General features: G+C 67.2%; 51 protein-coding genes (2 of these 51 cut by a window edge). 26 read left to right on the forward strand and 25 right to left on the reverse strand.

Features of this window, described 5'->3' with window-relative positions; genetic code table 11:
• The 3 genes from H8S47_RS05750 to H8S47_RS05760 all read left to right on the forward strand — a co-directional run.
• A protein-coding gene (locus H8S47_RS05750) for a ShlB/FhaC/HecB family hemolysin secretion/activation protein (protein WP_328805435.1) crosses the window boundary here: on the forward strand, positions 1-1415 show its 3' portion. Its footprint begins 298 nt before the window's first position; 1415 of the gene's 1713 nt are visible here — the last part of the coding sequence; its start codon lies off the left edge, out of view; it ends in the stop codon at positions 1413-1415.
• A 66-nt stretch (positions 1416-1481) separates the two neighbouring features.
• Complete coding sequence (locus H8S47_RS05755) at positions 1482-4109, forward strand: two-partner secretion domain-containing protein (protein WP_235982628.1); 2628 nt, start codon at positions 1482-1484, stop codon at positions 4107-4109.
• An 85-nt stretch (positions 4110-4194) separates the two neighbouring features.
• Positions 4195-4773, forward strand: coding sequence for a L,D-transpeptidase (locus H8S47_RS05760; protein ID WP_328805436.1), 579 nt, complete (start codon positions 4195-4197; stop codon positions 4771-4773).
• A 150-nt stretch (positions 4774-4923) separates the two neighbouring features.
• On the opposite strand, the gene H8S47_RS05765 is transcribed toward H8S47_RS05760, so the two are convergent.
• Positions 4924-5616 carry a prolyl hydroxylase family protein gene (locus H8S47_RS05765; RefSeq protein ID WP_214654957.1) on the reverse strand — a complete coding sequence of 231 codons (693 nt, stop codon included), beginning with the start codon at positions 5614-5616 and terminating at the stop codon, positions 4924-4926.
• A 336-nt stretch (positions 5617-5952) separates the two neighbouring features.
• On the opposite strand from H8S47_RS05765, the gene H8S47_RS05770 reads away from it, so the two are divergent.
• Both H8S47_RS05770 and H8S47_RS05775 read left to right on the forward strand, forming a co-directional pair.
• Positions 5953-6201 (forward strand): hypothetical protein, encoded by a 249-nt coding sequence (locus H8S47_RS05770; protein WP_187502967.1) that lies wholly within the window; start codon positions 5953-5955, stop codon positions 6199-6201.
• A gap of 207 nt (positions 6202-6408) precedes the next feature.
• Complete coding sequence (locus H8S47_RS05775; RefSeq protein ID WP_187502968.1) at positions 6409-6714, forward strand: hypothetical protein; 306 nt, start codon at positions 6409-6411, stop codon at positions 6712-6714.
• Between the two features lie 73 nt (positions 6715-6787).
• Here H8S47_RS05775 and H8S47_RS05780 read toward each other — a convergent pair whose 3' ends face one another.
• A complete protein-coding gene (locus tag H8S47_RS05780) occupies positions 6788-7861 on the reverse strand; it encodes an ROK family protein (protein WP_187502969.1) in 1074 nt (357 codons plus the stop codon).
• Positions 7862-8011: 150 nt separating this feature from the next.
• Between H8S47_RS05780 and H8S47_RS05785 the strand changes: the two genes are divergently transcribed.
• The 4 genes from H8S47_RS05785 to H8S47_RS05800 all read left to right on the forward strand — a co-directional run bounded on the left by H8S47_RS05785 (position 8012) and on the right by H8S47_RS05800 (position 15264).
• Complete coding sequence (locus H8S47_RS05785; RefSeq protein WP_187502970.1) at positions 8012-10594, forward strand: TonB-dependent receptor; 2583 nt, start codon at positions 8012-8014, stop codon at positions 10592-10594.
• 14 nt (positions 10595-10608) lie between these two features.
• Positions 10609-11739 (forward strand): YdcF family protein, encoded by a 1131-nt coding sequence (locus tag H8S47_RS05790; RefSeq protein WP_214654961.1) that lies wholly within the window; start codon positions 10609-10611, stop codon positions 11737-11739.
• 155 nt (positions 11740-11894) lie between these two features.
• A complete protein-coding gene (locus H8S47_RS05795; RefSeq protein WP_235982629.1) occupies positions 11895-13979 on the forward strand; it encodes a glycoside hydrolase domain-containing protein in 2085 nt (694 codons plus the stop codon).
• Entirely contained in the window at positions 13957-15264 is a 1308-nt protein-coding gene (locus tag H8S47_RS05800) for an MFS transporter (protein WP_187502972.1), read from the forward strand. Before H8S47_RS05795 ends, H8S47_RS05800 begins: the two co-directional genes overlap by 23 nt.
• Positions 15265-15314: 50 nt before the next feature.
• Here H8S47_RS05800 and H8S47_RS19020 read toward each other — a convergent pair whose 3' ends face one another.
• From H8S47_RS19020 to H8S47_RS05830, 7 genes are all read right to left on the reverse strand, one after another.
• Positions 15315-15449 carry a hypothetical protein gene (locus H8S47_RS19020; RefSeq protein ID WP_268933003.1) on the reverse strand — a complete coding sequence of 45 codons (135 nt, stop codon included), beginning with the start codon at positions 15447-15449 and terminating at the stop codon, positions 15315-15317.
• Positions 15450-15508: 59 nt separating this feature from the next.
• Entirely contained in the window at positions 15509-16249 is a 741-nt protein-coding gene (gene arsH, locus H8S47_RS05805) for an arsenical resistance protein ArsH (protein ID WP_187502973.1), read from the reverse strand.
• Entirely contained in the window at positions 16249-16572 is a 324-nt protein-coding gene (locus H8S47_RS05810; protein ID WP_187502974.1) for a YnfA family protein, read from the reverse strand. Before H8S47_RS05810 ends, arsH begins: the two co-directional genes overlap by 1 nt.
• A complete protein-coding gene (locus H8S47_RS05815; protein ID WP_187502975.1) occupies positions 16569-17855 on the reverse strand; it encodes an arsenic transporter in 1287 nt (428 codons plus the stop codon). Before H8S47_RS05815 ends, H8S47_RS05810 begins: the two co-directional genes overlap by 4 nt.
• Positions 17855-18304 carry an arsenate reductase (glutaredoxin) gene (gene arsC / locus H8S47_RS05820; RefSeq protein WP_187502976.1) on the reverse strand — a complete coding sequence of 150 codons (450 nt, stop codon included), beginning with the start codon at positions 18302-18304 and terminating at the stop codon, positions 17855-17857. Before arsC ends, H8S47_RS05815 begins: the two co-directional genes overlap by 1 nt.
• 11 nt (positions 18305-18315) lie before the next feature.
• A complete protein-coding gene (locus H8S47_RS05825) occupies positions 18316-18648 on the reverse strand; it encodes an ArsR/SmtB family transcription factor (RefSeq protein ID WP_187502977.1) in 333 nt (110 codons plus the stop codon).
• A gap of 122 nt (positions 18649-18770) precedes the next feature.
• Entirely contained in the window at positions 18771-19463 is a 693-nt protein-coding gene (locus tag H8S47_RS05830) for a spermidine synthase (protein ID WP_187502978.1), read from the reverse strand.
• 28 nt (positions 19464-19491) lie between these two features.
• Between H8S47_RS05830 and H8S47_RS05835 the strand changes: the two genes are divergently transcribed.
• Complete coding sequence (locus H8S47_RS05835) at positions 19492-19656, forward strand: hypothetical protein (protein ID WP_187502979.1); 165 nt, start codon at positions 19492-19494, stop codon at positions 19654-19656.
• On the opposite strand, the gene H8S47_RS05840 is transcribed toward H8S47_RS05835, so the two are convergent.
• Both H8S47_RS05840 and H8S47_RS05845 read right to left on the reverse strand, forming a co-directional pair.
• Positions 19644-21050, reverse strand: a complete 1407-nt coding sequence (locus H8S47_RS05840) for a sensor histidine kinase (protein ID WP_187502980.1) — start codon at positions 21048-21050, stop codon at positions 19644-19646. The two genes, H8S47_RS05835 and H8S47_RS05840, sit on opposite strands and share 13 nt — an antisense overlap.
• Entirely contained in the window at positions 21040-21705 is a 666-nt protein-coding gene (locus tag H8S47_RS05845) for a response regulator transcription factor (RefSeq protein WP_187502981.1), read from the reverse strand. The genes H8S47_RS05840 and H8S47_RS05845 overlap by 11 nt, the downstream gene beginning before the upstream one ends.
• 91 nt (positions 21706-21796) lie before the next feature.
• Here H8S47_RS05845 and H8S47_RS05850 point away from each other — a divergent pair, with 91 nt between their 5' ends.
• The 5 genes from H8S47_RS05850 (at position 21797) to H8S47_RS05870 (ending at position 27312) form a co-directional block, all read left to right on the forward strand.
• On the forward strand, positions 21797-22879 hold the full coding sequence (locus tag H8S47_RS05850) for an ABC transporter substrate-binding protein (protein ID WP_187502982.1): 1083 nt from the start codon (positions 21797-21799) through the stop codon (positions 22877-22879).
• Positions 22876-24357, forward strand: a complete 1482-nt coding sequence (locus H8S47_RS05855; RefSeq protein WP_187502983.1) for an OprO/OprP family phosphate-selective porin — start codon at positions 22876-22878, stop codon at positions 24355-24357. Before H8S47_RS05850 ends, H8S47_RS05855 begins: the two co-directional genes overlap by 4 nt.
• A 235-nt stretch (positions 24358-24592) precedes the next feature.
• Complete coding sequence (locus tag H8S47_RS05860) at positions 24593-25894, forward strand: CitMHS family transporter (protein ID WP_187502984.1); 1302 nt, start codon at positions 24593-24595, stop codon at positions 25892-25894.
• Positions 25895-25934: 40 nt separating this feature from the next.
• On the forward strand, positions 25935-26594 hold the full coding sequence (locus H8S47_RS05865; RefSeq protein ID WP_187502985.1) for an alpha/beta fold hydrolase: 660 nt from the start codon (positions 25935-25937) through the stop codon (positions 26592-26594).
• Positions 26595-26745: 151 nt separating this feature from the next.
• Entirely contained in the window at positions 26746-27312 is a 567-nt protein-coding gene (locus H8S47_RS05870; RefSeq protein WP_187502986.1) for a GNAT family N-acetyltransferase, read from the forward strand.
• On the opposite strand, the gene H8S47_RS05875 is transcribed toward H8S47_RS05870, so the two are convergent.
• The 4 genes from H8S47_RS05875 to H8S47_RS05890 all read right to left on the reverse strand — a co-directional run bounded on the left by H8S47_RS05875 (position 27281) and on the right by H8S47_RS05890 (position 32508).
• Positions 27281-29923: a cation-translocating P-type ATPase gene (locus H8S47_RS05875; protein WP_187502987.1), complete on the reverse strand. Its 2643-nt coding sequence runs from the start codon at positions 29921-29923 to the stop codon at positions 27281-27283. The genes H8S47_RS05870 and H8S47_RS05875 overlap by 32 nt on opposite strands.
• The gene (locus H8S47_RS05880; RefSeq protein WP_187502988.1) at positions 29920-30861 is read right to left on the reverse strand and encodes a L,D-transpeptidase; all 942 of its coding nucleotides are present in this window, start codon (positions 30859-30861) and stop codon (positions 29920-29922) included. The genes H8S47_RS05875 and H8S47_RS05880 overlap by 4 nt, the downstream gene beginning before the upstream one ends.
• 256 nt (positions 30862-31117) lie before the next feature.
• Positions 31118-31858, reverse strand: coding sequence for a VIT1/CCC1 transporter family protein (locus tag H8S47_RS05885; protein ID WP_187502989.1), 741 nt, complete (start codon positions 31856-31858; stop codon positions 31118-31120).
• Positions 31858-32508 (reverse strand): BON domain-containing protein, encoded by a 651-nt coding sequence (locus tag H8S47_RS05890; RefSeq protein ID WP_187502990.1) that lies wholly within the window; start codon positions 32506-32508, stop codon positions 31858-31860. Before H8S47_RS05890 ends, H8S47_RS05885 begins: the two co-directional genes overlap by 1 nt.
• A gap of 170 nt (positions 32509-32678) precedes the next feature.
• Here H8S47_RS05890 and H8S47_RS05895 point away from each other — a divergent pair, with 170 nt between their 5' ends.
• The 4 genes from H8S47_RS05895 (at position 32679) to H8S47_RS05910 (ending at position 36459) form a co-directional block, all read left to right on the forward strand.
• Positions 32679-33497, forward strand: a complete 819-nt coding sequence (locus H8S47_RS05895; RefSeq protein WP_187502991.1) for a universal stress protein — start codon at positions 32679-32681, stop codon at positions 33495-33497.
• A 256-nt stretch (positions 33498-33753) separates the two neighbouring features.
• Positions 33754-35313: a PAS domain-containing sensor histidine kinase gene (locus H8S47_RS05900; RefSeq protein ID WP_187502992.1), complete on the forward strand. Its 1560-nt coding sequence runs from the start codon at positions 33754-33756 to the stop codon at positions 35311-35313.
• Positions 35306-35938 carry a response regulator transcription factor gene (locus tag H8S47_RS05905; RefSeq protein WP_187502993.1) on the forward strand — a complete coding sequence of 211 codons (633 nt, stop codon included), beginning with the start codon at positions 35306-35308 and terminating at the stop codon, positions 35936-35938. Before H8S47_RS05900 ends, H8S47_RS05905 begins: the two co-directional genes overlap by 8 nt.
• Positions 35939-36021: 83 nt before the next feature.
• Complete coding sequence (locus H8S47_RS05910; RefSeq protein ID WP_187502994.1) at positions 36022-36459, forward strand: response regulator transcription factor; 438 nt, start codon at positions 36022-36024, stop codon at positions 36457-36459.
• A 55-nt stretch (positions 36460-36514) separates the two neighbouring features.
• Here H8S47_RS05910 and H8S47_RS05915 read toward each other — a convergent pair whose 3' ends face one another.
• From H8S47_RS05915 to H8S47_RS05935, 5 genes are all read right to left on the reverse strand, one after another.
• Positions 36515-36799, reverse strand: coding sequence for a hypothetical protein (locus tag H8S47_RS05915; protein ID WP_187502995.1), 285 nt, complete (start codon positions 36797-36799; stop codon positions 36515-36517).
• 129 nt (positions 36800-36928) lie between these two features.
• The gene (locus tag H8S47_RS05920) at positions 36929-37957 is read right to left on the reverse strand and encodes an acetate/propionate family kinase (protein WP_187502996.1); all 1029 of its coding nucleotides are present in this window, start codon (positions 37955-37957) and stop codon (positions 36929-36931) included.
• On the reverse strand, positions 37945-40275 hold the full coding sequence (locus H8S47_RS05925) for a phosphoketolase family protein (protein WP_235982635.1): 2331 nt from the start codon (positions 40273-40275) through the stop codon (positions 37945-37947). The genes H8S47_RS05920 and H8S47_RS05925 overlap by 13 nt, the downstream gene beginning before the upstream one ends.
• Before the next feature lie 74 nt (positions 40276-40349).
• Positions 40350-41387 (reverse strand): alcohol dehydrogenase AdhP, encoded by a 1038-nt coding sequence (gene adhP, locus H8S47_RS05930; RefSeq protein WP_187502998.1) that lies wholly within the window; start codon positions 41385-41387, stop codon positions 40350-40352.
• 54 nt (positions 41388-41441) lie between these two features.
• Positions 41442-42122 carry an NAD(P)H-dependent oxidoreductase gene (locus H8S47_RS05935; protein WP_187502999.1) on the reverse strand — a complete coding sequence of 227 codons (681 nt, stop codon included), beginning with the start codon at positions 42120-42122 and terminating at the stop codon, positions 41442-41444.
• Between the two features lie 253 nt (positions 42123-42375).
• Between H8S47_RS05935 and H8S47_RS05940 the strand changes: the two genes are divergently transcribed.
• Positions 42376-44337: a putative bifunctional diguanylate cyclase/phosphodiesterase gene (locus tag H8S47_RS05940; protein ID WP_187503000.1), complete on the forward strand. Its 1962-nt coding sequence runs from the start codon at positions 42376-42378 to the stop codon at positions 44335-44337.
• On the opposite strand, the gene H8S47_RS05945 is transcribed toward H8S47_RS05940, so the two are convergent.
• Both H8S47_RS05945 and H8S47_RS05950 read right to left on the reverse strand, forming a co-directional pair.
• Complete coding sequence (locus tag H8S47_RS05945; RefSeq protein WP_187503001.1) at positions 44338-45273, reverse strand: crotonase/enoyl-CoA hydratase family protein; 936 nt, start codon at positions 45271-45273, stop codon at positions 44338-44340. It abuts the gene before it with no gap.
• A 433-nt stretch (positions 45274-45706) separates the two neighbouring features.
• A complete protein-coding gene (locus H8S47_RS05950) occupies positions 45707-45976 on the reverse strand; it encodes a GlsB/YeaQ/YmgE family stress response membrane protein (RefSeq protein WP_187503002.1) in 270 nt (89 codons plus the stop codon).
• Positions 45977-46147: 171 nt separating this feature from the next.
• Here H8S47_RS05950 and H8S47_RS05955 point away from each other — a divergent pair, with 171 nt between their 5' ends.
• Positions 46148-47623 (forward strand): helix-turn-helix transcriptional regulator, encoded by a 1476-nt coding sequence (locus H8S47_RS05955; RefSeq protein WP_328805437.1) that lies wholly within the window; start codon positions 46148-46150, stop codon positions 47621-47623.
• Between the two features lie 13 nt (positions 47624-47636).
• On the opposite strand, the gene H8S47_RS05960 is transcribed toward H8S47_RS05955, so the two are convergent.
• Positions 47637-49376 (reverse strand): chloride channel protein, encoded by a 1740-nt coding sequence (locus H8S47_RS05960; RefSeq protein WP_187503019.1) that lies wholly within the window; start codon positions 49374-49376, stop codon positions 47637-47639.
• Between the two features lie 398 nt (positions 49377-49774).
• On the opposite strand from H8S47_RS05960, the gene H8S47_RS05965 reads away from it, so the two are divergent.
• From H8S47_RS05965 to H8S47_RS05985, 5 genes are read left to right on the forward strand one after another with little or no spacing between them, the layout of a single operon-like run.
• On the forward strand, positions 49775-50956 hold the full coding sequence (locus H8S47_RS05965; protein ID WP_187503003.1) for a fumarylacetoacetate hydrolase family protein: 1182 nt from the start codon (positions 49775-49777) through the stop codon (positions 50954-50956).
• A gap of 4 nt (positions 50957-50960) precedes the next feature.
• Entirely contained in the window at positions 50961-51746 is a 786-nt protein-coding gene (locus tag H8S47_RS05970; RefSeq protein WP_328805438.1) for an SDR family NAD(P)-dependent oxidoreductase, read from the forward strand.
• A gap of 1 nt (position 51747) precedes the next feature.
• Positions 51748-52626: an SMP-30/gluconolactonase/LRE family protein gene (locus H8S47_RS05975; RefSeq protein ID WP_187503020.1), complete on the forward strand. Its 879-nt coding sequence runs from the start codon at positions 51748-51750 to the stop codon at positions 52624-52626.
• Positions 52627-52671: 45 nt separating this feature from the next.
• Entirely contained in the window at positions 52672-54087 is a 1416-nt protein-coding gene (locus H8S47_RS05980) for a sugar porter family MFS transporter (RefSeq protein ID WP_187503005.1), read from the forward strand.
• On the forward strand, positions 54087-54929 hold the full coding sequence (locus H8S47_RS05985; RefSeq protein ID WP_187503006.1) for an aldose 1-epimerase: 843 nt from the start codon (positions 54087-54089) through the stop codon (positions 54927-54929). The genes H8S47_RS05980 and H8S47_RS05985 overlap by 1 nt, the downstream gene beginning before the upstream one ends.
• Before the next feature lie 502 nt (positions 54930-55431).
• Here H8S47_RS05985 and H8S47_RS05990 read toward each other — a convergent pair.
• Entirely contained in the window at positions 55432-57210 is a 1779-nt protein-coding gene (locus tag H8S47_RS05990; RefSeq protein WP_187503007.1) for an IlvD/Edd family dehydratase, read from the reverse strand.
• Positions 57211-57274: 64 nt separating this feature from the next.
• Positions 57275-57671 carry the 3' end of a LacI family DNA-binding transcriptional regulator gene (locus H8S47_RS05995; RefSeq protein WP_187503008.1) on the reverse strand. The gene runs 695 nt beyond the window's last position, so only the last 397 of its 1092 coding nucleotides appear in the window; its start codon lies beyond the right edge, outside the window; it ends in the stop codon at positions 57275-57277.

Here is a 57671-nt window from a genome sequence, read left to right on the forward strand (position 1 = left end):
TGATCGCCGCGACCGGGTTCGTCCCCAACAGCGAACTCGACCTATCCGAGATGAAGACGCTCGCCGCGCGGATCACCGACTATTATACGAGCCGCGGTTATTTCGTCGCGAACGCCTACCTGCCTGAGCAGGACGTGCAGAGCGGCGCGGTCACGATCGCGGTGATCGAAGGGCGCTTCGGCGCGATCGGCATCAAGAACGAGTCGCGGCTATCGGACAGCGTCGCGAACGGCATCCTCGATGGGCTGGACGTCGGCGATCCGGTCGCGGTCGCGCCGCTCGAGCGTCGCCTGCTGATGCTGTCGGACCTGCCCGGCGTACGGGTGCGATCGACGCTCAGCCCCGGCACCGCGGTCGGCACGTCCGACCTGCTGGTCGACATCACTCCCGGCCGGAGCATTACCGGCAGCGTCGAGGCCGACAATGCCGGCAACCGCTACACCGGCGCCTACCGCGTCGGCGGATCGGTCAACTGGAACAACCCGACCGGCTCGGGCGATGTGCTGAGCCTGCGCGCACTGACGTCTTTCTCGGGGCTCGCCTACGGCCGCGCATCGTACCAGGCACCGATCGGCCAGGTCACGCTGGGCGTCGCCTTCGCGCATCTCGAATACTCGCTCGGCAAGGAGTTCGACAGCCTCGACGGCAGCGGCAACGCCGATGTCGCCAGTGTCTATGCCAGCTATCCGCTGATCCGCTCGCGCGACAACAATCTGTACGTGACCGTCGGCGGCGACGTGAAGTGGTTCGAGGACAAGATCGGCATCGTCGATACCACCAGCTATCGCCGCGCGCAGGTGATCACCGCAGGGCTCAGCGGCGACCAGCACGACACGCTTCTGGGCGGCGGCTGGAGCGCGTACTCGCTGAGCTATTCGGTCGGCAATCTCGACATCCGCGGCGCGTACGAGCGTTCGATCGACGCGCTGACCGCACGCACCGACGGCAGCTACGGGAAGCTGCAGTTCAGCTTCGCGCGGTTGCAGACGATCGCCGGGCCACTGTCGCTGTTCGCCTCCGCCCGCGGGCAGATCGCGTTCAGCAACCTCGACATCTCTGAGCGGATGGAACTGGGCGGCGCCTATGCCGTGCGCGCCTATCCCGAGGGCGAGGCGTATGGCGACCAGGGCTATGTCGCCACCGCCGAAGCGCGGCTGGCGCTGCCGCAGGTGGTGCCGGGTGCACTCCAGCTGTTCGGATTCGTCGACGTCGGCGAGGTCGATTACGTCAAGCACCCGTATTTCACCGGCTCCAACCACGCGAAGCGCAGCGCGTACGGCGCGGGCCTGAGCTGGGCGGGACCGTACGGGATCGCCGCCCGGGCGACCTATGCGCGCAAACTCGGCGACGAGGACGCGACGTCCGCCCCCGACAAGTCGGGCCGCGCCTGGTTCCAGGTTTCGAAGACCTTCTGACCGCGCCGCTAACGCTGCTGGCACCCCCAATTTTGCGGCCATCCGCCGCCACCAAGGATACCGCTCATGACCCCCATTCCCTGCTCGCTCAGAAACACCAGCCGTCCCGCTCCCACCGTTACGCGCACGCGGCGTGGCGGGCTGTTCGGCTCGACCGGGCTCGCGCGGTTCGCGTGGCTGATCGGGTTCAGCCTTGCGGGCACGATGGCTGCACGTCCGGTCGAGGCGCAGACGCTGCCGACCGGCGGTGAAGTCGTCGCGGGCCAGGCGAGCATCGCGACCGGCACCAAGTCGCTGACCGTGACGCAGACCAGCGACCGCGCGGCGATCAACTGGCAGTCCTTCTCGATCGGCAAGGGCAATAGCGTCGTCTTCGACCAGCCGACCAGCAGCTCGGTCGCGCTGAACCGCGTGCTCGGCACCGATCCGTCGGTGATCCTCGGCAACCTGTCGGCGAACGGGAAAGTGTTCCTCGTCAACGCGAATGGCATCCTGTTCGGCCAGACCGCGAACGTGAACGTCGGCGGGCTGGTGGCCTCGACGCTGAACATCTCCGATGCCGACTTCCTTGCGGGCAAGAACAGTTTCGCAGGGACCAGCGGCGCGAGCGTCCAGAACGACGGCCGGATCACCGCGAAGAACGGCTATGTCGCGCTGCTCGGCGCGAACGTCGGCAATAGCGGGACGATCAAGGCGAACTTCGGCACCGTCGTGCTGGCGGGCGGCGAGGCGATCACGCTAGACGTGGCGGGCGACGGGTTGCTCAACGTCGCGGTCGACAAGGGCGCGGTCGGCGCGCTGGTCCGCAACGGCGGGCTGATCCGCGCGGACGGCGGCAAGGTAGTGATGACCGCGCAAGGGGCCGGCGACCTGCTCCACACCGCGGTCAACAACACCGGCATCGTCGAGGCGCGCACGCTGCAGAACCGCGGCGGCACCATCCTGCTGCTCGGCGACATGAAGACCGGCACGGTTACCGTCAGCGGCGAACTCGACGCGAGCGCACCGGTCGGCGGCGATGGCGGCTTCATCGAGACGTCGGCGGCGACCGTCACCGTCGCGGACAGCGCCAAGGTGTCGACCTTCGCACCGGGCGGCATGACCGGCATGTGGCTGATCGATCCGCAGGATTACGTGATCGGCGCGGGCGGCAACATCTCGGGCTCGACGCTGTCGGCGCAGCTCGTCACGACCAGCATCACGATCAGCACGATCCCCGCGGCGGGCGACACGACCACCGGCAATGGCGACATCTTCGTCAACGATGCGGTCGCGTGGACCGCGTCGGGCGTGCCGACGACGCTGACGATGAACGCGTTTCGCGACGTCAACATCAACGCGCCGATCACCGCGACCAACGGCAACATCGTCGCGTGCTGCGGCCGCGACGTGAACGTCAATGCCGACCTGACGACGACCAACGGCAGCATCCTGCTCAACGCCGGGCAGAACGTGAACGTGTTTCACGCGATCACGACGACCGACGGCAACATCGCGCTGTGTGCCGGCCACGACGTGCTGATCGACGCGGCGGTCACGCTGACCCGCGGCACGACGATCCCCGCGCAGAGCCTGGGCCTGCCGGTCGGGCTCACGCTGATCGCCGGCGCGGACGGCACCGGGCCGGGCGTCAACGGCGGCACGATCGTGTTCTCCGCACTGTCGCCGCCGACCACCGTCACCGCGGCGCCGGTGTCGATCAACTACAACCCCATTTCGTACACGACGCCGACCGACTTCTCGACCGAGTTCGTGCTGACCGAAGGCGCGGCGATCACCCAGCGCATGCTGCTGTTCCCGACCGCGCAGAAGGTGGCGGACGGCACCAATGCGGCGGTGCTGAGCGGGTTCAACACCAACGGCATCTCGGGCATGCCGACCGGCGTATCGCTGGTCGCCGGCCCGAACGCGACCGCGACGTTCGACAGCACCGGCGAAGGCACGGGCATCGGCGTCGGCTTCAGCGGCTACACGCTGACAGGGGCCAACGCGGACCAGTATGCGCTGGCGAGCTCATGCTGCGTCGCCGGGTTCCGGACGACCGGGACGATTACGGCTGCTCCGGCGCCTGCTCCCGCACCGGCGCCTGCGCCTGCTCCGGCACCAGCGCCCGCTCCGGCACCAGCGCCCGCTCCGGCACCAGCGCCTGCTCCGGCCCCAGCGCCTGCTCCGGCCCCAGCGCCTGCTCCGGCACCAGCGCCTGCTCCGGCCCCAGCGCCTGCTCCGGCCCCAGCGCCTGCTCCGGCCCCAGCGCCAGCCCCGGCTCCGGCTCCAGCTCCAGCGCCCGCGCCGGCTCCAGCGCCCGCTCCGGCACCGGCTCCTGCACCCGCCCCGGCTCCGGCTCCCGCACCCTCCCCGGCGCCCGCCCCGGCACCATCGCCAGCACCGTCACCGACGCCCACGCCCACGCCGCCAGTCATCGTCACGCCCACACCTGTGCCAAACCTGCCGACCGCTGCACGCCCGATCCTGGACGTTCCGCCGGTGATGGTCCGCGTGCCATCGCCACCGCCGATCGAGGTCGTCGAGGGTGGCGTGGCATTCCCGCCGCCGATCCGTCCGGGTACGGTCATCGTCGAGACCCCGGGCACGCCGCCGGCCGTCCAGCCCGCGCCCGATCGTCCCTTCGTGCAACCGACCCCGCCGAACACGCCGGCCGTCCCCGACTATCCACGCAAGCAGGCGCGCCATTAAAGTGATCGGCCGGGACAGGGTCGGACGGCGATGGCGCGGTACGCTGATAACGGGACTCGCTGCGCTCGCGGCGACCTCCCCAGGCGTGGCGCAGGCCGTACGCGCCGAACCCATCGGACGGTTCGGTACCGAGGCGGTTTCGAACGATGCGCGCGACACCGCGGACTGGGTTGCCGCGTCGCACGATAATCAGGGCCTGCCGTTCATCGTCATCGACAAGGTGAACGCCGTGGTCTTCGCATTCGACGCCACCGGTCGATTGCGCGGTACGGCACCAGCCTTGCTCGGCATGGCGCGCGGCGATGCGAGCGTGCCCGGCATCGGCCAGCGCAAGCTCGCGACGATCACGCCGGCCGAACGCACGACCCCCGCGGGTCGGTTCAAGGCCTCGCTCGGTCACGACTTCGAACAGGACATCCTGTGGATCGACTATGACGCCGCGCTGTCGATGCACCGTGTGATCAAGGGACGCCGCGTCGACGACCGCGCCGGCCGGCTCGCGTCGCCCACGCCCAGCGACAACCGAATCTCGTATGGCTGCGTGAACGTGCCGCCGGGGTTTTACGATGGGGTGGTGAAACCGTTATTCACCGGCACCGTAGGAATCGTCTACATCCTGCCGGAGACGAAACCGTTGCGAAGCGTGTTCGCCGTGCCGGACTGACAGACAAAGAAATCCTCCCCCGCCAGGGGGAGGTGGCTGGCGCTCGCCAGACGGAGGGGGAGGACACGGAACGAGGATTATCGCGCCCCGTCCCCTCCAGCGCGTCTCCGCCAAGAATAATGAGAACCGCGCCCCGTCCGGGCCTCTACCTCACCGGCACCACGGCCGCTCGCGATACCATTTGGTCAGCACGTATTTGACGCCCTGCTCGACCGGCATGCCCTGGTGCAACGACCCGGGGTTCGGCCGCCCCAGCGCATCCATGTTGTTCCAGATCACCAGATTGCCCGCCTTCGGTGCGATCATCACGCCCGCGGTCGGAAAATTCGTGCGACCGCCCAAGGACGGTTCGTTGAGGAAGGTCATCGCCGACCACGTCCGCTGTCCGCCGATCGGCACCTGGTTTCGCCAGTAATGCTGCCCGGTATCGAAGAAATCATGGTGCGGCTTGAACTCTTGCCCGACCGCATAGCGCTGGCCCTGCAAGGCCTCGCCGAAGATCGGATCGAGACCGGTCAGATCGTCGAGCTTGCTCTCTACGGCCGTTACCGCGTCGGGTCCGGGATAGAGATAGCAGGTCTCGCTCGTCCGATACGACGGTACGGGATCGTCGGAGACCACGGGCGACGGCACGCGATTGGCGTCGATCAGGCGGATCAGCGCGGCGCATTCGCCCAGCGTCAGGAAATTGCGGACGACATAGAGTTCGACGCCGTTGGCGGGGATCCGGACGGCACCGGCATAATGAGCGATCCGCTCTCGAACGCGCACGGCGGAGTCGGATCGAGCCAAGGCCTCCATCTGGCCATCGCGGAGATCGAGCGCCGACAATGGAGCCGACATCAGCGACGTGTTCTCGGATTTATCGGTCGGCCAAGCGCCAGTATCTAGGAATTCGGCCATGGTTTCGTAACTCTGATCATCAGCCCCCTTACTAAACCAATAGCAGCATCCTTATCCTATGTTTATATTTTTTATTGATGCATCTTTATACTCTCACCTACGTTTATCAAGTACGACCAACACAGGTTAGGCTCGGTTGAGCGAATTTTCGCCACCACCCCGCCCATTGGGATGCGCATAAGTCGCACCAGGCCGAAGAGTTCGGGAACATCCATGCTCCGCTGCCGGCGAGAGCCACGGATGACGTGCCTAGACCGACATCGGCGGAGAACCATCATGCAACCGGGATTTATCGCGGGCGCGGGACCGACACCCCATGCTCTACATACTGCCTATGTCGACGTCGCTGCGGTCACTGCCGTCTCCGGCGTCGCCTCGATCAAAATCGGCGATAGTGTAGATCCCAGGCCTCGACGTAAACCCAAGGCATCGACACCCCGTTTTCCCGTGATCCGCGGCATTTTATTCGCGCTGCCGATCTCGGTGCTGTTCTGGGTCGGGGTCCTCGTTCTGTCGATCGGGTAGCACCGCCGCCGCGCACCCTCTCGAATTTCAATTCTGGAAGTCCTCGCTCACGGCGGGGCGGGGATAGTCATGGTCAAAAATCTTTTTGCATGCGTTGCGGCCGCGATACTGGCATTCGCTCCCCACCCTACTGCGGCTCAGACTCTCATACTCCCCGGCGCCCTCCTTCTTGCAGGTTACCGCGCGACGTGCGGGCCCGTCGATACGATGATCCAGCCGATCAACGATATCGCAGCCGCATACCGGGGCCGGATATACCTTCATCCGCGGGTCCTCGACTTGCCTCGCGCGCAGCAACTCTTCTGGTACACGCATGAGTGCGCCCACCAGATCTTCGGACCCGGCGAGGCCGCTGCCGATTGCTGGGCGGTCCAGCAGGGCAAGATCCAGGGCTGGCTGTCGCGCGTCGAGCTGACCAGGCTGAACGGGTCGATGCGCCAGTTTCCACGCGATGCCTCGCACGAAGACGGCGCCGCCCGCATCGCGCATATGGAAAAATGTTTCGCGGAGTAGAGGCTTCGTTGCGACGCCCCGAGTTGCCCGATTTGGTAGCCCGACGTGGTGGTCGGCAAATTCGTCCAAAGGCCTACGCCACCGCCGTCGCATGGATCGGCAGCAGCGCCGCGCCGATTGTCGCCGCGGCACCCTCCAGCGTGGACACCGATATGATCGGCACGCCGCTGACGTGATCGCCAATGTGCATCGCGCCGAAATCGATGTGCTCGACCAGCGCACGCAGGATGCGGTTTGGCAACGGGCTTGAGATCACGAATTCGCCCGGATCGATCCACGCCAGCCCCCAGTTTATGATCGGCGCGATTTGGCTGGCGGCGCGACGCACCCACGCGTCGACGACGTCTTCATAGCCGGCCACCACCGCCTCGAAATCGACCAGCGAATGGATCTCGCAACCGGCTTCACGCAACGTCATCAACAGGTCGAGCGTCGACGGGCGCGGCCGGTTGTTGGGATAGAGACAGCCGATCTCGCCCGCGCTCGCCATCGCGCCGCGCAGGATCCGGCCCTCGACGATGATCCCCGCGCCGATCCCATGGCCGAGCAGGATCACCACCGCGGTCGAACAGCGCCGCATAAGCCCGCCGACGTAATATTCCGCCAGCGCCGCGGTGTTGGCATCGTTCTCGATCCAGATCCGGTGGCCGATATGCTCCTCGAACAGCGTCTTCAGATCGATTCCGCGCCATGCCCCAAGACTGTCGACCGTCCAGCGCCGGTTCCCCTCCGGCGATAGCGACGACCCAGGCACGCCGATCCCGACCCCCAGCAGCCGCCGTCCGAGCAGCCGGTTCTCGATCGCCATGGCGTGCATCGATTCCGTGACGCGCGCGGCGAAGACGCGTGGATCCGGATCGTCGAACGGCTGCGAGCTGTGCGCGATCACTCCGCCCGCGTAGTCGACTAGCGCCACCTCCATCAGCCCGCGGTGGAGCATCGCGCCGACCGCATAGCCGGCATCGGGCGATATCCGCAGCGGCACGGCGGGCCGACCGGGCGTCACCGGCTCAGAACTCGGACATTCCTCGATCAGTCCGTGCGCGAGCAGGTTGCTCGACAGCCGCGTCAGCTTCGACGCACTCATCGCGAGATCGCCGGCGAGCTGCTTGCGCGATCGCCCACCGACCGAGCGCAGGACCTGCATGCTCGTCGTCGTCCAGTCTCAGCTTCGCATAGGCCATCGCCCGCTCCCTTGCCGATCCCGATAGTCGATTAGTTTATTTCGTGAAATTAATTAAAATCGTCATATTCCGCGTCCAGCGGCGTGACATCGAACAGGGTTGGGGACGAACAGATGACCAAATTTGGCTTGCGCACGGGTTGCGCCTTTATCGCGTTGAGCATTGCCGCGCAGTCGCCGGCCTGGGCGCAGACCGTTCCTGCCACGCCTCCCGCCGCCACACCCCCGGCCGATGCGGTCCCGGAAGCCGCCGCACCGGACGCCACGACACCTGACGCCGCAGCGCCCGAAACCGGCGGCGACATCATCGTCACCGGCTCGGCCCGCCAGCAACGCCGCTTCGACGTCTCCTACGCGGTCAATTCGCTCAGCAACGCCGACATCCAGAAGCTCGCGCCGATCAACTTCGCCGATCTGCTCGGCAAGCTGCCCGGCTTCGCGGTCGAGAATACCGGCGGCGAGGTCCAGAACATCATCCGCCTGCGCGGCCTGCCGAGCGACGGTGGCCTCGTCACCTTCCAGCAGGACGGCCTGCCGATGTTCCACGAGAATGACGGCAACTTCTTCCGCGGCGACAGCATCAACCGGTTCGACCTGATGACGCAGCGCGTCGAGGTCGTGCGCGGCGGCCCTGCCCCGGTCTATGCGAGCTATGCCGCGGCGATCGTCAACAACATCACCGTGTCGGGCACCGATACGACGCGCGGCAAGGCGCAGGTCACCCTCGGCGACACCGGCCTCTACCGGCTCGACGCGTACCAGGCCGGCCCGATCGACGATTCGACCTACTACGCGATCGGCGGGTTCCTGCGCCGCCACGACGGCTACCGCGACAACGGCTTCCCCAACGATCGCGGCGGCCAGGTCCGCGCCAACATCAAGCACGACTTCTCGAACGGATCGCTGCGCGTGTCCGGCAATTACCTGAACGACCACAACGTGTTCTATTTGCCGATCCCGACCGCCGATCCGCGCGATCCGAGCAAGTCGCTCAACCAGTATATCGACTTCTTCAGCGGCACGATGAACTCGCCCGCGCTGCGCAACGCGAACATCCGTTTCCGTGAGGCCGACGGCACGACGCGCAACGTCGACGCCGATCTCGGCAATGGTCGCCACACCCAGTTCGGGAATGTCGGCGTCCAGTATGATGCGGACTATGACGGCTGGAAAGTCGCGGCGAAGGGCGGCGTCAGCGTCGGCAAGCTCCATTTCAACGCGTTGTATTCGACCAGCAACCCGTCGGATGCCAACGCCTATGCCAACGCGACCAGCAACGGGATCGGCACCCCGACCAACCTGGATAATGCCCGCAAGGCGTTCGGCGCCGGCGTGACCCGGCTTGGCTATGCGATCGCCGGCACCAACGGCGCGGAGGTCTACGACCCGAACAGCGCCTCCGGGCTGGTCGTCCCCGCGCAGTTCCGCGACGTCGTCTCCAAATATTATTCGACGCAGGGCGATCTCAGCGTCACGCGCTCGATCGCGACCGGCTTCGGCACGCACGATCTCCGCGTCGGCGTATACGGCAGTCTGTACGGCGAGACCAACGAGGTCGCGTATCAGGACTATCTGCTCGAGGTGAAGGGCAAGCCGCGGACGCTCGATCTGATCGCGTACAACGCCGCGGGCCAGGCGGTCGGTTCGATCACCGACAACGGCGTGCTGCGCTATACGACCACGCTCAACCGCGGCAACACCGACGCCAAGATGTACGCACTCTACGCGAACGACACGTGGGAGCTGACCAAGGGCCTGACCCTGGACGGCGGTGTCCGCCACGAACGGTACAGCTTCAACGGCTATGCCTTCGCGACGACCTCCGCCAACCTCGGCGATCCGACCACGCTGGCCGACGACGGCGTCCGTGCGTTCACCGGCCAGATCATCAATTCGAAGCTGAGCCCGAACATCACCAACTGGACCGGCGGGATCAACTACGACGTCACGCAGCATCTCGGCGCCTATGCCCGCGCATCGCATCTCGAAACGCCGCCCTCGACGCAGGTGACGTACCAGATCAACCCGACGATCATCACGTCGAAGGCGAACCAGTACGAGGTGGGTCTGAAGGCCGCGTTCGGCCGGTCGTATTTGTACCTGATCGGCTTCTATACGCGCTATAATCCGCTCAACGCGTCGTTCGTCGCGCTCGACCCGGTCACCGGTCGCAACGACCAGTCCGTGCCATTCGTCGGCAAGGCGGAGATCAAGGGTATTGAGATCGACGGCAACCTCGCGCTGCCGTACGGCTTCGCGGTGACCGGCGCGCTGACGATCAGCGATCCGCAATATAAGAGCCTCGTCAACGCCAACGGTGCCAGCGCCGGCGATGTCGAGGGCAACCAGCTCGTCCGCGAACCGAAGGTCTACGGCAACATCCGTCCCTCCGTCGACTTCGACGTCGCGGGCAGTGCCGTGCAGATCTACGGCCGCTACGAATATACCGGCAAACGCTATGTCGACTTCTTCAACAACACCGCGCTGCCCGCCTACCAGACGGTCGGCGCGGGGATCACGCTGACGCACGACACGTGGCAGATGCAGGTCGTCGGCGACAATCTGTTCAATGCCAAGGGGCTGACCGAAGGCAATACCCGCACCGACCAGTTGAGCGGCCAGGGCACGGCCGACGCGATCTACGGCCGACCGAACTTCGGTCGCAACGTCCGCCTCGTGGTCAGCAAGTCCTGGTGACGGGCTTGCGTTTGATGCTCGCGGCGCTGGCGATGACGGCGGCTGCACCGGTGTGGGCGGAAGCGCCTGCACCGGTGGCGGTTAGCGACACGGTCGTCGACACGCTGTCGGAGCGGCTGTTTCCGATGCTCGGCGCGCTGGGGCGGTTGCCGACAGCGACGTTCGATACGCGGGCGCGACGGATTGCCGCGTGCGGTGACGTACCCGCCTGCGTGATCGAGGCGACGATCTGGACCGATCAGGACCGGGCGATGGTCGTCGCCAGTCTGTCCAAGAGTGGCGCGCGGCCGAAGTCGAATGCCGACCTGCCAGTGGCGGCCGGTATCGATCAGGAGCTCGAGGCACTGAACGTCGTGCTCCGGGTCTACGGCCTCGGCTTGCCTGGACGCTACCCGAAGATCGACGGTCCGATCTTCGCCACCGACACGCCCTTCTTCGCCGACAGCGTAAAGGTTGCGATCGATACCGCACGCGCCGCGTCGGATGCGCCGCCTTCGACGATCGCGGCCAGCGTGCGGTTGGCCGTGGCGTTGCTCGATGCCAATGATGCGACCGCGGCGACGCGGTTCGAACCGCTCGACCAGCGCGAGAATGCCGGCGCACGCACACGTGCGGCGAGGACCGACTGGAAGGCGTTTCGGTATTCGCTGCTGATCGTCCCCGGCGTCGGTCCAGAGGATGTCGGCACCACGCTCAGCCCGCGCAGCAAGCTCCACGCGCTGCTCGCCGCGCAACGCTATCGCCAGGGTCTCGCGCCGTTCATCCTCGTCTCGGGCAGCGCGGTGCATCCCCGCGGCACGCGCTTCGTCGAAGCCGTGGAGATCCGCCGCGCGCTGGTCGAGCGCTACGGCATCCCCGCCGATCGCGTGATCCTGGAGCCGTACGCGCGGCATACGACCACCAACCTGCGCAACGCGACGCGGCGCATGGTGGCGCTCGGCATCCCGCTCGACCGCCCGACGCTGATCGTCACCGACGCCGAGCAGAGCAAATACATCGAAAGCCAGACCTTCACCGACCGCAACCGCACGGAACTGGGGTATCTGCCGGGCGCGGTCGGGCGGCGGCTGTCGGTGTACGACCTGGAATTTCAGCCGTCGCGGCTATCCCTGCGCCACGATCCGCGCGATCCTCTCGATCCATGAGCGATTATTTCAGGCACGCATTGTCCAGCACGACGAACACCACCCCCAGTTCCACCCCGGCGAAGGCCGGGGCCCAGTTGGGGGACGGCCGTAACCGGGGATCGCGCTCCGTCACGTCAACCTTTCCAATTGGGCCCCGGCCTTCGCCGGGGTGGTTGAAATATCCGCTGCTTCTCGTGCTGTTGGCGACCCCCGCTTCCCTAACCGCGCAAGAAACCCCCGCAGACCTCGTCGACCCCTTCGTCGGTACGCTCGCCGATTTCGGCCAACTCTCCCCCGCCGCCGTGGCCCCGTTTGGCATGATGCAACTCGGCCCCGACACCAGCCCCGCCAACCACGCCGGCTACGATCACGCCGCAACCACATTGCTCGGCTTCTCGCACACCCGCGGCGTCGGAGTAGGCTGCGGCGGCGCAGGCGGCGACCTGATGATCTCGGTGCGCTATGCCGGCCAGTCCGGCCCGGCGCTGATCGACAAACCCAGCGAAACCGCGCGGCCCGGCGTGTACCGCGTCCGCTACGACGGCGGCATCCTCGCCGAGATGGCGGCGACCCGCGGTGCCGGCGTGTTGCGCTTCACCCTGCCCCGCGCCGGCGCGGTCGACCTGCGGATCGACCCAAGACACAGCTATTCGAAACGTTTGGCCGCCAGCTGGGCAAACCTCGCCAGCGACGACCTCCGCGCCGACCTCGTCGCAGGCACGGTCTGCGATCAGGGCGCCTATCATCTCCACAGCGCCAGCCAAATTCTCGTCAACGGACGGCCGATCCACCAAAGGCTGACCACCGACGCGAACGATCTGGCGACGCTCCACATCGCGGGCAAAGCGGGCGACGCAATCGAAATCCGCACCGGGCTATCGACCGTCGACGGACGCGGCGCGGCATCGGTTCGCGACACGGAAGTCGGCAACAAATCTCTCGCGGCCGTCGGAGGCGAAACGCGTAGCGCCTGGAACCGCGTCCTCGGCCGCGTGGTGCCGAGCGGCTCGCGAGACCAGCGTGCGCTGTTCTACACCTCGCTCTACCGCGTCATGGAAACCCCGGTCGCGATCGACGATCCCGACGGCCGCCACCGCGACAATAGCGGCACTGTGCAGACCTCTCCCAAGGGCCAGACGCGCTACGCCAACTGGTCGCTATGGGACAATTACCGCACCCAGATGCCCCTGCTCGCGCTGCTCCAGCCCGAGCGCAGCACCGATATCGCGCAGTCGCTGGTCGCGCTCTATGCGAACGGTAAAGCGCAATGGTCGACCCCCCACGAACCCTTCCTGACGGTCCGCACCGAGCATGCCGGGATCGCGCTGCTCGACATGCACCGCAAGGGTATCGCGTTCGACGCGGCCGCCGCGCTGGCGGGAATGGCGGCGGACAGCGACACGCTCAAGCGCGGCACGCCCGACGAGCAGATCGAGGCGGCGTATGACGACTGGGCGACCGCCGAACTCGCGCGCGATCTCGGCCGCGCCGACCTCGCACGGACCTTCACCGCGAAGGCGCAGAGCTACCGCTCAATGTGGCGATCGGTGTTCCAGACGCCGGGCGCGGATGGCGACGTGGTCAAGGCGCGCGGACTGTATCAGGGCACCTTGTGGCAATATCGCTGGGCGCCGATCTTCGACCTGCCTTGGATGACGCAAACGGTCGGGCGCGATCGACTGCTCGGCGAGCTGCATCATTTCTTCGATGCTCGCCTGTTCAACATGACCAACGAGCCCGACATCCAGGTACCGTGGATGTTCGCCGCGCTGGGCCAGCCGCAGCCGACCGCCGACCTCGTCCGGACGATCCTGACCAAGCCGATCGCGCACCCGTATACCAACAGCGGCAAGCTGCCGGTCCCGTTCGTCGGTCGCAGCTTCGCGCTGTCGCCGCAGGGCTTTGCCGATGGGATGGACGACGATGCCGGCGGGATGACCGCCTGGTACGTGTTCGCGACGCTCGGCCTGTATCCGCTGGTACCCGGCGAACCGTGGTACGTCGTGACGACCCCGGCGTTCTCGCGCTCCGACATCGATCTCGGCAATGGTCACCGGCTGACGATCCGACGCTCGGGCCCCGAGGACGGCCGGATCACGCAGGCCAGCCTCAACGGACGGCCGCTTCCGAACTATCGCGTCCAGCACGCCGACCTGCTCCGCGGCGGCACGCTGACGATCACGACGGTAAGAATTGTCCCGCAACTGCAAGACGCCGCCGCTAAGACGCCAAAGGATGGAGCAAGCCGCCCCCGCTGAAGTCGTCGATAGCCCGGTCCAGCGGGCGCGGATGACGGGCTATGCGAGCGGTAATTTCGGCAAGAACGTCCTCGCGTCGACGATGGATGTCTTCCTGCTGTTCGTCCTGACCGAACGCTGGGGCGTGTCGCCAGCGGCGGCCGGGCTGGTGGTGATGATCGGGCTTGTGTGGGACGGCCTCTGCGATCCGCTGCTCGGCCGGCTGGTCGATCGGTCCGCGGACCGGCTCGGGCTGTACCGGCGGCTGCTGTTCGTCGGTGCGCCCCTCGTCGGGGTGTTCTTCACGCTGTTCTTCCTCGATCCTGGCTGGCGCGGACCGGCGATCCTCGGATGGGCGACCGTGATGGTACTGCTGTTCCGCACCGCCTATTCGGTGTGCGACGTCGCGCACAACGCGTTGATGATGCGGATGACGCGGGCGCCGGGCGCCGCGACGACGCTGTCCGGCTTGCGGTATATGTTCAGCTGCCTCGGTGCGCTGACCGTCGCACATTTCGCGCGCGCATTCGTCGATCCGGCGGTCGACGGCGGTGGTTATGGCCTTCTCGCCGTCACCGGCGGTGCGGCGCTCGCCTATGTCGCGACCCTGTGGCTGTCCGCTGCTTCCGCACCGCGATCGGTGGTCGTACCTGGCGCCTCGGCCCCGCGCGCGTCGCTCGCCTGGATCCTCGGCAACCGGCCGCTGCTGCTGTTGCTGGCGCTCGGCTTCGTCCAGGCGCTGACGCTGCCGTTCTTCGCACGCTCCTTCGCCTATATCGGCAAGGGGATATTTCACGATCCGGGCTGGATCGGCAAGGCACTGACCACGCTGGCGCTCTCGCAACTCGTCGCGCTGCCCGGCTGGATGAGCATCGCGCGGCGTATCAGGCAAGCGCACATGCTTGCGCTCGCGCTGATCACGACGGCGACCGGTCTGACACTGTTCGCGGCGGTGCCCGCAGCAATCGCGGGTATCGCGCTGTTCGGAATCGGCAATGCAGGTCTGCAGATGATGATTTGGGTGCTCCTTGCGAACGCCATCGACCACGGCGAATGCCAAACCGGCGTCCGCTTCGAGGGACTGCCGGTGGCGCTGCTACTGCTCGTTCTAAAGCTCGGCGGCGGCCTCAGCGGCGCATTGCTCGGTCAGGGATTGTCCTGGATCGGATGGCCGGTCGCTACGCCACTCGCATTTGAGAACGGCGCGAACCTGCTGACAATGGCCTGGGCCGTGCCGCTGATCGGCGCGCTGGTCTGTCTCGTCATCTTTACGCGACAAGTTCGCAAGGCAACGTCCGCCATCTGAAGCCCGCCGCCAATCGGCTGTGCCGACAAGGTGGCGTTCTCGGTGCAAGCTCATCCCACTTTCCTGATCGTTTCATCTAGCGTCGCGACGGTAATGCCGAGCTTGCGGACGATCATGTGGTTCTGCGCGATCCGCGCGTCGGTCGAGAGCGTCAGCCACTGGTCGACACGAAGCCCGCCCTTCATCGCAAAGGATAGATGCAGCCGATCACCCGGTATGTCGCAACTCTGGATCGCATGCCCGGTCAGGTCGTTGCCGCTGCGATCGCCATCGCGGTCGCGCCATCCGGAGCCCCGCCCGCTTCCTTCCGCTCCGAATACCGATCGACCAGCTGCGCACTATGCGACCGGAGCAGCACCGTGAAGCGCACCAGTTCCTCCATCACGTCGACGATCCGGTCGTAATAGCTCGACGGCTTCATCCGGCCGTCGTCGTCGAACTCCGTAAACGCCTTGGCCACGCTCGACTGGTTGGGGATCGTCACCATCCGCATCCACCGGCCGAGCACGCGCAAGGTATTGACGCTGTTGAACGACTGCGACCCTGCCGACACCTGCATCACCGCCAGCGTGCGCCCCTGCGTCGGTCGCATCCCGCCGATCGCGAGCGGCAGGTGATCGACCTGCAGCTTCATGATCCCGGTGATCTGGCCGTGCCGCTCGGGACTGCACCAGACATGCCCTTCGGACCACATCGACAGCGTGCGCAGTTCGTCGACCGCGGGATGATCGTCGTTCGCGATCTGGTCCGGCAGCGGCAACGTCGAGGGATCGAAGATCCGCGTCTCGCAGCCGAAGAATTCCAGCAGCCGCGCGGCTTCCTCGACGCACAGTCGCGAATAGGAGCGTTCGCGCAGGCTGCCGTACAGTAGCAGTATCCGTGGCGGCGGGTCGTTCGGCCCTAGTCCGAGCGCGGGGCGATCGTGCACGTAACGCCGATCGAGCGCGGGCAGATGGGTTGGGTCGGAAAGCGTACGAAGCGGCATCAGGCGGTCCTCGGTGCGAGTAGAATGACGCAGGTGCCGACCAGGCAGAGCGCTGCACCGCCGACGTCCCAGCGATCCGGGCGGACGCCCTCGACCGCCCACAGCCACAGCAACGACGCGCAGATATAGACACCGCCATAGGCCGCATAGGCACGCCCGGCCGCGTCGCTGTCGACCCGCGTCAGCAGCCAGGCGAACAGCACGAGACACGCCATGCCGGGCGCGAGCCATAGCGGCGATCGGTCGAGCCGCAGCCATGCCCAGAACGCGAAGCACCCGCCGATCTCGGCCAGCGATGCGGCGAGATAGACGAGTGCGGTCACGCCATCCCGATCCGAAGCGCGAGGGCGGCGAGCGTCACCAGCAGCACCGGGATCGTCAACGTCGCGCCGACCCGGAAATAATAACCCCAGCCGATCCGGATGCCCTTCTGCCCGAGCACGTGCAGCCACAGCAACGTCGCGAGCGATCCGATCGGCGTGATCTTCGGCCCGAGATCGCAGCCGATGACATTGGCATAGATCATCGCCTCGCGGACCGCGCCGGTCGCGTGTGTCGCGTCGATCGACAGCGCCCCGACCAGCACGGTCGGCATGTTGTTCATTACCGACGACAGCAGCGCGGCGATGATCCCCGTACCGAACGCCGCACCCCAGACTCCGCCTTGCGCGGTACGGTCGAGCAGCGCCGCGAGATGGTCGGTCAGCCCGGCGTTGCGCAGGCCGTAGACGACCAGATACATGCCGAGCGAGAAGATCACGACCTGCCAGGGCGCCCCGCGCAGGACCTTGCGCGTCTCGATCACAGGCCCCCGCCCGGCGATCGCCAGCAGCAGGAGCGCGCCCGCAGCGGCGACCGCGCTGACCGGCACGCCGATCGGTTCGAGCAGGAAGAACCCGGCGAGCAACAGCGCGAGCACGACCCAGCCCGCCTTGAACGTCGCCGGATCGCGGATCGCAGCGGCCGGTTCGCGAAGCGCCGCCACATCATAGTCCGTCGGGATATCGCGGCGAAAGAACAGCAGCAGCACGACCAACGTCGCGGCGATCGATGCCAGGTCGACCGGCACCATCACCGACGCATAATCCGCGAAGCCGATCCGGAAGAAATCCGCCGACACGATGTTGACGAGGTTCGAGACGATCAGCGGCAGGCTGGCGGTATCGGCGACGAACCCCGCCGCCATCACGAATGCCAGCGTCGCCTTGTCGCGGTAGCCTAGCGCACGCAGCATCGCGATGACGATCGGCGTCAGGATCAGCGCGGCGCCGTCGTTGGCGAACAACGCCGACACCGCCGCGCCGAGCAACACGATCAGCACAAACAGCCGCCTGCCCTGCCCGCCGCCCCAGCGTGCGACGTGCAACGCCGCCCATTCGAAGAACCCCGCCTCGTCGAGCAACAGGCTGACGATGATGATCGCGACGAAGGTGGCGGTCGCGTTCCAGACGATCCCCCACACGGTCGGGATATCGCCGAGCGAGACGACGCCCGCGAGCAGCGCGACCGCCGCGCCGCCCAGTGCACTCCAGCCGATCCCGAGCCCCCTGGGCTGCCAGATGACGAGCGCGATCGTGACGACGAAGATGGTCAGCGCAAGCAGCATCAGGCGGGCTGGCGACCCGCGTCGAGGACACGCTGGCCATTTTCGCCGATGACTCGCTCGCCGTCTTCCTTGGCGAACGCCGCGCGCTGCGGCGCGGGCAGCAGGTCGAGCACCGCTTCGGACGGGCGGCACAGTTTCACGCCCAGCGGCGTCACCACCAGCGGCCGGTTGATCAGGATCGGATGTGCGATCATCGCATCCAACACCGCGTCGTCGGACAGGGCCGTGTCGCCCAGGCCCAGTTCGGCAAACGGCGTCCCCTTCTCGCGTAGCAGATCGCGCGGCGTCATACCGGCGCGCGCGACGAGGTCGACGAGCAGCGCGCGCGACGGCGGCGTCTTCAGATATTCCACGACATGCGGCTCGATGCCCGCATTGCGGATCAGCCCGAGCACGTTGCGCGACGTGCCGCATTCGGGGTTGTGATAGATCACGATATCGACGGCCATGGCGGGTCCTTTCAACAGCACGGGGTGAGTTCGGCGAGCAGCGGCGCGCGCAGGTCGGCGTTGCCGGCGCAGCAATCCTTGACGAGGAACAGCATCAGCGCACGCACGCCGTCGAGGTCCGCACGATAGACGATCGAGCGACTGTGACGCTCGGATCGCACCAGCCCGGCGCGTGCGAGCACCCCAAGATGAGCCGACATCGTGTTCTGCGGCACGTTCAGCAGCCGCGCGATCTCGCCGGCAGCGATCCCGCCGGGCTCATGCCGCACCAGAAGCCGAAACGTATCGAGCCGCGTGGTCTGTGCGAGCGCGCCGAATGCTATGATTGCCGTATCACTATCCATATATCCAGCATAGTAGATATATGTGATTTAGAAAGAGCGGCGGTCGATCCTCGAGCGGCTTCGGCTGTCGCGCCAGCCTGGATGCGGCGGCCGCAGCGCCTAAGGGGCGTTGCGGTTGGGCGCTACTGCGGCATCCCCGGCCCCGCCGGCGTGGCGAACCAGATGACGTGCCGCGGTCCCTTGCCGTTGCTGCGGGCGCGGACGACCACTTCGTCGGTGCGGAACCCGGCCGATGCCAGGCGCCGGCTGAAAACCGGGTCGGGTGCGGCAGACCAGATCGACAGGATACCGTCGGGCGTGAGGGCCCGCTTCGCAGCCGCCAGACCGCGCGTCGAATAGAGCCGGTCATTGTCGGTACGGGTCAGGCCATCCGGACCATTATCGACATCCAGCAGGATGGCGTCATACGCCGAGGCGGTCTCGGCGATGACCGACGCGACGTCGCCCTGGACCAGCCTTACGCGCGGATCGTCGAGAGACCCGGCCATCAACGACGCCATCGGACCCCGTGCCCAGTCGATGATCTCGGGTACCAGTTCGACCACCGTTATCCGTGCCATGTGGTCGAGAGCCGCCAGCGCGGCGCGGAGCGTGAAACCCATCCCGTACCCGCCGATCAGCAGATGCGGCCTTGGCCGGTCGTGCAATCGCGCGCACGTCATCTCGGCCAGTGCCTCTTCCGAACCGCTCATCCGAGTGCTCATCAGCTCGGCGCGATCGAGCAGGATCATGAAATCCGCCCCACGCCGATAGAGCCGCAGCTCTTCGCCGCCGCCCGGCACGATCGCCGTCGCCATCAATTCTCGCGGGGTCATATCATTCTCGAGTCCGAGGATACCGAACGTGTGCATCACCGATGCCGATGGCTCGGCGCTGTGCCGCGTGTCGTTACCCGGCGCAGCACGGCGCGTACAGGAGGATATGGCGCAGGTCGGCCAATGTCGGCCAATGTCGGCCAATACCGGAACGCCGCCGCCGCAGATCACGCCCGGAGATTACGCCCCGTGAGCAAATCGCAGGACGACCGTCGTCCCCCCGTCCGTATCCGCCAGCGTGACATTTGCCTTGAGGCGGGCGGCGGCGGAGCGAACGATCGCCAGTCCCAGGCCGCTCCCCTCTGAGCTGCCGGGTGCACCGAGCCGGACGAACCGGTCGAACACCATTTCGCGATGTTCGGGCGCGATGCCGGGGCCGTCGTCGGCGATCGTGACCGTCGTCGCCGCCTCGGTCGCCTCGAGCATGATCGAGACGGTGCCGCCGCGCCGATTGTAGCGGATGCCGTTGTCGACGAGGTTGGAGAGGATCTCGAAGATCAGCGTCCGGTGACCCGACACGACCGGGCCGGTGGTCCCCTCGCCTTCCAGCGTCAGGTCGATGCCCGCCTCGATCGCGTGATTGATCTGGCGGGTGATGACCGCGGCGGCGACTTCGCGCAGGTCGACTGCTTCGAGCGGGGCCGACACGCCAGCTTCCTCGGCACGCGCGAGGGCGAGCAATTGCGTCACGAGCCGTTCGAGCCGGACGACCGCGTCGGCGATCTCGTCCAAAGCCTCGCGCCGCTCCGCGTCCGAACCACGGCGAGCGAGCGCGACCTGGACCTTCAGCACCGACAAGGGCGTGCGCATCTGGTGCGAGGCGTCGGCGGTGAAGCGGCGGACGCCGACGGTGGCGGAGTCGAGCTGCGCCAGCAGGCGGTCGAACGCACCGGCGAGCGGGCGAAGTTCGCTGGGGAGCGGGCCGGTGTCGAGCGGGGAAAAATCGGGGCGTGCGCGTTCGTCGCGCGCTTCGACGGCACCGCGGAGGCGGGCCAGCGGGCGAAGACTCCAACCCAACGCCGGGCGCAGCAGCAGTGCGGCGGCGCCGACGAGGACGCATTCGCCGATCAGCAGCGCGAGCATGAGGCGGCGGGTGAGCGCGCCACGGTTGTCGAGCGTCTCGGCGATCTGGACGATCACGGGCTTGTCGATCCGTGGCAGCGAGCGGCGGACTTCGGCGATGCGGATCTTCTGATCGCGGTAGCGCGCGAAGCGGTAGCGCAGCACGTCGATCGCGAGCGTTGCGGGATCCGGCGCCGGCAGGTCCGCGTAACCGGTGAGCAGGTCGTTCCCCACGGCCACGCGGTAATAGACGTTGTCGCGCTCGGTGTTCTCCAGCATCCCGAAGGCGGCCGCGGGCAGGTCGAGCGTCACCTCGCCGCGCTCGACCTGCACCGTTTCCGCGATCGCGCCGAGCGCACCGCCGAGCACGCGGTCGTTGGTGCGGCGGACGACGTCGGCGATCAGCGTAGCGCCGACCACGCCGATCAGGATCGCCGCCGCCAGCAACGGTCCGAGCACCGCAACCAGCAGCCGGGTGCGCAGCGCGGGCGTGCCCCGATCAGTGGTTACGATTTCAGCCGGCATCGAGCATATAGCCGACGCCGCGGACGGTGCGGATGCCCGGGCCGTCCGGCGCGAGCTTGGTCCGCAGGCGAGTGACATGGACCTCGATCGCATTGTCGCCGACCGGCTCGTCGAACCCGAACACCTCGCCGATCAGCAACGCGCGCGGCACCACGCGGCCGGCGCGCGTCGCGAGCGCCTCCAGCACCGCGCGCTCGCGGCGGCGCAGGTCTAGTGCGCGGCCCGCGATGTCGGCGTCGCCGGTCGAGCGGTTGATCGTCAGCGTACCGACGCTGAGCACCGGCAGCGGATCGCCGCCTCGCCGCCGCCCGAGTGCGCGCACGCGGGCCTCCAGTTCCTCGGGCTCGAACGGTTTGCGCAGATAGTCGTCGGCGCCGAGATCGAGCCCGCGCACCCGGTCGTCGAGCGCATCGCGCGCGGTCAGCATCAATACGGGCACGCGCTCACCACGCCGCCTGAGCGTCTCCAGCACGGTGAAACCGTCGATGCCAGGCAGGCCGACGTCGAGGATCACCAGCGCATAGGGCTCGCCTGCGACCACCGACAGCGCGTCCTCGCCGGTCGCAACGTGATCGACCGCATTGCCGCCCGCGCGCAGCAACGCGCCGATGCTGCGCGCCAGCGCGGCGTCGTCCTCGATCACTAGGATGCGCATGGAAACCGGTGAAAGGTTGGTGACAGCTTCAATTCGTACTCCACCCCTGCAGTCTATCCGAACACAGAGACGGAAGGCGAGGAGAGTGATGATGGCACGAATTTTTCTGAAGATCGCATTGCTGGCCACGAGCTTCACCGCGACCGCCGTTATGGCGCAGCGTCCGGCGGGCTATCCGCGATCCTACGACCAGCTGATCGACGAGGCGCGCGCCGAGCGACAAGTCAGGATCTACGGCAATGCCGATCGCGCCGAATTGCTGCCGGTCGTCGCCGCGTTCCGGAAGCGCTATCCGGGCATCACCGTCCTGTACGCGGACCTCGGCTCCACCGAGATGTATCGCCGCTTCGTCACCGAGACGCGCGCCAGGAAACTCTCCGCCGATCTGGTCTGGTCGTCGGCGATGGATCTCCAGGTGAAGCTGATCAACGACGGCTTCGCGCAGGGCTATGCGAGCCCCGAAAAGCCCGCGCTGCCGCCGGTGTCGGTGTGGAAGAACATGGGCTTCGGCGTTACCGCGGAGCCGATCGGAATCGTCTATAACAAGCGTCTCGTGCCCGCTGCGCAGGTGCCACGCACGCATGCCGCGCTGGAAACCTGGCTGCGGCGGAACGCGGCAGCGCTGACCGGCCGCGTCACGACGTTCGACCCGGCGCGCTCCAATGTCGGGTATCTGTACCTGACGGAGGACCTCGCCATCACGCGCGATACGCGCTCGCTGCTGGAGGCGATCGCCGCGACCAAGCCCGTGCTGTCGCAGACCAGCGAACCGATGCTGCGCGGGGTCGCCGAGGGGCGGCAGGCGATCGCGTACAACGTCATCGGCTCCTACGCGCTGGAACGTGCGCGGACCGACCCGCGGATCGGCGTCGCGTTCCTCCAGGACTACACGATCGTCACATCGCGGATCGCGTTCATCGCGCGCGAGGCGGCGCACCCGGCGGCGGCGAAGCTGTTCCTCGATTTCCTGCTGTCGCGCGAGGGCCAGTCGCTAATCGCCAAGCGCAGCCTGTGGCCGGTCCGCACCGACGTTTCCGCCCGCCGCCTTCCCACCGCGCAGGCCCGGCCGATCCGCGTGGGCCCGCAACTTCTCGTCAACCTCGACCGCGTCAAGCGCCAGCGTTTCCTGCGCGACTGGACCGCGATTCTCGCCACCGGAGCCAAAACCCAATGACCCTTTTCCGTACCGGGTGCGCCGCACTCGCCTTGATTGCAGCAACCCCGGCACTCGCGCAGGCTCCGACCGACGCCGACCTTGCCGCACTGGTGCGGGCGCAGGCCGCAGAGATCGCCGCGCTGAAGTCGCGGCTCGACCGGCTCGAGAATGTTGCCGCCGTTGCGCAGGCCTCCGCTCCCGCCACGCCCGTGCAGGCAGCACCGCCAGCGGTCGCGCAGAACAACGAACCGCGCCGCACCCTGCCGTTCGCGCCACAGCTCGCGCCCCCTGGCCCGGCCGATCGCAGCGTCGCGCAGGCGGTCGCCGCGCGCGACAATCCGTCGGGCGTGACCACCGAATGGGGCGCAGGCCTGCCCGTCTTCCACTCCGCGGACGGCGTCTACACCTTCAAGCCGCGCGGCCGAATCCTGACCGATGTCAGCTCCAGCTTCGGCTCCAAATACGACGGTCGCAACATCACGACGACCGGCATGCGCGCGCTGCGCCTCGGCCTCGAAGGCGGCGTCGGCACGCATTTCTTCTACCAGTTCGAGAGCGACTTTTCGGAGAACGAGGTCGACGTCGTCACCGCGTTCGTCGGCTGGCGCAACAAGATCAAGCCAGGCCTCGATTACGACGTCCGCGCCGGCCACCTGTTCAACGACCGCAGCTTCGAGGGCTCGACGGGCTCGGATTCGACGCCGTTCCTCGAACGCTCCACTGTCTCGACCGCGATCATCCCGCAGCGTGGTTTCTACGGCATCGGCGTAATGCCGCGCATCTTCTGGAAGACCGGCCATGCCTCGGTCACGGTCACCGGCGACCGGATCGACGGCACGCAGACTGTCGGCGACAGCCGCACGGTGCTGGGCCGCGCACACTGGAACCCGATCAAGTCGGATACCGGCGTGCTCCACATCGGTGCGTGGGGATTCGACGAATCGCTGTCGTCGGTCGCCGGCACGCTGACCCGCAACACGGTGATCGGCGGCCGCTTCAACGGCGCGCTGCGCGTGTCGACCGGGCCGCTGATCGGCGGCACCGGCACGACCGGCTACGGCGTCGAGCTCGGCGGCTATCGCGGGCCGTTGTGGGTGATGGGCGAAGCGGGCCGCCGCAACGCGCGGCTCGACGGCGGGCGTCCCGATTTCGTCAGCAAGGCGTGGAGCGTCTCGGGCGGTCTGTTCCTGACCGGCGACCTGCCGCCGTATAACCCTCGCCTCGGCAGCTTCGGCCAGCCCAAGGTGTTGAAGCCGACGTTCGACGGCGGGGTCGGCGCGATCGAACTGACCGCACGCTACGAAAGCCTCGATTTCGACAATCTGCTGACTGGCGGCGACGGCTGGGCGGCGACCGTCGGCGTCAACTGGTATTTGAACTCCTTCACCCGCTTCCAGGTGAACGCGATCCAGTGGAACACCGACAACCGCGCCGGCGACTATGTCGGCAACGACAGCGGCCAGACGGTGAGCGCCCGTGTCGGCGTGACGTTCTGATGCTGACAGTCGGTCCCGTGTTTGGCGCTGTCTTGGGCCCTGCAAAGCGCCTCCCGTGCCCCGTCATCCTGACGAAAGTCAGGACCCAGAGCCACGCAGCACTGCACCTCGTAACCCTGGATCCTGACTTTCGTCAGGATGACGGAGTGGTTGTGGCGGCCCGCTCGACATTGACTGCGACGGCCCTTGCCACCGCCCGCACCCCCTTTTTCACGCCCTTTCCTAGGACGATGCGATGAACCTTGCCCTGCTCGGCTTCCTGATGGTCGCCACGTTCATGACGTTGATCATGACCAAGAAGATGACGCCACTGGTCGCGCTCATCGTGATCCCGTCGATCTTCGGCGTGTTCGCGGGCGAGGCCGCGGGCCTCGGCCCGATGATGATCGACGGCATCAAGAACCTTGCGCCGACCGGCGTCATGCTGCTGTTCGCGATCCTGTTCTTCTCGACGATGACCGACACCGGCCTGTTCGATCCGCTGGTCGGGCGGCTGATCCGGATGGTCCACGGCGATCCGATGCGGATTCTGATCGGCACGGTCGTGCTGTGCGCGCTCGTCAGCCTCGATGGCGACGGATCGACGACGTACATCATCACGATCGCCGCGCTGCTGCCGCTCTACAAGCGCTTCAACATGAACCGGCTGTACCTCGTCTGCCTGTTGATGACGACGAGCGGGATCATGAACCTGACACCGTGGGGCGGGCCGACCGCGCGCGCAGCGAGTGCGCTGAAGCTCGATCCCGCAACGCTGTTCCTGCCGCTGATCCCCGGCATGATCGCGGGGCTCGCCTTCCTGATCGGCCTCGCCGTGTATTTCGGGCGTAAGGAGCGTGTCCGGATGGGTGAAGCCGGCATCACGGCGGACACCGAGTTCACCGGCATGGCCGTCTCGCAATATCCCGAAGCGCGCCGTCCCAAGCTGATCTGGTTCAACGCCGCGCTCGTCATCACGCTGCTGACGTTGCTCGTCTGGGGCATCCTGCCGCTGTCGGTGCTGATGATGCTCGCGTTCGCGATCGCGATGATCGTCAATTATCCCGGCGTCGCCGACCAGAAGGAGCGCATCTCCGCGCATGCCGGCAACGTGCTGGCGGTGGTGTCGCTGATCTTCGCGGCGGGCATCTTCACCGGCATTCTCGGCGGTACCGGCATGGTCGAGGCGATGAGCAAGGCGGTCGTCGGCGTGATCCCGCCCGCGCTCGGGCCGTACATGGCGCCGATCACCGCGGTGCTGAGCATGCCGGCCACCTTCTTCATCTCGAACGACGCGTTCTACTTCGGCATGCTGCCGATCCTCGCCGAGGCCGGCGCGCATTACGGCGTGGCACCCGAAGCGATCGCCCGTGCCTCGCTGATGGGCCAGCCGGTCCACCTGCTCAGCCCGCTGGTGCCGTCGACCTATCTGCTGGTCAGCCTCGTCGGGATCGACCTCGCCGATCACCAGCGCTTCACGCTCGTGCCGGCGATCGCCGTCTGCACGGTGATGACGCTGGTCGGCATGATCGCGCTCGCCTTCCCGTTCGTCGCCTGAGGTGAGCATCCCCGCAACCCGCCGCAACCGGAGATTTCGCATGGTCCGACCGCGTACACCGTTGATGCTGCTCCCCGCGATGGGCTGCGACGGGCAGCTCTGGGCCCGCCAGATCGTCGACCTCGCCGGGATCGCGCAAGTGGAGTTCGGCGACCTGTCGCAGGACGATACGCTGTCGGCGATGGCCGCGCGTGTCCTCGCCGCAGCACCGCCGCGGTTCGCGGTCGCCGGCGTCAGCCTCGGCGGCTATGTCGCGATGGAGATGGTCCGCCAGGCCCCAGACCGGATCGAGCGGATCGCGCTGTTCGGGACGCGCGGATCGATGGACGTCCGCCCGCGCACCGTGGCCGGCCAGGGCATGCTCGCCACCGCGCCGCATGCCGATCCGCGGCTCAGCGCGATCGTCAGCGGCCCGGCACAAGCGATGGCCGACCGCGTCGGCCCGGTCGTGTTCGAACGCCAGCAACGCTCGCTGCTCGCCCGGCCCGACATCAGCGAGGCGATCGCCGCGATCCACGTGCCTACGCTGGTCACGGTCGGCGATCGCGACCGGATTTGCACCCCGGACGACGCGCTGTCGCTGAGCTTGCGGATTCCGGGCGCACGCTTCCATTTGCTCCGCGGATGCGGCCATCTTTCCCCGCTGGAACGCCCGGGCGAGGTTACCTCGGTGCTCCGCCAATGGCTCAGGCAGGACTGACCGTCGCTCCGTCGGCGTGGATGGTGCGCGCCGGTCCGCCCGGCCCCGCGACGCTACGTGGTTTCCGATGCTGGGGCGCCATCCGTGTTCCCGCTAGGCGAGTGCGTGTTCCGGCTGTCGGAACATGCACTCGCAAAAAGGGCTCCACGCCATGGTCGAACTCACCCTCGCGGATCGTCGCGCCACCTCCGGGACGACGGCGTCGAGCGCCGACCTGACGACGCGGAACGGCTATGTCTTCCGTGTCCGGCCCGCGGCACCGTCCGACGAAGCCGAATTGGGAGAGCTGTTTCGGCACGTCGACCGCGACGATCTGCGGTTTCGGTTTCTCAGTGCGATCCACAAGGTCGGGCATGACCAGCTGAAGGCGCTGGTCACGGTCGATCACGAGCATGTCGAGAATTTCCTCGCCTTCGACATCGCCAGCGGGCGCATGATCGCGACGGCGATGCTGGCGGCGGACGACACGCTCAGCCGCGCCGAAGTAGCGCTGGCGATCCGGACCGACTATAAGAGGCTCGGGATCAGCTGGACGCTGCTCGATCACGTCGCGGCGTTCGCGCGGGCGAAGGGGATCCAGACGCTGGAATCGATCGAAAGCCGCGACAATCATCAGGCGATCGACCTCGAGCGCGAGCGCGGCTGGATTGCATCGGCCTGTCCGGGCGATCCAGCCTCGATGGTCCTCAGGATGACCCTGACGCCGCCAGCCGCCTGACGCGCGCGACGGTCCACTTCGTTGCCTCGGTCACGATCACGGTCGCGACCGTCGCGACGAGGCAGAAGCGGAGCGTTCCCGCCGTCACGGGCGACGTGCCGAGCACCCCGCCGAGCGGCGGCCACAGCATCGCGGTCGCCTGCAACGCCAGCGCGATACCGACGCCCAGCAACAGCCACGCGTTCGACAATACCGGCTCGCGCAAGATCGAGCGCCGCTCGCTGCGCATGCACAGTACGTAGACGTTCTGGAACAGCACGGTCATCAGCAGCACTGCGTTCTGGATCTCGGCAAGCGGGCGCCCCTCACGCTGCATGCCCGCCACGAGATACAGCGCGAGCCCAGTCATCAACAGCGCGGGCGGGATCATCAGCGCGATCGCGCTCCGGTCGAGGATCGGCGCGCTCGGCGGACGTGGCGGCTGGCGCAGTTCGTCGCCCTCGCCGCGGCCGAAGCCGAGCATCACGTCCTGCGCGCCGTTGGTGACGAGATTGAGCCACAACAGCTGCACCGCGGTCAGCGGCATCGGCAGGCCGAGCATCACCGCGCCGATGAACATGCCGATCTCGGCGATCCCGGTGGCGAGCAGAATGATGACGATCCGCCGGACGTTGGCATAGGTCACGCGCCCCTCCTCGACCCCGGCGACGATCGACGCGAAATTGTCGTCGGCGAGCACGAGGTCGGCGGCGCCGCGCGCGACGTCGGTGCCGGCGACGCCCATCGCCACGCCGATATGCGCAGCCTGGAGTGCGGGCGCATCGTTGACGCCGTCGCCGGTGACCGCAACCAGTTCACCGCTAGCGGCCAGGATGCGGACGATCTCGAGCTTCTGCACCGGCTCGATCCGCGCGAACACGCGGCCGCCGAGCACCAGCGCGGCGAGTTGCTCGGGCTGGCCCGCGAGATCGGTCATCTGCGCGCCGGTGACGACCTGCTCCTCGGTGACCTCGAGCCCGAGCCCGCGGGCGATCGTCAGGGCCGTGCCGGGATGATCGCCGGTGACCATCCGCACGCCGATCCCCGCCTCGGCACAGCGCGCGACCGCGGCGGGAACTTCGGGACGGACCGGGTCGATCAGCCCGATCCAGCCGAGCAGCACGAGATCGGTCGGCGCGGTCGGATCGGTGGTCGTCGCGCCCGCCGACGCGGCGACTGCGATAACGCGATAGCCTTCGTCGGCCATCGCCAGCGCGGCGGCGAACGCGCCGGGGTCGATCGTACGACACATCTGCCGGATGATCTCGGGCGCACCCTTGGCGAACACGCGGACGCCCTGCCCGTCGGCCACCGCGACGGTCGAGAATTTGCGGACCGGTTCGTAAGGCAGCGCCGCGGTCCGCTTGACCGCATGCAGCGCGGCCAAATCCTCGCCGCCATCGCCCGCGAACCGCAGCAACGCGACGTCGACCGAATCCCCAACCGGCGTACCGTCGGGGCCGATCGATGCCTCGTTGCACAGCGCAGCGGCGCGGCGCATCTCCGCCAGACTGTCCGCAGGCCAGTCTGCGCTCGCGAAAACCCGTCCGTCGGCGAGCAGTATCTTCTCCACCGAGAGGATATTCCGCGTCAGCGTGCCCGTCTTGTCGCTGGCGATGATCGTGCACGCGCCCAGTCCCTCGACCGCGGGCAGCGAGCGGACGATCACCTTCCGCGCCGCCATCCGCCGGGTCCCCGCCGCCAGCGCGACGGTCACCGCGATGGACAGGCCTTCGGGGATCGCCGACACCGCCAGCGCTACCGCGAGCAGCAGGATCTGGTCGCCCGGCCGCCCCTGCATCACCAGGACGAGCGCGAACGGGATGATCAGCACGATCGTCGCGATGCTGATCTGCCGCGCCAGTCGGTCGAGCCGGACGACGAGCGGTGGCGGCGTTGCCTTCGCGGTCCGCAACGACGCGTCGATCGCACCCAGCGCGGTATCCGCTCCGGTCGCGACGACGACGCCGGTACCACGCCCCTGCTCGATCATCGTGCCGGCCAGCACCATCGTCGTGCGCTCGCCGGGCGGGATACTGTCGGGCAACACCGCCGTCTGGTCCTTCGCGACCGCCACAGATTCACCGGTGAAGGTCGACTGGTCGACGCGCAGCGCGCTGCTCGACGACAGGCGGATATCCGCGGGCACGGCCATCCCGCTCTCCAGCGCGACGACATCGCCGACGACGATCGCGCGCGCGTCGACCACCGATACCGCGCCGCCGCGCAGGACGGTCGCGGTCTGGCCGATCATCCGGCCGAGCGCGGCGAGGCTGTCCGCCGCCTTGCTCTCCTGCACCGTGCCGATCGCCGCGTTGACGAGCAGGACGACACCGATGAACCCCGCATCGGTGCGGTGGCCGAGCCCGAGCGAGATCGCCGCCGCCGCGATCAACAGGTAGATCAGCGGACTGTTGAACTGCCGCGCGAACAGCAGCAGCGTCGAGGGCGCCGGCGGTGGCGCAAGTTCGTTCGGCCCGTCCCGAAGCAGGCGCGCGGCGGCGTCCTTCGTGTTCAGTCCCTCTGCGCTGGTATCGAGCAGCGCCATCACGCGTGCGGCGGGCGTCGCATGCCATGCCCGCGGGGCGAGTGGCTGGTCGTGCCGCTGGTCGATCGGGCGCTCGGCGATCACTGGCCGGTCGCTTCGATGATCGTCACGGGGGTACCGGTGCCGGCGCTCGCCAACGTCTCGCGCGTCACCAGCAGCGTCGTACCAGGCGTCGTCACGGTCGCCAGCGCGGCGCGGAACCCCTCCGCCAGATGCCCCTTGGCGCGATCCTCCGCGGTCAGTTCGCCGGTTCTCGGATCGCCGGGCAGCGGCAGCCGCAACCAATGCTCGCCGTCCGCATCGATCGATTGCAGCGTGAACGCGGCCGTCCGCTCGATCGGCGCATCGAACGCGATCGCGCCGGAGCCGATCTCGATCCCGTTGCGCAGCACGACCACGCGTTTGTCCCGCCCGCTGATCACGATCGAGACCGGCCCCTTGGGCGACAGCGCCGGGTTCCACACGAAGTCCCCGCCCGCCGATCCTGCCGACGTCAGCATGCCCGGCTTGGCGGCCACCACCGGAACGCGCGCGTCCTGCGTGATGACGACGGTGATCCCGAGCCGGGTGATCCCGAACAGCAGTTTGGCGAACGCAGGCGGCAGGCGGATGCAGCCATGCGACGCCGGATAGCCCGGCAGATTGCCCGCATGCATCGCGATCCCGCCCCAGGTCAGCCGCTGCATGAACGGCATCGCTGCGTCCTTGTAGAGGTTCGATACGTGATCCACGTCCTTCTGGAGCACGGTGAAGACCCCGGTCGGCGTCGCATGGCCATCGCTGCCGGTCGACACGGTCGAAACCCCGATCGCCACGCCGTTGCGATAGGCATAGGCCTTTTGCGTGGCGAGGCTGACGATCACCGTCACCGGTCCGGCGGGCGCGATCTCGGGTGCCCAGAGATATTCGCCGGGCTTGAGTTGCTCGATCCGGCCGTCGACGCTCGACGGCGTTTGCGCCGAAGCCGTGGTCGCGAAAAGGAGGGCGAGCGCGAGGCTGCACGTCAGGCGGCGCGTCGTCATGGTGGGTTCCGATCGTAGAGGTGTCGCCGAAAAGGCGGTCGACCAGACGCTACCGCTCGCGCCGCGCCCGCATCACCATCGGAAACTACGCATCGGATCGTCACGATCCTCCCCCGCAAGGGGGAGGTGGCAGGCGCAGCCTGACGGAGGGGGAGGAAAGGGATAACGCCTGTTCCGTGTCCGCCCCTCCGTCTGGCAAGAGCCAGCCACCTCCCCCTTGCGGGAGAGGATCGTTTAGCCGTCCGCCTGACTGCCATCACACCGCGCCGCCGATGAGCTTCCCGATCGCCGCGGTCGCCGCCATCGCGAACGCCCCCCAGAAGGTGACGCGGACCGTGCCGCGCCAGACGATCGCGCCGCCGGTCCTCGCGCCGATCGCGCCGAGCAGCGCCAGGAACAGCAGCGAGCCGATCCCCACCGCCCAAACGAGCAGCCCCGGCGACACCACGAACACAGTCAGCAACGGCAGCGCCGCGCCGACCGTGAAGCTCGCCGCGGACGCGAACGCCGCCTGCACCGGCCGCGCGCGTGCCCCAAGTGGAATGTCGAGTTCGTCGCGGGCGTGCGCGCCAAGCGCATCCTTCGCCATCAACTGCGCCGCGACCGTCGTTGCGGTGGCCTGGTCCACCCCGCGCGCGACGTAGATCGCCGCCAGTTCGGCCAGTTCGCCGCCTGGATCGTCGACCAGCTCGCGCCGTTCCCGCGCGAGTTCGGCATTCTCGGTATCCGCCTGCGCGCTGACCGAGACATACTCGCCCGCCGCCATCGACATCGCGCCGGCGACCAGCCCCGCCGTCCCCGCGATGACGATAGCGCTCGTCTGGTCCGCACCCGGCGCGGACGCCGCCGCGACGCCGATGATCAGGCTCGCGGTCGACACGATCCCGTCATTGGCGCCGAGCACCGCCGCGCGAAGCCAGCCGATCCGGTCGACGACATGACGCTCCCCGTCGCTGGCGCCGTCGCTGGCGCCGTGGCTGGAGATCGCGCGAGCCATCACGCGATTTCGAGCATGTTCTCGACCTTCACCGCGCCCGGCGCCGCCCAGGCGGTCCGTTCGGCGACCATCCGGTCATGCGGCGAATCGACCGATCCGGTGAGCCGCACCGTGCCACCGTCGACCGACACCTTGATCGTGTCGCCATCGAAGAACCATGAGCGGTGCAGCGCGGTGCGGATGTCGTTGCTGACATCGGTGACGTCGACGCGCGGCTTCAGCGTGATGTGGTTGACCACGCCGACCACGCCCGCGAGCGGCCGAACAGCCGCCTCGGCCGCATCCTTCTGGAAATGCCAGCGCACTTCGCCGCGCAGGCTGACCCAGCCGTCCTCGACCTGCGCCTTGATGCAGTCGGCCGGGATCGTCGTGTCCCAGGACAGCCGCTCGACGATCGCGCTGGCGATCGCCTCGTCGCCACGCTTGAAGCGTTCCTCCAGCTGGACTTCGATCTTTTCCGCGACCGCCTTGACGCCGTCGACACGCGCCGCGGCCCGTTCGGCGGCGTATTTCGCCGCGTAGCTGCCGGCGTGACCGCTCAGCGTCACGACGCCGTTGTTCGCGGTGACGCCGATATGCCCGGCGGGCACGCTCGGATCCCAGTTGAGTTCGGCGAGTACGGCCTTCTGCAATCTTGCGTCGTGGGACATGACACTCTCCTGAAGCGACGCGGGGAGGCCCGGCCGGTGATCGCGAACCTATCGATGCGGCCGATCGCGGCCAGGGTCGGGAACTACGCATGCCACGCCCCTGCGTAATTCCCGATCCTTTCCCGTATCCCCCAGAACGCCGAAAGTTCGGCGAAAGAGGGAGACCGCGCATGACCTATTCGACCCTGATGGTGCATCTCGATGGCGGGCGTCCCAACGCCGCCCTGCTCGACGTCGCGGCCACGCTCGCCGACCGATACGACGCCGCGGTGATCGGCATCGCCGCGTGCCAGCCGGTCCAGATCGGCACGTGCGACGGCTATCTCGGCGGCGAATATGCGGTGATCGAGCGCGATATCGTCGCCAGCGAACTCGCCCGCGCCAAGACCGAGTTCCACGCGCATGAACGACTCGCGCGGCATACGCTCGAATGGCGCTCGATTCCGACGCTCGCCAACATCGCGCACGTCGTGGCCGAGCATGCGCGCGCCGCCGATCTCGTCATCACCAGCGCAGGGCCAGGGTTCGCCGACCTCGCGACGCATGCCGATACCGGGGAACTGATCCTGCGCGCAGGCCGCCCGGTGCTGGTCGTTCCCGACGGCGCCGCCACCGCGACCTTCGAAACCGTCATGGTCGCCTGGACCGACACCCGCGAATGCCGCCGCGCGATCAGCGATGGGCTGCCGATGCTCCACGCCGCCGACCGCGTCGTCATCGCCGAGGTCGCGATCGACGCGATCGACGCACGGGCGCCGGTCGCCGATGCCGCCGCCTGGCTCGCACGCCACGGCATCGACGCGGACAAGATCGTCGCGCGGATGAAGGGCACCAGCATCGACACGCTCGCCGCAGTCGCCGACGAGGTCGAGGCCGATCTCGTCGTCGCGGGCGCCTACGGCCATAGCCGGATCCGCGAATGGGCGTTCGGCGGCGTCACCCGCGACCTGTTGCTGCGCGACCGGCGCTGCACCCTGTTGTCGCACTGAGCCATGACCGGGAGTGGCAAGTATCTGGGGCCGCTCGCAGCGGCGAACCCAAGAATAGCGATCGGCGGGACATTATTGTCCGCAATCACGATTATCGAAGGATTATTGGCGTATAGTGAGTATTTCGCTTAACATGGGTCATATTCCGATGTCGGAGGTCGAAACCTCGACGCCCGACGGATCGGAATCGTCCGCAGGACAAGGCCCCCGTCTCAATGACTTGCCGATTCGTGCCACGAGCAACCGCACCGCCCGCATGATCGCGTCGCAATCCCCCGACGGCACTGCCGCATCCGTCGCGCGCGGCGATGCGACGCTGGCGGAGGAACTGGGGCTGCTGATCGACGGCGCGACGACCTATGCGATCTACATGCTCGATCCGCAGGGCCGCGTGACGATCTGGAACCGCGGCGCCGAGCGGATCAAGGGCTGGGCCGAGGCGGAGATCATCGGCCGCGACGTCGCGATCTTCTACCCCGCCGACGATATCGCGGCGGGCAAGCCCGAGGCCGACCTTGCCCGCGCGCATGCCTGCGGCCGGATCGAGGAAGAGAGCTGGCGGGTGCGCAAGGACGGCTCCGAGTTTCTCGCCGCTGTCACCATCACCGCGCTGCACGACGAGGCCGGCGCGCTGCGTGGGTTCGGCAAGGTCATCCGCGACATCACGCACGAAAAGGCCGCCGAGGCCGCGATCGTCCGGCGCGAACATCATCTGCGCTCGATCCTCAACACCGTCCCCGACGCGATGATCGTGATGAACGACAACGGCATCGTCGCATCGTTCAGCGCGGCCGCCGAGCTCGTCTTCGGCTATGCGGCGAGCGAGGTGGTCGGACAGAACGTCAAGATGCTGATGCCGCACGCCATCGCGCGCGACCACGACGCGCACCTGCACAAATACCGCGTCGTCGGCGAGCGCCACGTGATCGGCAACGTCCGCCTCGAACGCGCGATGCGCAAAGGGGGCGAGACGTTCCCGATCGAACTGGCGGTCGGCGAGGCGTCGATCGGCGGCGAGCGGATCTTCACCGGCTTCATCCGCGACCTCACCAATCGCCACGCGACCGAGCGGCGCCTGAAGGAACTCCAGTCCGAACTCGTCCACGTCTCCCGCGTCAGCGCGATGGGAACGATGGCGTCGACGCTGGCGCACGAGATCAATCAGCCGCTGACCGCGATCGCCAATTATCTCGAAGCCACGCGCGCGATGATCGGTGACAGCGACGATCCGCTGTTGGCCGACGTAGCCGAGGCGCTGGATCTGGCGGCGGCGCAGTCGTTGCGCGCGGGGACGATCGTCCGGCGGCTGCGCGCGTTCGTCGACGGCGGCGATACCGGGTTTCGCGACGAACGGCTCGACCTGCTCGTCGAGGAGGCGACCAGCCTTGGACTGCTCGGCGCGCACGAGGCCGGCATCACGGTGACCAGGCACGTCGCGCCGGGCGACGTCACGGTGCTGGTCGACCGTATCCAGATCCAGCAGGTGCTGGTCAATCTGATCCGCAACGCGATCCAGTCGATGGCATGCTCGCCCGCAAAGGTGCTGACGATCGCCACCGCCCCCGAACGCGAGGGCTGTATGCAGATCACCGTCGCCGACACCGGCACCGGCATCGACAGCGAAGTCCGCGCGCGCCTGTTCGAGGCGTTCGCGACCACCAAGGAGGACGGCATGGGCCTCGGCCTGTCGATCTGCCGGACGATCGTCGAGGCGCATGGCGGCCGCATCTGGGCGGAGGGCGTCGCCACCGGCGGCACCTCCTTCCACTTCACCGTGCCCCTCGCCCCGCTCTCAGAAGGCGAAACCCATGACTGACAAAAACCGCACGGTGCACATCGTCGACGACGACGAGGCGATCCGCCAGTCGGTCGGCTTCCTGCTGCGCAAGGCCGGCTACGCGGTCGAGACCTATCCCGCCGGCACGCACTTCCTCAAGGCCGTGACGCGCGAGACGCGGGGTTGCGTGCTGCTCGACGTGCGGATGCCCGATCTCGATGGGTTCGAGGTGCAGTCTCGCCTCGCCCAGACCGGCATCGCGCTGCCGGTGATCATGCTGACCGGCCACGGCGACGTGACACTCGCGGTCCGCGCGATCAAGGCGGGCGCGATCGAATTCCTCGAAAAGCCGTTCGAGCGCAGCGCGTTGCTGGCGGCGATCGAGTCCGCGCTGGCCCACGCCACACGATCCGACCGCGAGCACCTCGCCGCCGCCGACGCCATCGTCCGGCTCGCCGCGCTCACCCCGCGCGAACGCGACGTGCTCGACGGCATGGTGCTCGGACGCCCGAACAAGCTGATCGCCTACGACCTCGACATCGCCACCCGCACCGTCGAAGTCCACCGCGCCAATCTGATGGAGAAGCTGGCGGCACGCAGCCTGTCGGACGTCCTCCGCATCGCGTTCGCGGCGGGGTTGGGCGAGACCGCCGAGCCCGCCTGACGCCCCGCACCCAACCCGCGCCTTCTACGTACAGACGCGGCGCAGCACGCGTGTCATCCACGGTCGGGACAAAGGACCGCCCGATGACCGACCAGCCTCCCTACACCCATGACGGCATCGGCGTTTCGCTGGTCGACGGCGACCCGGTAATCCGCCGCGCACGCCAGATCATGCTGGTCTCCGAACGCTACGACGTCCGCTCCTACGCGACCTGCGCCGCGCTGCTCGCCGACCCGCGATCGCGCGACGTGTCGTGTATCGTCATCGATGTCGTGGGGGACGACGAAGAGGGCGGCGGCGCAGAAGGGGGCGGCATGGCCGCGCTCCGCGCGATGCGCGCCTCGGGTTGGCGCGGGAAGGCGATCCTGCTCGACAGCGGACCACCCTTGCCTGCGCTGGTCCACGCGGCCGAACGCCACGGCGACCGCATCCTCGACCGCACCACCGGCGACGCCCCCCTCCTCACCGCGATCGCCGCCTCGATCGACCGCGACTGGTCTAGCTGGAACGCTCAGGGTTGAAACGAAAGGCCGGGGGATACCCCCGGCCTTCACCTGTTCCACGTCGATCGGCGCCTCAACAGGCGAGCTTAAGCGTGAGGCGAGGCCGAGCTGTCGCCTTACGCAGCGTCGGCGGCGTCACCACGCGCTCCACCCGCAACACCCGCCGCCGTATCCCAGCCACCGGCTCGGCGATCAGGCAGGGCAGCGTCGCGCCAAGTGCCGCCAGCGTCTCGCCATACAAGCGCGCGAGCGTCTCATGCGCCTTCCGCGCGCAAGGCCCCGCCGCGGCGTCGGCCATCGCTCGCGTCGCGTCCAAGCGGCGCTGGAAATAGAGCATCTCGGTCTGGATAGCGTTCATGGCGAAGTCCCCGCCGGTCCGCCCTCGCCGCCGCACGATGCGGGTATCGAAGGGCTGATCCGTATCAAGACAATAGCGCGGGCGGGCGAAGCCGTCGGGCCTCGGAAAGCACGTACCTCGCGGAGGTCGTCAGGCGATTGCGGCGGCGTGGAGCGCGATCTGCGCGTCCTCCTGCGAGGGCAGTATCCGGATGTCGAGCCCGGGCAACCAGGCAAGCCCCGCACGGATCGCCCGACCGGTCGCCGCGTCGTTCTCGCCGATCCCGCCGGTGAGCACGAGCATGTCGGCACCGCCCAGCGAGACGATCATCGCCGCGACCTGCTTGCACACCGACCGCTCGAACATGCGGAGCGCGAGGTCGGCGTCCTCGGTCGCGGCGGCGCGAAGGACCCGCATGTCGCCGGACAGCCCGGAGACCCCAGCCATCCCCGATGCGTGATCGACCAGCGTCGCCAAGGCCGCGGCATCCAGTCCAGTCTCACGCAGGAGATACAGCAGCACGCCAGGATCGAGATCGCCCGTCCGCGTCGCCATCATCACGCCGCCGGACGGGGTCAGCCCCATGCTGGTGTCGATCGAGCCGCCATCGCGCACCGCGGTCACGCTCGCGCCATTGCCAAGATGCGCGATCACTAGCCGAGCGGGCCTGTCGTCGCCGAGCTGGCGGACGATCGACTCGCAGGACAGCCCGTGGAAGCCATAGCGCCGCACCCCGCCCGCCCGATACGCGCGCGGGATCGGCAGCGTGCTCGCGACGTCCGGCATCCCCGCATGGAACGCCGTGTCGAAACACGCGACCTGCGGCACGCCCGGATAGCGCGCCCCCGCCGCCCGGATCAGCGCCAATGACGCCGGCCCATGCAGCGGCGCGAACGCACACGCCGCCTCCAGGTCCGCCATCACCGCATCGTCGATCCGACAATGCGCGCTGCGATGCGACCCACCGTGGACGATCCGGTGGCCGATCACGGTAGGTGTCGCCACCCCCTTCAACGCGGTCTCGATCGTATCGAAAAAGCGCCCGTGATCGTCCGTCGTTTCGATCTTCCCACCAACGATCAGGACTGGCTCCGGATCGACCGCGTACAACCCGTATTTCAGCGACGACGACCCGCTGTTGAGCGCCAGAACTACCGCGCCCTCCTCTACCGCGACCATTGCCAGTCGCGCACCTCCGGCAGATCGTCACCCTGTTCGGCGATGTAGAGCTTGTGTCGCTCCATCGTCGTCCAATAGCGCGCCGTCTCGCGCGGTACCCGGTCCTGGAACCGCGGAATCCGCTCGATCGCATCGAGCGCCAGCCGATAGCGGTCGAGATCGTTCAGCACGACCATGTCGAACGGCGTCGTCGTCGTGCCCATCTCCTTGTATCCGCGGACATGGATATTCGCGTGGTTCGCCCGCCGATAGGTCAGCTTGTGGATCATCGCTGGATAGCCGTGGAACGCGAAAATTACCGGCGTGTCGCGCGTGAACAGCGCGTCGAACTCGCGCTCGTCCAGCCCGTGCGAATGCTCGGAACGCGGCTGCAACACCATCAGATCGACCACGTTGACCACCCGGATGCGGATATCGGGCACGTACGCACGCAGCATCGTCACCGCCGCCAGCGTCTCCAGCGTCGGTACGTCGCCCGCGCACGCCATCACCACATCAGGGTCGGGATCATCCCCCGCCCACGCCCAGATCCCCGCGCCCGCGGTGCAATGCCGCACCGCCGCGTCGATCCCTAGCCATTGCCACTCGGGCTGCTTCCCCGCGACGATCACGTTCACATAGCCACGGCTGCGCAGGCAGTGATCGCCAACCGACAACAGGCAGTTCGCGTCGGGCGGCAGATAGATCCGCGCGACGTCCGCGGTCTTGTTCGCGACGTGATCGATGAACCCCGGATCCTGGTGCGACAGGCCGTTATGATCCTGCCGCCAGACATGCGACGTCAGTAGGTAATTGAGCGAGGCGATCGGCCGCCGCCACGGGATCGTCCTGGTCGTCTTCAGCCACTTGGCATGCTGGTTGACCATCGAATCGACGATGTGGACGAATGCCTCGTAGCACGAGAACAGCCCATGCCGCCCGGTCAGCAGATAGCCCTCCAGCCACCCTTGGCAGAGATGCTCGCTCAGCACCTCCATCACCCGGCCATCGGTGCTCAGATGCTCGTCGACTGCCTCGATCTCCGCCATCCACACCTTGCCCGACACGTCGTACACGTCGGCCAGCCGGTTCGACGCGGTTTCGTCCGGCCCGAACAGGCGGAAGTTCACGCTCGCCAGATTGAGCTTCATGACGTCGCGCAGATACCGCCCGAGCACCCGCGTGGCCTCCGCCTTCACCCTACCCGGTATGTCCACCGGCACCGCAAAGCTGCGGAAATCGGGCAGCGACAAAGACACCATCAGCTCGCCGCCATTGGCATGCGGGTTCGCGCCCATCCGCCGATGCCCGGTCGGCGCGAGCGATGCGTATTCCTCCAGGAACTTGCCGTTCGCGTCGAACAGCTCCTCGGGCCGATAACTCCGCATCCACGTCTCGAGCTGGCGCAGATGCTCGGAATCCTTGAAGTCCGCGATCGGCACCTGATGCGCGCGCCACGTGCCCTCGACCGGCTTGCCGTCGACGAACTTCGGCCCGGTCCAGCCCTTCGGCGTGCGGAACACGATCATCGGCCAGCGCGGACGCTCGGGCGTCACGCCCTCGATCCGCGCCGCCGCCTGGATCGCCTGGATCTTCGCCAACGCCTTGTCGAGCGCGGCGGCGAGTTGCTGGTGGACCGCCGCCGGATCGCTGCCGCCGACATAATAGGGCTCATGCCCATAGCCGCGCAGCAACGCGTCCAGCTCATGCCCGTCGATCCGCGCCAGGATCGTCGGGTTGGCGATCTTGAAGCCGTTCAGATGCAGGATCGGCAGCACCGCACCGTCGCGCGCGGGATTGAGGAACTTGTTCGAATGCCAGCTCGCCGCCAGCGCGCCGGTCTCCGCCTCGCCGTCGCCGACAACGCACGCGACGATCAGGTCGGGATTGTCGAACGCAGCGCCGTAAGCATGCGCGAGCGAATAGCCGAGCTCGCCGCCCTCGTGAATCGATCCCGGTGTCTCGGGCGCGACATGGCTCGGGATACCACCCGGCCACGAGAACTGCCGGAACAGCCGGTGCATCCCACTGCGGCTCCGCTCGATCGCCGGATAGCGCTCGGTATACGAGCCCTCCAGATAGGTATTCGCGACCAGCCCCGGCCCGCCATGCCCCGGCCCGATGATGTTGATCATGTCGAGGTCGTGCTCGACGATCAGCCGGTTGAGATGGACGTACAGGAAGTTCAGCCCCGGCGTGGTGCCCCAATGGCCGAGCAGCCGAGGCTTCACATCGGCAATCGTCAGCGGCCGATCGAGCAACGCGTTGTCGCGCAGATAGATCTGCCCGACCGAGAGATAATTGGCCGCCCGCCAATACGCGTCCATCCGCCGCAGCATGTCCGGGGACAGCGGATGCGTCTTGGGGTGCGTCGTGTTCGGCGCCAAGGCCGACGACCGTGTCGCGATATCGTTCATGACTGGCTTCCGAAATCGAGGACGACGCGCGAGGCGACCTGGCCGTGTTCGAGGCGGTCGAAGATGGCGTTGATCGCCGACAAGGGCTGCAATTCGATATCCGCCTTGACCTTGCCGTCGGCGGCAAAGGCGAGCGCCTCGGCCATGTCCTTGCGCGTGCCGACGAACGATCCGCGCACGGTGATGCAGTTCGCGACCACGTCGAACAGCGGCAGCGGGAAGTCGCCCGGTGGCAGGCCGACCAGCACGCACGTCCCGCGCCGGCGGGTCATCGCCACGCCCTGGTTGAACGCGACCAGCGACGGCGCCGTGATCAGGACGCCGTGCGCGCCGCCGCCAGTGCCGTCCTTGAGCGCGGCGAGCGCATCCTTCTCGCGGGCATCGATCAGCAGGTCCGCGCCCAAGGATTCCGCATGCGCGAGCTTGCCCGCGTCGACGTCGACCGCGGCGACGCGCAACCCCATCGCCTTGGCATATTGCACCGCCAGATGCCCCAGCCCGCCGACACCCGAGATCGCGATCCACTCGCCCGGTCGTGCGCCCGTTTCCTTGATGCCCTTGTAGGTCGTGATGCCCGCGCAGATGATCGGCGCCGCCTCGACCGCGGACAATCCGGCGGGAATGTGCGCTACATAGTTCGGATCGGCGAGGATATACTCCGCGAACCCGCCATTGCGCGTGTAGCCGCCGAACTGCGCCTCGGCGCACACCGTCTCCCACGCGGACAGGCAATATTCGCAGTGGCCGCACGCGGAATAGAGCCACGGCACGCCGACCCGGTCGCCGAGCTTGACGATCGTCACGCCCGCGCCGACCTCGACGACGATGCCGATCCCCTCATGGCCGGGAATGAACGGCGGCACCGGCTTGACCGGCCAGTCGCCACGCGCCGCGTGCAGGTCGGTGTGGCAGACCCCGCACGCTTCGGTCTTGACGACGATCTGCCCCGGCCCAGCGCTCGGCACCGGCCATTCGCGCAGAGTCAGGGGTTTGCCGAATGCCTCGACGACGGCGGCTTGCATCATACGGGTCATGAAACGTCCTAAAAGATGCGGGCTTGAAGATGCGGGCTTGAAAATGCGGGAAGATCAACGCGCCATCCGGGTGACGAGTGCGGGGTCGGCGAGCAGCGCCTCGTCCCCGAACGCGATCTGCGCGCAGGTCCGCTGCGCCTGCGCGGCGACATCGCGCAGATACTGGTCGGCGAACCGCGCGCTGAGCCCCGGCACGATATGCGCGAACCGGCGATGCTCCTGCGATCGCATCCCGAACGCGTGGACGAGATACTGGTCGAAGACGCTGTTCAGGCCCTGCCCCTGCCCCTGTTCGTCGAGCCAGATCTTGCTCGCGGCCGAGGTCGAGAAACTGAGCAGCCGCTTGCCGCCGAGCAGGTTGGTACGCGCCCGCCCCTGCAGCGCTTCGGGCTGGACGCCAGCCCCGAACACGCGTTCGACATAGCCCTTGAGCATCGCCGGCGGGGTCCCGAACCAGATCGGATAGATCAGCACGAACACGTCGCACCCGGCGATATGCTCGATCTCGTCGAGCACGTCCTGGCCGTAGGTCGCCGCGACATTGGTCGGCCGCTCCGCCGCCTTCAGCACCGGGTCGAACCCGATCGCATACAGGTCGCGCAACACGACATCCTGCCCGGCCGCGCGGACCGCCGCGCAATAGGCGTCGGCGATCGCATGGTTGAAGCTGGCCGGGCCGGGATGGCAGAGGAACACGGCATGCCGCCCCGTTCCCGTCTCTTGCGTGTCGCCCATCATCGCCTCGTCCTCCGTCGCAAGCTCACCGGTATCGGCATCGCGGCGCCATCGACCGCGACGTCATCCGATGACCTCGAAACGGTCTACGCCATGCCGGGCGGGTGCTTGATCCCTCGGAAACTACGCAGTCGGTCCGACGCGCTAAGTTTTTCGGCTAAAAAGATAAAATCGGCGCGTTCGTCTCGTTTGGGGCAACCGCAGCGCGAGTATTAACGTTTCTTTCACCTCGCTACCCGCCATGTACGGATCGATGACCGGTCTTATTTCCCGCCTGCGACAGTTGCGACAGTCCGACCAGGCGATCGCCGCGCATGTCCGGCATACCCTTGTCGAATCCCTCTATGCATCGCCCCAATCGCTGGTGATCGGGGCGCTGACCAGCGGCGCGATCACGGCGATCGTGGCGCTGGTCGGCGGAAGCCGGTCGATGGTCGTCTGTGCCGTCGCCATCGTCATCGTCGCCGGCATCAGGATCGTCGACGCGCTCCGCCTGCGCCGCTCTGGCTCGACCCGAAGCACGCTGGCCGGACGCTGGGCCAACCGGCAGGAATTTCTCTATCGCACCGGCGCGCTGTGCTACTCGGCGCTGCTCGGTACGTTCGGCTTGCTGACGCTGGTGCATACGACCGACGGTGTGCTGCAGTTGCTCGCGGTGACGACGGCAGTGGGATATGCGGCGGGTATCGCCGGTCGCAACGCGGGTCGACCGTGGATCGCGCTGTCGCAATTGTGTTTCGCGTCGGTCCCGCTGGCACTGGGACTGTTCGCCTCGGTCGAGCCGCTCAAGATCGTGCTCGGCGTGGTCATCCTGCTGTTCGTGGTGGCGATGATGGATATCACGTTGCAGACCTATGGCGTGATCTTGCGGGCGACGATCGCATCGCGGGAAAAGACCGCGCTGGCGGAGCACCATGCTGCCGTCGCCCGTCGCGACGACCTGACCGGGGTCGCCAATCGCACCGCCTTTCGGGAGCGGTTCGAAGCGCAGTTGAAGGCCGTGGTCGGCCGGGATCACAGTCTTGCGATCCACTGGATCGACCTCGACCGGTTCAAGGAAATCAACGACTCGTTCGGGCATCTTGCCGGCAACGCGGTCCTGGCGGGGATTGCCCGCCGCCTCGACGATGCGTTCGGCAGGAGCGGGATCGTCGCGCGATTGGGCGGCGACGAATTTGCCGTCGTTTGCGCGATCGCCCGGCAGGACGATGCGATCGACATCGGACGGAAGATCATCGCGCTGGTCGAGCGCCCGGTGCAGCATGACGGCCGCATGCTGCGGATCGGCGCGTCGCTCGGGATCGCGATCGCCCCCATGGACGGCACCAATGCCGATACGCTGCTGAAAAACGCCGATCTCGCGCTGTACCGTGCCAAGGACAGCGGGCGCGGGCAGATGTGTTTTTACGAACCTTTGATGGATGAGAAGATCGAACGCGGCCGCGATCTCGCGGCGGAAATGCAGGGCGCGCTAGAACGCGGCGAGTTCCACCTGATGTTCCAGCCGATCTTCGACCTCGCCGGCGAGCGCGTGCTCTCGTGCGAGACGCTGTTGCGATGGACCAACCGCCGATTAGGCTCGGTCTCGCCCGCCGAATTTATTCCGATCGCCGAGGATAACGGCCTGATCGTCGGGATCGGCGGCTGGGTGATCCGGGAGGCGTGCCGGATCGCCAGCGAATGGCCGGCGGACGTGAAGATCGCGGTAAATCTCTCGCCGATCCAGCTACGGTCCACCAATCTGCCGATGGTGATCATGAGTGCGTTGGCGAGCAGTGGGTTCGCGGCGGACCGGCTCGAACTCGAGGTGACCGAGTCGGTGTTGCTCGACGACATCGAGGCGTCGCTCGCGGCGCTCGACGCGATCAACCGGCTCCACGTCCGGACCACGCTCGACGATTTCGGCACCGGCTATTCGTCGCTGAGCTATCTTACCAAATTCCCGTTCCAGACGCTGAAGATCGATCGATCGTTCATCACCGACCTCGAACAGAGCCCCGCGTCGGTCGCGATCGTCCAGACGGTCATCGATCTTGCCGCAAAGCTCGGGATGCGAACGGTCGCCGAGGGCGTCGAGACGCAGGCGCAATTGGATCAACTCCGTCGGACCCGGTGCGATGCGGTGCAGGGCTTCCTGCTTGCGCATCCCATGCCGGCAAGCATGGTGGCGGCGATGCTTGCCGACGGTGGGATCAAGGCGCAGCAGCGGTCCTGATCAGCAGGACGCCACCTGCGCCTTTTCGAGCAGTCTGGTCTGGGCCCCCACCAGGCGTCGCATGAGCTTCAGGTCCGCGTCACTGAGCCTGAGGGCCGCATCCGCCCAAAGATCGACGACGGCCTCGAGCTCGCCGAGCGCCAGCGGATTGACCGATCGCGAAGCCTCGTAGATCGCGCAATGGCCGCTATGGCGTCGACGGTTCTGCCGAATATAGCTCTCCACTTCCGCGCGCCCCCTGCCCGGATCGGCCAGGGCGTGAACGATACCGAGGTCGTAGAGTTCTTCCGCGCTGTAGCTTCGTCCGCTGAGGATCATCTGCTCGGCTCGCGCCGCACCGAGCCTGCGAGACAGGAAGCAGTGCGCCCCCATCCCCGGGAAGAGCCCGAAATTCGTCTCCGGAAGCCCAAAGTTCGTCCCGCGTTCGGCGATCACGACATTGAACGACAGCAGCGCCTCGAAGCCACCACCCAGCGCATCGCCCTCGACCAGGCCGATCGTGATGATCGGCCGATCGAGGCTGAGCATGTTGCGATGCAGGATGCGGACGCAGGCGCGCCCGTAAGCGACCAACGCTTCGCGATCGCCGTTGCGGATGTGGTCGGAGAACAGATCCAGATCGCCGCCGAGCGAGAACACGCCGGGAAAGCGCGATCCGAGCACGACGTAGCGGATCGGCATGTCGCCCGACGAACACGCCTGGGCGATGTCGGCCTGCCAATGTCCGAATTCGGCGAGCAGGCCCGGATTGAAACTCGGCCTGACCCGTTGCCGCATATAGGTCCACAGCGTGTCGAGCTCTGGGTCGAACTGCGTTTCCAGATCCGCGAAAGCGAACGGCCGCCGGGGTTGCGGGGGCGGCGGTATCTCGACTGATCGTTGATGACGCGGCTTGGTGCGATCGACGGGCAGGATAGCAGGATATTCGAGAGTCATGGCGACGTCCTTGTTCACCCGCAGCGTTTTGCTGCGAGCGACATAGGTCGCATTTTCTGGCGAAAGCGCCCGCGAGAAACGCGTTCCGCAACCGCTAAACGCATATGCTCTAGGACGACGTCGCATCTCGCGATGCCGGACTGAAATGCATTGCCGGACTGAAATGCATTGCCGGAATCGTTCGGAGAATATCCCCCCGAATCAGCGGCCCCGCCTGCTCGGCGACGTTTCGAAACGCACCAAACCCGCGTCGCCGGTCAGCGATCGCGGGCTTGAGATTAAATTGGCGCTACGTCCTAGTCCTTCTTCAGGGTCGAAACGTTGCGATTGCCTGCCTTGGTCTGCCGACCGCGAGCCAGATCCTCAGTAAAGGAGTTGGCCGCGCTAGTGAGTGCGGGAGGCGGCATGAGCGTCGCGCCGCCTCCCCGTCTGCTCAGCGAACCGAGCCGCGGCGAAACATGTTGACGATCGCGAGCAGGATCACTGCGCCGACCAGCGAAATCAGGATCGACTGGATGTTGAGCGCGCCGTCCATGATCGATGCGCCACCGATCAGCGGGGTGATCAGGAAACCGGCGAGCAACGCACCGACGATGCCGACGACGACATTGAGGAAGACGCCCTGCTGAGCATCGGTCCGCATGATCATGCTGGCAACCCAGCCGATGAGTCCGCCGACGACGAGAAGAATGATGAGGTTCATGATGTGGCTCCTAGTGGATAATGGTACTGGGGCATCAACCGACATGGTGCGCATTCCGTTCAGTTCCGGCGCGCTTCACGGATTTCGGGATTGGTGCACACGTACCGGGGGCATTGGTATATTATGCCGACGCGTGCGGAACCGGAGGCCTGGCTCCGGCGCTGAACGAGCATGACGAAAACCTCCGGCAAGCCGCTGCATGCGCCCACCCTGCACCACCTGGAACAGCTCATGACCGGGCTGCTGGAGGGCGTGATCCTGATGGATCCGACCGGGATCATTCTCAGCGCCAACCCCGCCGCGCTGAAGATGCACGGCGTCCGCACGGTCGAGGATCTGGGCGAGACCGCGGACGACTATGCCACCCGGTTCCGGCTCCGCCACCGCGACCGGCGCGCGTTGCCGCGACGCGAATATCCACTGATGCGGCTGCTCGCGGGCGAGAGTTTCCCGGACCTGATCGTCGAGGTGGCGCCGGTCGACGCCGACGAGCCGCGCTGGGTACACCAGGTGCGCGACATCGTCATGGACGAGGATGGCGGCGAACCCGATTGCTTGGGGCTGGTCATCAACGACGTGTCCGAACGGTTCGATGCCGAGGACCGGTTCGAGGCGATGTTCCATGCGAACCCTGCGCCGGCGCTGATCATCCGCGTTGCCGACCAGCGCTATGTTCTCGTCAACCAGGGCTTTCTCGACCTGTCGGGCTATGACCACGAGCAGATCATCGGCAAGACGCTGTTCGATCTCGACTTTCTCGCACAAGTCGAGCGCAAGGCGTTCGTCAAGGACCGCGTCGTCAACGGTCAGACGGTGCCGCAACTCGAAGCCGAGCTGCCGCTGGCGAACGGAGAGACGACGCTGGTCATCCTTGCCGGCCAGCCGATCGAAGTCGCCAACCAGGATTGCGTGCTGTTCACCTTCGCGGACCTCGAGCCCAGGCGCCGTGCCGAGCACGCGCTGAAGGCGAGCGAGCGGCACTTCGCCTCGGTGTTCGAGATGGCGCCGGTCGCGATGGTCGTGACGCGGGGCGAGGACAATCGCATCGTCCAGGTCAATGCGGCGTTCAAGGCGCTGACCGGGTATGCGGACGAGGCCGTGATCGAGCGGGTCGCGGATGATCTTCAGTTGTGGAACGACGCGGCGCAGCGGGAGGGACTGGAGACCGAGATTCGCGATCGGGGCGGGTTTCGCGGGCTCGACGTCCAATTGCTCCACCGGAACGGCGAACCGCTCGATTGCCTGGTCTCTGCCGAGCGCGTCAGCATCGACGGCGATCCGGGCGTGCTGTGGCTGTACCAGGACATTTCGGCCCGCAGGCGCGGCGAACTCGAACTGGTCGAGGCGATCGACGCGGTGATGAAGGACGCCAATTGGCTCAGCCGGTCGATCATGGACAAGCTGGCCACGCTACGGAACCCGCGGACCAGCGCAGGTGCGAGCGCACCGGTCGCCGACCTCAGCAAGCGCGAGCGCGAGGTGCTCGAACTGATCTGCCAGGATCTCGACGACGCGGCGATCGCGGACCGGCTCGATCTGTCGCGCAACACGGTGCGCAACCATGTCGCGCGACTCTACGCCAAGATCGGCGTCAACCGGCGCAGCGCCGCGGTGGTCTGGGCGCACGAACGCGGGGTCGGTGCGTGAGCCGGCCGCCGGATCAGCGCTCGCCGAACAGTTCGCGTTGCGATTTTTCGAGTTCTTCGGCGTAGCGGCGTCGTACGAAAGATTCCGACAAGATGCCGAGCACCATCCGGTCTTCGTCGAGGACCGCGAGTTCGTCGGCGCCGGACGCGTCGAAGCGGCGCATGACCTCCGCGATGTCCATCGTCGGCGTCAACGCGGCGTCGGTATTGACGCCAAGCGCACCGACCGGCGACGCGGGATCGAGCCCCTCGGCATAGGCGGTGGGAGTCTGGACGATGCCCGCATAGCGATCGTCGGCGTCGACCAGCACGGTGCGGCTGGTCGCCCCGAGCGGCACCCGGCGGCGGAACTTGGCGATCGTCGTCGCCGCCGGCATCGCCTTGGTCTCGCGCCGCATCATCCGCCCCGCGGTCAGCGTCCGCACCCAGCCGACGTCACGCGCGCTCTTGATCGTCTCGCCGCGCAGATGCAGCCGCCAGGTCGAGAAGCTGTAGCCGAACGTCTCGCGCACGATCGTCGACGACACGAGCGCCGCCGCGAGCACCGCACCGGTCAGCGCGAAGTCGTGAGTCGCCTCCAGCACGAGCATCGCCATCGTCATCGGCCCGCCGACCACCGCGACCGCGAGCGCCGCCATCCCGACCAGCGCGGCGTTGCGCGGATCAAGCACCTCCTGCCCGATCACCGCCGCGAGGCTGCCGGCGAACAGATGCCCGACCAGCGTGCCGAGGAACAGCGACGCGAAGAACAGCCCGCCGCGAAACCCGAACCCGAGCGACACGATCGACGCCGCGCATTTGGCGAGGAAGATGGTCGCGATGAACGCCAGCGGCGCGCCGAGCGCGAGATCGGCGTGGAGTGCGCCATGCCCCGCGGACAGAACCTGCGGCGATACCAGCGCGACCGGAATCAGCAGCAGCCCACCGATCGCGGGACGCAGCCAATCCGGCAGGCGCGCACGCCGCGTCCCCCGCTCGACCAGCGCGACCGCGTGCATCAACGCGATACCGATGCCCGCACACAGCGCGCCAAGCCCGGCATAGAGCAGGTAATGATGCGTCTCGGTCGGCATCGTCGAGACCGAATCGATCACATAGGGCTGGATCCCGAGGAGGTGCGCGACCAGCGTACCGGCCAGCGCCGCGGCGACCACCGGCGCGAGCGCGGTCGGCGTATAGGCGCCGATGACGATCTCGAACGCATAGAACGCTCCGGCCAGCGGCGCACCGAAGGCGGCGGCGATCGCCGCACCGGTGCCGGCGCCGACGAGGTTGCGCAGATCGGCGCGGCGCAGGTTGAACGCGGCCCCCGTCACCGACCCGATCGCGCCGCCGAGCTGCGCATAGGCCGCCTCCAGGCCGACCGATGCGCCGAAGCCGTTGGACAGCATCGTCTGCCCGGAGATCACCAGACTGTCGGGCACCGACATGCGGCCGCCGTGCAGTGCGTTCGCCTCGACCGCATCGACCATCCGCCGCTTGCGCGCGCGAGTCGCCCAGGAGAACAGCGCGAGCACGATCCCGCCGATCGGCAGCACGATCAGCGCCGCCAGCGGCAGCGAGGGCAATGCGCTGAGCCGGGCGGCGGATGAAAGGCCGAACAGGATATGCTGCATCGTCCGCGCGGCCGCACCCTGCAGCACGCTGAGCAACCCCGCCCCCGCCCCGACCAGCGTCGCCAGCACGATGAACGCGGCTTCGCTCGTCCGGACGCGCCGGCGAAACCATTTGAGGGCGGACAGAGGTTGCAGGATCAGGCACCCAATCGCGATGGTCGATATCCGCCTCTACGTCCTGGCGCGCGTTTTGCCACCGCGCTTTCGTCGTTGGCAGGCGCACGGCGGTCCGCGACGTGGCGATCGGACCGTGGCGATCGAACCGCAGCGCAATTTCGGGCTGCGCGGTCGGCGTCGATGATATCGTTATCATCAAAGCGGTCGCGCTGGGCCCTATGGTTTGCGCTTTCGCGCGCTACCGCCCGGCACTGCGTTGACCGCGTCCCGACCCCGTTTCATAAGGCGGTTGATTTATCTGATCAATGTCGTTCAATTGTTCATTGCGGAAGTCGGATCGGCGATCGCATAGGGGATGGGATGATGTAACGCAGGGGGCTTGACGGGCTCGCTGGCGCGCATAGGGTAACGCTAACAATATGGAGAGGGATATCGTGGAGATCGCATTCGCATCGGCGGTGGCGTTGCCTGCCGACTGGGACCAGGCCATTTTGCTGGGCAGAATCGACAGCGGCGATGGACCTACCCCGGTGATCGTTCGTGGCGGTCGCGTCTACGATATGTCGCGTGTCGCACCGACGGTCGCCGATCTGGTCGCGTCGGGCGAGTTCGATACGAATGGCGGTACCGATCTGGGTCATCTCGACGACCTGCACCTGTCGCCCGAACACGGTGCCAAGATCCGCCTGCTGAGCCCGATCGACCTGCAATGCGTCAAGGCATCGGGCGTGACCTTCGCCGTGTCCGCGCTGGAACGCGTGATCGAGGAACGGGCGCGCGGCGATGCGTCCGCCGCGGTCGCGGTCCGCGCCCGTCTCGAGGAGCGCGTCGGCGGCAGCATCCGTTCGGTCGTACCCGGATCGCCCGAAGCCGACGCGCTGAAAGCCGCGCTGATCGAAGACGGCATGTGGTCGCAATATCTCGAGGTCGCGATCGGCCCCGACGCGGAGATCTTCACGAAGAGCCCGACGCTGTCGACGATCGGCTGGGGCGGCGAGATCGGCATCCGATCCGACTCCACCTGGAACAACCCCGAGCCAGAAGTCGTGCTGATCGTCGACCGCGACGGCAAGACCGTCGGCGCGGCGCTCGGCAACGACGTCAACCTGCGCGATTTCGAGGGGCGTTCCGCGCTCCTGCTCGGCAAGGCGAAGGACAATAACGCGTCCTGCTCGATCGGGCCTTTCATCCGCCTGTTCGACGACAAATTCGGCATGGACGACATTCGCGCCGCGGAGATCGCGCTGACGATCGAGGGCGCCGATGGCTATCGTCTCGACGGCAGCAGTTCGATGGACCAGATCAGCCGCGATCCCGAGGATCTCGTCCACCAGGCGATGAGCGAGCATCAATATCCCGACGGCTTCGTGCTGTTCCTCGGCACGCTGTTCGCACCGACGCAGGACCGCGACGAGCCCGGCCGCGGCTTCACGCATGCGGTCGGCGACGTCGTCACGATCTCCAATCCGAAGCTTGGCGCGCTGGTCAATCCGGTGACGACGTCGAAGGATGCCGCACCGTGGAATTACGGGATCAGCGATCTCATGCGCAATCTGGCAGGTCGTGGCCTGCTCGCGCACACCAAGAAACAGGGAGCGTAACCACGTGCTGCAAAAGACCAAAGCCACCGACCAGACGGCGATCTATCCGAGCCTGAAGGGCAAACGCGTCCTGATCACCGGGGGGGCGTCGGGGATCGGCGCCGGCCTGGTCGAGGCATTCGCGCGTCAGGGTGCGCACGTCGCGTTCGTCGACATGGCCGAGGACGCAGCGAACGCGCTGATCGAAACGCTGACGCCCGACGTCGCGACCGCACCGATCTTCCTGCCCCTCGACCTACGCGACATCGATGCGCTCAAGTCCACGGTCGCTCGGATCGAGGATCAGCTCGGCGGGATCGATATCCTGATCAACAACGCCGCCAACGACGATCGCCACACGATCGACGAGATCACGCCCGAATATTGGGACGAGAGGATGGCGACCAACCTGCGCCACCTGTTCTTTGCCGGCCAAGCCGTGGTGCCGTCGATGAAGCGCGCCGGCGGCGGCGTCATCCTCAACTTCGGCTCGATCTCGTGGCATCTCGCGCTGCCCGAACTGCTGATCTATCAGACGGCCAAGGCCGGCATCGAGGGCATGACCCGCGCGATGGCCCGCGACCTGGGTGGGGATGGCATCCGCGTGAACACGATCGTTCCGGGCAACGTCGAGACGCCGCGCCAGCTGAAATGGTACACGCCCGAGGGCGAGGCCGAGATCATCGCCGCGCAGTGCCTGAAGACGCGCGTCCAGCCCGCCGACGTCGCGGCGCTGGTGCTGTTCCTCGCCTCGGACGATGCGCGGATGTGCACCGGCCATGATTATTTCGTCGATGCGGGCTGGCGCTGACATGCCCCGCGAGATCCAGGCGACGAGCATCTGCGCGGTCGGCGCGACGCTCGGCGAAGGCCCGATCTGGGTCGAGCGCGACGCGGCCCTGTGGTTCGTCGATATCAAGGCGCCGAGCGTGTACCGCTTCGATCCCGAGACCGGCACGCTCGACAGCTGGGACGCGCCCGACCAGACCGGCTGGGTGATCCCCGCCGACGATGGCGGCTTCCTGGCCGGGGTGCGCGGCGCCCTCCACCGGTTCGATCCGGCGACCGGCGCGTTCGAGCATCTCGCCGCCGTCCACCCAGAAACTCCCGGCAACCGCCTGAACGACGCCGCGCGCGATTCCGCGGGTCGCGTCTGGTTCGGGACGATGGATAACGCCGAATCCGACGAGACCGGCCATGTCTATCACTGGCATCGGGGCGCGCTGACCAAGACCGACATCCCGCCGGTCGCGATCACCAACGGCCCGGCGATCGCGCCCGACGGCCGCACGCTCTACGCCGTCGACACGCTCGGCAAGCGGATCGATGCGTATCCGGTCGACGCCGACGGCAGGCTGGGTACGCCGCGCGTGTTCCTGACGGTCGGTCCCGACGACGGTCATCCCGATGGCGCGATCTGCGATTCCGAAGGCGGCGTCTGGGTCGGGTTCTTCGGCGGCTGGGCGGCACGCCGCTACGCAGCTGACGGCAGCCTGACCGATATCGTCCGCTTCCCGGTCGCGAACATCACCAAGATCGCGCTCGGCGGTCCCGATGGCCGCACCGCCTATGCGACGACCGCCGCCAAGGGCCTCGACGAAGACGCCCGCGCCGCCCAACCGCTCGCCGGCAATCTGTTCACCTTCCGCGTCGCCATTCCCGGCGTGCCCGTCGATCCCGTCACCCTGTAAATTGCCAACGATGCCGCCAGAGCGTCGTACCGGAGAGGAAATATAATGACCATTGCGGCAGATTCCGGCCAACATGTGAACCGAGCGCTCATCGCGATGATCGTCATCGTCGCGACGATCGGCGGGTTCATGTTCGGCTATGATTCGGGCGTCATCAACGGCACGCAGGCGGGGCTCGAGAGCACGTTCGCGCTGTCGTCGCTCGGCACCGGCTTCACCGTCGGCGCGATCCTGATCGGCTCGTCGGTCGGCGCATTCATGGCCGGGCGGCTTGCCGACAATCTCGGCCGCCGCAACGTGATGATGATCGCCGCGGTACTCTTCATCGTCAGCGCACTCGGCGCGGGTGCGGCCACTTCGGCCACCATGTTCGTCCTCGCGCGGATCATCGGCGGGCTCGGCATCGGTGCCGCCAGCGTGCTCGCGCCGGTCTACATCTCCGAAGTCGTCCCCGCGAACGTCCGCGGCCGGCTGTCGAGCGTGCAGCAGATCATGATCATCACCGGCCTCACCGGTGCGTTCGTCGCCAACTGGTATCTCGCCCGCATCGCCGGTTCGTCGACCGCGCTGTTCTGGCTCGACTATCCGGCGTGGCGCTGGATGTTCTGGATGCAGGTCATCCCCGCCGCGATCTATCTTGTGACGCTGTTCCTGATCCCCGAAAGCCCGCGCTTCCTGGTCCTCAAGGGGCGTTACGACGAGGCCGAAACCGTCCTCACCCGCCTGTTCGGAGTCACCGAAGCCAAGCGGAAGGTCGCCGAGATCCGCGGTTCGCTGTCGGCCGACGCGCATCGTCCGAAGCTGTCGGACCTAATCGACAAGGCCAGCGGCAAGATCCGCCCGATCGTCTGGACCGGCATCGGCCTCGCGATCTTCCAGCAGTTCGTCGGCATCAACATCGTGTTCTATTACGGCTCGGTGCTGTGGCAGTCGGTCGGCTTCAGCGAGAGCGATGCGCTGCTGATCAACATCCTGTCGGGCTCGCTGTCGATCATAGCCTGCCTGCTCACCGTCGCGCTGGTCGACAAGGTCGGGCGCAAGCCGCTGCTGCTGATCGGATCGGCCGGCATGACCGTCACGCTCGCGATCGTCGGCATCTGCTTTGCCAGCGGCGCGATCGTCGAGGGTACGCTGCGGCTGTCCGACCAGAACGGCCTGATCGCGCTGATCGCGGCCAATGCGTATGTCGTGTTCTTCAACCTGAGCTGGGGCCCGATCATGTGGGTGATGCTCGGCGAGATGTTCCCGACGCAGATCCGCGGTTCGGGGCTCGCGGTCGCGGGCTTCGCGCAGTGGTTCGCCAACTTCGCGATCTCGGTCAGCTTCCCGACGATGGCGATCTCGCTCGGCCTGTCGCTCACTTACGGCTTCTATGCGCTGTCGGCGTTCGTCTCGTTCTTCTTCGTGTGGAAGATGGTCTCCGAGACGCGCGGTCGCGAACTCGAGGACATGCCGGGCTGATGCTGCATCTCGAAGCAGGCGACTGGAAGGTCGCGCTCCAGCCGGAACTGGGCGGCACGATCGCCGCCCTCACCTACCAGGCCCGCGATGTGTTGCGCCCGACCCCAGCGGGCGCGACCAACCCGCTGGAGACCGCCTGTTTCCCGCTGGTGCCGTATGCGAACCGGATCGCCGAAGGCCGGTTCGTGTTTGCGGGGGAGGCGTATGCGCTGCCGCGCAACATGGAGGGGCAGGATCATCCGCTCCACGGCGTCGGCTGGCTGCGTGGCTGGGCGGTGGAGGCGTCGGAGGCGGGCTCGGCGGTGCTGGTCCATACGCACGAAGCCGATGCGGACTGGCCGTGGTCCTACCGCGCCGAACAACTGGTCACGCTGGACGAACCCGGGCTGCGCGTATCGCTGTCGGTCAGAAACGACAGCGACCGGGCGATGCCGGCCGGGCTTGGGTTCCATCCGTATTTTCCGGCCGGCGAGGATACGCGGCTGAGCTTCGATGCGGGGTCCGTCTGGCTGGCCGACGACGCGATGTTGCCGACCGAGCGGACCGGGGCGACGCACTTCGCGGATTGGTCGCGGGGGGACGGCGTGGTGCGGTCGTCGCTGATCGACAACGCGTATGAGGGGTGGGACAAGGCGGCGACGATCGCGACACCCGACGACACGATCATGCTGACCGGCGAGGGCACGCCGTATCTCCACGTCTTCACGCCGCCGGGGCTCGGCTTCTTTTGCGCCGAACCGGTGAGCGACATGCCGAACGCGCTGAACCTGGCGGACCCGACGATCCTGGCACCGGGCGAGACGCGGACCATCGCGATGGGGCTCACGGTGGCTCTGGGCTAGTCGGGCTACCTGCTTATATCGTTGTGGAGCACCACCCCGGCGAAGGCCGGGGCCCAGTTGGGATGGTCGCAGTACCTACGCACCGCCCTTCGTCAGCAACGTCCCCTAACTGGGCCCCGGCCTTCGCCGGGGTGGTGCGTTTTGAAAGAGCAGCGCGGACAACACAGCGATTGCCTAACCAGGTCAGTTACCGGCGATCCCGCTCTCAAAATCCGTCACCCCCGCGAAAGCTGGGGTATCCCGCGGAGCAGATGACGCTCGCCACACGAGGAGATCCCAGCGTTCGCTGGGATGACGGTTGGGGAATGGCATGATGCTGGAGGGTGCGCGAGGGACATGAGGTCGCGGGGTGATCCCGAGCCTCGTCCCACCCCTGTCATCCTGACGAAAGTCAGGATCCAGAGTAACTCAAGCACAGCGCGTTTGGCTCTGGATCCTGGATCAGGTCCAGGATGACGGGGGAGGGCGGCCTGCACTTAAACACGCGCCCTCCCCTTGGACCTCAGTGATTATGCCGAGGGGTCTTCGCCGAAATCCCGCGATACTTCACCGCGAAGTCGAGTACGCCGCCTTCGGCCAATTGCCCGGTCTTCTCGCGGTAGAGTTCCTCCCAAGGCGTGTTGCTTTCCGGCACGGGCGGGAATCCCTCGCCCCGCCGCCGTGCGATCTCTTCGTCGGAGACCAGTGCGTTGCACGTCCCCGCGACCAGATCGATCCGGATCGTGTCGCCGGTGCGGATCCACGACAGCCCGCCGCCGACCGCACTCTCGGGCGACACGTTGAGGATCGACGGACTGTCCGACGTCCCCGACTGCCGCCCGTCGCCGAGCGTCGGCAGTGCCAGCACGCCGCGCTGGATCAGCGCGTCGGGCGGCTGCATGTTGACGACTTCCGCCGAGCCCGGCCAGCCGATCGGCCCCGCCCCGCGGATCACCAAGATACAGCCCTCGTCGATCTCCAGCGCGGGATCGTTGATCCGGTGGTGATAATCGTCCGAGCCCTCGAACACGATCGCCCGCGCCTCGAACCGGTCCTCGGCCCCCGGTGTCGACAGATAGCGCGCGCGAAACGCCGCGGAGATCACCGACGTCTTCATGATCCCGAAATCGAACAGATTGCCCTTGAGCACCAGGAAGCCAGCGCGCTCCATCATCGGCGCGTCGAACGGCTTGATCATCTCGCGGTCGCGCGTCTCGCGCCCGGCGATGTTCTCGCCGATCGACCGTCCCGTGACGGTCAGGCAAGACGTGTCGAGCTTCCCGCCCGCGATCAGTTCGTGGAGCACCGCGGGCACGCCGCCCGCCCGGTGGAACCGCTCGCCGAGATACTTGCCCGCCGGCTGCATGTTGACCAACAGCGGCAGGTCATAGCCATGATCCGACCAGTCGTCCGGATACAGCGTCACGCCGGCATGCTGCGCCATCGCCATGATATGCGGCTGCGCGTTGCTCGACCCGCCGATCGCGCTGACCACCCGGATCGCGTTGAGGAAGCTCTCGCGCGTCAGGATCTTCGACGGACGCAGATCCTCATACGCCATCTCGACGATCCGCCGTCCGGTCTCATACGCCATCTGACCGCGCTCGCGGTACGGCGCTGGGATCGCCGCGCATCCGGTCAACGACAACCCAAGCGCCTCGGCGACCGCGTTCATCGTCGATGCCGTGCCCATCGTGTTGCAATGCCCGGCCGATGGCGCGCTGTCGGTGGCGCGGTTGAGGAACTCTTCCTCGTCGATCTCGCCCGCGGCCAGCTTGCGTCGGCTGCGCCAGATCACGGTGCCCGAGCCGACCAGCTCGCCGTCATGCCAGCCGTCGAGCATCGGCCCGCCCGACAGCACGATCGCCGGAATATCGACGGTCGACGCCGCCATGATGCCCGACGGCGTGGTCTTGTCGCAGCCGGTGGTCAGAACGACCGCGTCGATCGGGTAGCCGTACAGCGTCTCGACCAGCCCCAGATACGCCAGATTGCGATCGAGCGCCGCAGTCGGCCGCCGACAATTCTCGAAGATCGGATGAACCGGGAACTCCATCGCGATGCCACCGGCGTCGCGGATCCCGTCCCGCGTCCGCTTGGCGAGTTCGAGATGGATGCGGTTGCATGGCGAAAGGTCACTGCCCGACTGTGCGATGCCGATGATCGGCCTTCCCGAGCGCAATTCCGCCGGGGTCAGCCCGTAGTTCATGAAGCGTTCGAGATAGAGCGCGGTCATGTCCGAGCGGGCGGGATCGGCGAACCAGTCGCGCGATCGGAACGGCTTCACCGGTACACGGTCCACTGCAAACTCTCCTGAACGCGACGAATTATCTTGTGGGAGCGCTACCTTGCGAGGCGGGGCTCGGTCAAGCGCGGACCCGCGCCGGCGGACGTCGCCGTGGCGCCGCATCCGACTGTCGTCGTACCAACGTATAGTCGAGCACGACATGCCGGTTGGCATCCTTGCCGCCGCCCCGCCGGTGCACGATCGCCGAGACGAGCAGGTCGACCGCCGCGCGCGACATATCGGCGATCGGCTGGTGGATGGTCGTCAGTTCGGGCCAGATCGTCGTCGCGAGCGCGCTGTCGTCGAACCCGCACACCGTCAGGTCGCCCGGCACGTCGAGCCCGCGCCGGTGCGCGACCGCCACGCTCGCCGCCGCCATGTCGTCGTTGCTCGCGAAGATCGCCGAGGGCGGATCCTTCGCGTCGAGCAACTGCTCCGCCGCATCGAGCCCCGATCGATAGGTGAACAGGCCGCCG

It is taken from the genome of Sphingomonas albertensis (assembly GCF_014358075.1).
GTDB classification, from domain to species: domain Bacteria; phylum Pseudomonadota; class Alphaproteobacteria; order Sphingomonadales; family Sphingomonadaceae; genus Sphingomonas; species Sphingomonas albertensis.

Bases quoted from the DNA above. Each gene is read 5' to 3' on its own strand.
- H8S47_RS05755 (WP_235982628.1), top strand. From the start codon at position 1,482: ATGACCCCCATTCCCTGCTCGCTCAGAAACACCAGCCGTCCCGCTCCC.
- H8S47_RS05765 (WP_214654957.1), bottom strand. From the start codon at position 5,616: ATGTCGGCTCCATTGTCGGCGCTCGATCTCCGCGATGGCCAGATGGAG.
- H8S47_RS05770 (WP_187502967.1), top strand. From the start codon at position 5,953: ATGCAACCGGGATTTATCGCGGGCGCGGGACCGACACCCCATGCTCTA.
- H8S47_RS05775 (WP_187502968.1), top strand. From the start codon at position 6,409: ATGATCCAGCCGATCAACGATATCGCAGCCGCATACCGGGGCCGGATA.
- H8S47_RS05780 (WP_187502969.1), bottom strand. From the start codon at position 7,861: ATGCAGGTCCTGCGCTCGGTCGGTGGGCGATCGCGCAAGCAGCTCGCC.
- H8S47_RS05785 (WP_187502970.1), top strand. From the start codon at position 8,012: ATGACCAAATTTGGCTTGCGCACGGGTTGCGCCTTTATCGCGTTGAGC.
- H8S47_RS05790 (WP_214654961.1), top strand. From the start codon at position 10,609: ATGCTCGCGGCGCTGGCGATGACGGCGGCTGCACCGGTGTGGGCGGAA.
- H8S47_RS05800 (WP_187502972.1), top strand. From the start codon at position 13,957: ATGGAGCAAGCCGCCCCCGCTGAAGTCGTCGATAGCCCGGTCCAGCGG.
- H8S47_RS19020 (WP_268933003.1), bottom strand. From the start codon at position 15,449: ATGAAGGGCGGGCTTCGTGTCGACCAGTGGCTGACGCTCTCGACCGAC.
- arsH (WP_187502973.1), bottom strand. From the start codon at position 16,249: ATGCCGCTTCGTACGCTTTCCGACCCAACCCATCTGCCCGCGCTCGAT.
- H8S47_RS05815 (WP_187502975.1), bottom strand. From the start codon at position 17,855: ATGCTGCTTGCGCTGACCATCTTCGTCGTCACGATCGCGCTCGTCATC.
- arsC (WP_187502976.1), bottom strand. From the start codon at position 18,304: ATGGCCGTCGATATCGTGATCTATCACAACCCCGAATGCGGCACGTCG.
- H8S47_RS05825 (WP_187502977.1), bottom strand. From the start codon at position 18,648: ATGGATAGTGATACGGCAATCATAGCATTCGGCGCGCTCGCACAGACC.
- H8S47_RS05830 (WP_187502978.1), bottom strand. From the start codon at position 19,463: ATGACCCCGCGAGAATTGATGGCGACGGCGATCGTGCCGGGCGGCGGC.
- H8S47_RS05840 (WP_187502980.1), bottom strand. From the start codon at position 21,050: ATGCCGGCTGAAATCGTAACCACTGATCGGGGCACGCCCGCGCTGCGC.
- H8S47_RS05845 (WP_187502981.1), bottom strand. From the start codon at position 21,705: ATGCGCATCCTAGTGATCGAGGACGACGCCGCGCTGGCGCGCAGCATC.
- H8S47_RS05850 (WP_187502982.1), top strand. From the start codon at position 21,797: ATGGCACGAATTTTTCTGAAGATCGCATTGCTGGCCACGAGCTTCACC.
- H8S47_RS05855 (WP_187502983.1), top strand. From the start codon at position 22,876: ATGACCCTTTTCCGTACCGGGTGCGCCGCACTCGCCTTGATTGCAGCA.
- H8S47_RS05860 (WP_187502984.1), top strand. From the start codon at position 24,593: ATGAACCTTGCCCTGCTCGGCTTCCTGATGGTCGCCACGTTCATGACG.
- H8S47_RS05865 (WP_187502985.1), top strand. From the start codon at position 25,935: ATGGTCCGACCGCGTACACCGTTGATGCTGCTCCCCGCGATGGGCTGC.
- H8S47_RS05870 (WP_187502986.1), top strand. From the start codon at position 26,746: ATGGTCGAACTCACCCTCGCGGATCGTCGCGCCACCTCCGGGACGACG.
- H8S47_RS05880 (WP_187502988.1), bottom strand. From the start codon at position 30,861: ATGACGACGCGCCGCCTGACGTGCAGCCTCGCGCTCGCCCTCCTTTTC.
- H8S47_RS05885 (WP_187502989.1), bottom strand. From the start codon at position 31,858: ATGGCTCGCGCGATCTCCAGCCACGGCGCCAGCGACGGCGCCAGCGAC.
- H8S47_RS05890 (WP_187502990.1), bottom strand. From the start codon at position 32,508: ATGTCCCACGACGCAAGATTGCAGAAGGCCGTACTCGCCGAACTCAAC.
- H8S47_RS05895 (WP_187502991.1), top strand. From the start codon at position 32,679: ATGACCTATTCGACCCTGATGGTGCATCTCGATGGCGGGCGTCCCAAC.
- H8S47_RS05900 (WP_187502992.1), top strand. From the start codon at position 33,754: ATGATCGCGTCGCAATCCCCCGACGGCACTGCCGCATCCGTCGCGCGC.
- H8S47_RS05905 (WP_187502993.1), top strand. From the start codon at position 35,306: ATGACTGACAAAAACCGCACGGTGCACATCGTCGACGACGACGAGGCG.
- H8S47_RS05910 (WP_187502994.1), top strand. From the start codon at position 36,022: ATGACCGACCAGCCTCCCTACACCCATGACGGCATCGGCGTTTCGCTG.
- H8S47_RS05915 (WP_187502995.1), bottom strand. From the start codon at position 36,799: ATGAACGCTATCCAGACCGAGATGCTCTATTTCCAGCGCCGCTTGGAC.
- H8S47_RS05920 (WP_187502996.1), bottom strand. From the start codon at position 37,957: ATGGTCGCGGTAGAGGAGGGCGCGGTAGTTCTGGCGCTCAACAGCGGG.
- H8S47_RS05925 (WP_235982635.1), bottom strand. From the start codon at position 40,275: ATGCTGCGGCGGATGGACGCGTATTGGCGGGCGGCCAATTATCTCTCG.
- adhP (WP_187502998.1), bottom strand. From the start codon at position 41,387: ATGACCCGTATGATGCAAGCCGCCGTCGTCGAGGCATTCGGCAAACCC.
- H8S47_RS05935 (WP_187502999.1), bottom strand. From the start codon at position 42,122: ATGGGCGACACGCAAGAGACGGGAACGGGGCGGCATGCCGTGTTCCTC.
- H8S47_RS05940 (WP_187503000.1), top strand. From the start codon at position 42,376: ATGACCGGTCTTATTTCCCGCCTGCGACAGTTGCGACAGTCCGACCAG.
- H8S47_RS05945 (WP_187503001.1), bottom strand. From the start codon at position 45,273: ATGACTCTCGAATATCCTGCTATCCTGCCCGTCGATCGCACCAAGCCG.
- H8S47_RS05950 (WP_187503002.1), bottom strand. From the start codon at position 45,976: ATGAACCTCATCATTCTTCTCGTCGTCGGCGGACTCATCGGCTGGGTT.
- H8S47_RS05955 (WP_328805437.1), top strand. From the start codon at position 46,148: ATGACGAAAACCTCCGGCAAGCCGCTGCATGCGCCCACCCTGCACCAC.
- H8S47_RS05965 (WP_187503003.1), top strand. From the start codon at position 49,775: ATGGAGAGGGATATCGTGGAGATCGCATTCGCATCGGCGGTGGCGTTG.
- H8S47_RS05975 (WP_187503020.1), top strand. From the start codon at position 51,748: ATGCCCCGCGAGATCCAGGCGACGAGCATCTGCGCGGTCGGCGCGACG.
- H8S47_RS05980 (WP_187503005.1), top strand. From the start codon at position 52,672: ATGACCATTGCGGCAGATTCCGGCCAACATGTGAACCGAGCGCTCATC.
- H8S47_RS05985 (WP_187503006.1), top strand. From the start codon at position 54,087: ATGCTGCATCTCGAAGCAGGCGACTGGAAGGTCGCGCTCCAGCCGGAA.